This is a genomic window from Planococcus citreus (assembly GCF_003664125.1).
GTDB classification, from domain to species: domain Bacteria; phylum Bacillota; class Bacilli; order Bacillales_A; family Planococcaceae; genus Planococcus; species Planococcus citreus.
In genome coordinates this window covers 230,687-288,357 of record NZ_RCCP01000002.1, presented here as the reverse complement: position 1 = coordinate 288,357, position 57,671 = coordinate 230,687, and the positions used below count along the sequence as shown (strand labels likewise).

At 49.9% G+C, this 57,671-nt stretch carries 59 protein-coding genes, 1 other RNA gene, 1 pseudogene and 1 other annotated feature (2 of these 62 running past the window's edge); of the genes and pseudogenes, 55 read left to right on the top strand and 6 right to left on the bottom strand.

The window, feature by feature from the left end; genetic code table 11:
* Positions 1-402: the start of an N-acetylmuramoyl-L-alanine amidase family protein gene (locus DFR62_RS09675; protein WP_121300090.1), read on the bottom strand. 1,167 nt of this gene lie to the left of the window's left edge; the window shows 402 of its 1,569 coding nt (coding positions 1-402); the start codon lies at positions 400-402; its stop codon lies off the left edge, out of view.
* A gap of 117 nt (positions 403-519) precedes the next feature.
* Positions 520-760, top strand: a binding site (T-box leader).
* Between the two features lie 47 nt (positions 761-807).
* Here DFR62_RS09675 and hisS point away from each other — a divergent pair.
* From hisS to DFR62_RS09655, 4 genes are all read left to right on the top strand, one after another.
* Positions 808-2,091 carry a histidine--tRNA ligase gene (hisS, locus tag DFR62_RS09670; protein ID WP_121300088.1) on the top strand — a complete coding sequence of 428 codons (1,284 nt, stop codon included), beginning with the start codon at positions 808-810 and terminating at the stop codon, positions 2,089-2,091.
* A gap of 2 nt (positions 2,092-2,093) precedes the next feature.
* Complete coding sequence (gene aspS, locus DFR62_RS09665) at positions 2,094-3,878, top strand: aspartate--tRNA ligase (protein ID WP_121300086.1); 1,785 nt, start codon at positions 2,094-2,096, stop codon at positions 3,876-3,878.
* A gap of 44 nt (positions 3,879-3,922) precedes the next feature.
* Positions 3,923-4,106, top strand: a non-coding RNA gene (ssrS, locus tag DFR62_RS09660) — 6S RNA.
* 105 nt (positions 4,107-4,211) lie between these two features.
* Positions 4,212-4,973 carry a tRNA threonylcarbamoyladenosine dehydratase gene (locus DFR62_RS09655; RefSeq protein ID WP_058380973.1) on the top strand — a complete coding sequence of 254 codons (762 nt, stop codon included), beginning with the start codon at positions 4,212-4,214 and terminating at the stop codon, positions 4,971-4,973.
* 53 nt (positions 4,974-5,026) lie between these two features.
* On the opposite strand, the gene DFR62_RS09650 is transcribed toward DFR62_RS09655, so the two are convergent.
* Positions 5,027-6,310 carry a replication-associated recombination protein A gene (locus tag DFR62_RS09650; RefSeq protein WP_121300084.1) on the bottom strand — a complete coding sequence of 428 codons (1,284 nt, stop codon included), beginning with the start codon at positions 6,308-6,310 and terminating at the stop codon, positions 5,027-5,029.
* Positions 6,311-6,447: 137 nt separating this feature from the next.
* Between DFR62_RS09650 and cymR the strand changes: the two genes are divergently transcribed.
* The 15 genes and pseudogenes from cymR (at position 6,448) to mtnN (ending at position 21,009) form a co-directional block, all read left to right on the top strand.
* A complete protein-coding gene (gene cymR, locus DFR62_RS09645) occupies positions 6,448-6,864 on the top strand; it encodes a cysteine metabolism transcriptional regulator CymR (RefSeq protein ID WP_058380971.1) in 417 nt (138 codons plus the stop codon).
* 14 nt (positions 6,865-6,878) lie between these two features.
* The gene (locus DFR62_RS09640; RefSeq protein ID WP_175578512.1) at positions 6,879-8,012 is read left to right on the top strand and encodes a cysteine desulfurase family protein; all 1,134 of its coding nucleotides are present in this window, start codon (positions 6,879-6,881) and stop codon (positions 8,010-8,012) included.
* Positions 8,013-8,027: 15 nt separating this feature from the next.
* Positions 8,028-9,146, top strand: coding sequence for a tRNA 2-thiouridine(34) synthase MnmA (gene mnmA / locus DFR62_RS09635; RefSeq protein ID WP_121300080.1), 1,119 nt, complete (start codon positions 8,028-8,030; stop codon positions 9,144-9,146).
* 14 nt (positions 9,147-9,160) lie between these two features.
* Positions 9,161-9,820: a tetratricopeptide repeat protein gene (locus DFR62_RS09630; RefSeq protein WP_175578513.1), complete on the top strand. Its 660-nt coding sequence runs from the start codon at positions 9,161-9,163 to the stop codon at positions 9,818-9,820.
* A 26-nt stretch (positions 9,821-9,846) separates the two neighbouring features.
* Complete coding sequence (gene recD2 / locus DFR62_RS09625; protein ID WP_121300076.1) at positions 9,847-12,285, top strand: SF1B family DNA helicase RecD2; 2,439 nt, start codon at positions 9,847-9,849, stop codon at positions 12,283-12,285.
* A 306-nt stretch (positions 12,286-12,591) separates the two neighbouring features.
* Positions 12,592-15,216: an alanine--tRNA ligase gene (gene alaS / locus DFR62_RS09620; protein ID WP_121300074.1), complete on the top strand. Its 2,625-nt coding sequence runs from the start codon at positions 12,592-12,594 to the stop codon at positions 15,214-15,216.
* A gap of 87 nt (positions 15,217-15,303) precedes the next feature.
* Positions 15,304-15,570, top strand: a complete 267-nt coding sequence (locus tag DFR62_RS09615; RefSeq protein ID WP_058383651.1) for an IreB family regulatory phosphoprotein — start codon at positions 15,304-15,306, stop codon at positions 15,568-15,570.
* Positions 15,571-15,572: 2 nt separating this feature from the next.
* The gene (gene ruvX / locus DFR62_RS09610) at positions 15,573-15,989 is read left to right on the top strand and encodes a Holliday junction resolvase RuvX (protein ID WP_068461903.1); all 417 of its coding nucleotides are present in this window, start codon (positions 15,573-15,575) and stop codon (positions 15,987-15,989) included.
* A gap of 13 nt (positions 15,990-16,002) precedes the next feature.
* Positions 16,003-16,311 (top strand): DUF1292 domain-containing protein, encoded by a 309-nt coding sequence (locus DFR62_RS09605; protein WP_112232425.1) that lies wholly within the window; start codon positions 16,003-16,005, stop codon positions 16,309-16,311.
* A gap of 92 nt (positions 16,312-16,403) precedes the next feature.
* Positions 16,404-17,529: pseudogene (mltG, locus tag DFR62_RS09600) on the top strand (endolytic transglycosylase MltG).
* Between the two features lie 84 nt (positions 17,530-17,613).
* A complete protein-coding gene (locus DFR62_RS09595; protein WP_121300072.1) occupies positions 17,614-18,219 on the top strand; it encodes an O-methyltransferase in 606 nt (201 codons plus the stop codon).
* Positions 18,220-18,246: 27 nt separating this feature from the next.
* Positions 18,247-18,870 carry a uridine kinase gene (gene udk / locus DFR62_RS09590; RefSeq protein WP_121300070.1) on the top strand — a complete coding sequence of 208 codons (624 nt, stop codon included), beginning with the start codon at positions 18,247-18,249 and terminating at the stop codon, positions 18,868-18,870.
* A gap of 81 nt (positions 18,871-18,951) precedes the next feature.
* A complete protein-coding gene (greA, locus tag DFR62_RS09585; protein ID WP_121300068.1) occupies positions 18,952-19,428 on the top strand; it encodes a transcription elongation factor GreA in 477 nt (158 codons plus the stop codon).
* Between the two features lie 120 nt (positions 19,429-19,548).
* Entirely contained in the window at positions 19,549-20,256 is a 708-nt protein-coding gene (locus DFR62_RS09580; RefSeq protein ID WP_121300066.1) for a YrrS family protein, read from the top strand.
* Positions 20,257-20,304: 48 nt separating this feature from the next.
* Positions 20,305-21,009 carry a 5'-methylthioadenosine/S-adenosylhomocysteine nucleosidase gene (gene mtnN / locus DFR62_RS09575; protein WP_101190192.1) on the top strand — a complete coding sequence of 235 codons (705 nt, stop codon included), beginning with the start codon at positions 20,305-20,307 and terminating at the stop codon, positions 21,007-21,009.
* A 55-nt stretch (positions 21,010-21,064) separates the two neighbouring features.
* On the opposite strand, the gene pssA is transcribed toward mtnN, so the two are convergent.
* Entirely contained in the window at positions 21,065-21,586 is a 522-nt protein-coding gene (gene pssA, locus DFR62_RS09570; protein WP_421958184.1) for a CDP-diacylglycerol--serine O-phosphatidyltransferase, read from the bottom strand.
* Positions 21,587-21,694: 108 nt separating this feature from the next.
* On the opposite strand from pssA, the gene DFR62_RS09565 reads away from it, so the two are divergent.
* The 12 genes from DFR62_RS09565 (at position 21,695) to DFR62_RS09510 (ending at position 31,081) form a co-directional block, all read left to right on the top strand.
* Entirely contained in the window at positions 21,695-22,468 is a 774-nt protein-coding gene (locus DFR62_RS09565; RefSeq protein WP_121300062.1) for a phosphatidylserine decarboxylase, read from the top strand.
* A gap of 30 nt (positions 22,469-22,498) precedes the next feature.
* Positions 22,499-23,029: a YqeG family HAD IIIA-type phosphatase gene (locus DFR62_RS09560; protein ID WP_370668411.1), complete on the top strand. Its 531-nt coding sequence runs from the start codon at positions 22,499-22,501 to the stop codon at positions 23,027-23,029.
* Positions 23,026-24,129 (top strand): ribosome biogenesis GTPase YqeH, encoded by a 1,104-nt coding sequence (gene yqeH, locus DFR62_RS09555; protein ID WP_058380955.1) that lies wholly within the window; start codon positions 23,026-23,028, stop codon positions 24,127-24,129. Before DFR62_RS09560 ends, yqeH begins: the two co-directional genes overlap by 4 nt.
* A gap of 11 nt (positions 24,130-24,140) precedes the next feature.
* On the top strand, positions 24,141-24,965 hold the full coding sequence (gene aroE, locus DFR62_RS09550) for a shikimate dehydrogenase (protein ID WP_121300058.1): 825 nt from the start codon (positions 24,141-24,143) through the stop codon (positions 24,963-24,965).
* A complete protein-coding gene (yhbY, locus tag DFR62_RS09545; RefSeq protein ID WP_058380953.1) occupies positions 24,952-25,242 on the top strand; it encodes a ribosome assembly RNA-binding protein YhbY in 291 nt (96 codons plus the stop codon). The genes aroE and yhbY overlap by 14 nt, the downstream gene beginning before the upstream one ends.
* A complete protein-coding gene (locus tag DFR62_RS09540; protein WP_121300056.1) occupies positions 25,239-25,847 on the top strand; it encodes a nicotinate-nucleotide adenylyltransferase in 609 nt (202 codons plus the stop codon). Before yhbY ends, DFR62_RS09540 begins: the two co-directional genes overlap by 4 nt.
* A complete protein-coding gene (gene yqeK, locus DFR62_RS09535; RefSeq protein ID WP_121300054.1) occupies positions 25,801-26,379 on the top strand; it encodes a bis(5'-nucleosyl)-tetraphosphatase (symmetrical) YqeK in 579 nt (192 codons plus the stop codon). The genes DFR62_RS09540 and yqeK overlap by 47 nt, the downstream gene beginning before the upstream one ends.
* The gene (gene rsfS / locus DFR62_RS09530) at positions 26,372-26,710 is read left to right on the top strand and encodes a ribosome silencing factor (protein WP_121300052.1); all 339 of its coding nucleotides are present in this window, start codon (positions 26,372-26,374) and stop codon (positions 26,708-26,710) included. Before yqeK ends, rsfS begins: the two co-directional genes overlap by 8 nt.
* Positions 26,707-27,429, top strand: a complete 723-nt coding sequence (locus DFR62_RS09525) for a class I SAM-dependent DNA methyltransferase (protein ID WP_121300050.1) — start codon at positions 26,707-26,709, stop codon at positions 27,427-27,429. Before rsfS ends, DFR62_RS09525 begins: the two co-directional genes overlap by 4 nt.
* Positions 27,430-27,600: 171 nt before the next feature.
* Entirely contained in the window at positions 27,601-28,167 is a 567-nt protein-coding gene (locus DFR62_RS09520; RefSeq protein ID WP_241663089.1) for a helix-hairpin-helix domain-containing protein, read from the top strand.
* A gap of 71 nt (positions 28,168-28,238) precedes the next feature.
* A complete protein-coding gene (locus tag DFR62_RS09515; RefSeq protein WP_058380948.1) occupies positions 28,239-28,811 on the top strand; it encodes a ComE operon protein 2 in 573 nt (190 codons plus the stop codon).
* A gap of 32 nt (positions 28,812-28,843) precedes the next feature.
* The gene (locus tag DFR62_RS09510; RefSeq protein WP_241663090.1) at positions 28,844-31,081 is read left to right on the top strand and encodes a DNA internalization-related competence protein ComEC/Rec2; all 2,238 of its coding nucleotides are present in this window, start codon (positions 28,844-28,846) and stop codon (positions 31,079-31,081) included.
* A 36-nt stretch (positions 31,082-31,117) separates the two neighbouring features.
* Here DFR62_RS09510 and DFR62_RS09505 read toward each other — a convergent pair whose 3' ends face one another.
* Positions 31,118-31,252 carry a YqzM family protein gene (locus DFR62_RS09505; protein ID WP_082799234.1) on the bottom strand — a complete coding sequence of 45 codons (135 nt, stop codon included), beginning with the start codon at positions 31,250-31,252 and terminating at the stop codon, positions 31,118-31,120.
* A 178-nt stretch (positions 31,253-31,430) separates the two neighbouring features.
* Between DFR62_RS09505 and holA the strand changes: the two genes are divergently transcribed.
* The gene (holA, locus tag DFR62_RS09500; RefSeq protein WP_121300046.1) at positions 31,431-32,465 is read left to right on the top strand and encodes a DNA polymerase III subunit delta; all 1,035 of its coding nucleotides are present in this window, start codon (positions 31,431-31,433) and stop codon (positions 32,463-32,465) included.
* 111 nt (positions 32,466-32,576) lie between these two features.
* Here holA and rpsT read toward each other — a convergent pair whose 3' ends face one another.
* Positions 32,577-32,825 carry a 30S ribosomal protein S20 gene (rpsT, locus tag DFR62_RS09495; RefSeq protein ID WP_121300044.1) on the bottom strand — a complete coding sequence of 83 codons (249 nt, stop codon included), beginning with the start codon at positions 32,823-32,825 and terminating at the stop codon, positions 32,577-32,579.
* Between the two features lie 215 nt (positions 32,826-33,040).
* Here rpsT and lepA point away from each other — a divergent pair, with 215 nt between their 5' ends.
* The 21 genes from lepA to recO all read left to right on the top strand — a co-directional run bounded on the left by lepA (position 33,041) and on the right by recO (position 54,585).
* Positions 33,041-34,870: a translation elongation factor 4 gene (gene lepA / locus DFR62_RS09490; protein ID WP_121300042.1), complete on the top strand. Its 1,830-nt coding sequence runs from the start codon at positions 33,041-33,043 to the stop codon at positions 34,868-34,870.
* 59 nt (positions 34,871-34,929) lie between these two features.
* The gene (gene hemW, locus DFR62_RS09485; RefSeq protein WP_121300040.1) at positions 34,930-36,069 is read left to right on the top strand and encodes a radical SAM family heme chaperone HemW; all 1,140 of its coding nucleotides are present in this window, start codon (positions 34,930-34,932) and stop codon (positions 36,067-36,069) included.
* Between the two features lie 91 nt (positions 36,070-36,160).
* The gene (gene hrcA, locus DFR62_RS09480) at positions 36,161-37,192 is read left to right on the top strand and encodes a heat-inducible transcriptional repressor HrcA (RefSeq protein WP_121300038.1); all 1,032 of its coding nucleotides are present in this window, start codon (positions 36,161-36,163) and stop codon (positions 37,190-37,192) included.
* A 19-nt stretch (positions 37,193-37,211) separates the two neighbouring features.
* Positions 37,212-37,817 (top strand): nucleotide exchange factor GrpE, encoded by a 606-nt coding sequence (gene grpE / locus DFR62_RS09475; RefSeq protein WP_121300036.1) that lies wholly within the window; start codon positions 37,212-37,214, stop codon positions 37,815-37,817.
* 39 nt (positions 37,818-37,856) lie between these two features.
* A complete protein-coding gene (dnaK, locus tag DFR62_RS09470) occupies positions 37,857-39,686 on the top strand; it encodes a molecular chaperone DnaK (protein WP_121300034.1) in 1,830 nt (609 codons plus the stop codon).
* A gap of 116 nt (positions 39,687-39,802) precedes the next feature.
* The gene (dnaJ, locus tag DFR62_RS09465) at positions 39,803-40,927 is read left to right on the top strand and encodes a molecular chaperone DnaJ (RefSeq protein ID WP_121300032.1); all 1,125 of its coding nucleotides are present in this window, start codon (positions 39,803-39,805) and stop codon (positions 40,925-40,927) included.
* Between the two features lie 94 nt (positions 40,928-41,021).
* The gene (gene prmA / locus DFR62_RS09460) at positions 41,022-41,963 is read left to right on the top strand and encodes a 50S ribosomal protein L11 methyltransferase (RefSeq protein ID WP_121300030.1); all 942 of its coding nucleotides are present in this window, start codon (positions 41,022-41,024) and stop codon (positions 41,961-41,963) included.
* 12 nt (positions 41,964-41,975) lie between these two features.
* Entirely contained in the window at positions 41,976-42,713 is a 738-nt protein-coding gene (locus DFR62_RS09455) for a 16S rRNA (uracil(1498)-N(3))-methyltransferase (RefSeq protein ID WP_121300028.1), read from the top strand.
* A gap of 15 nt (positions 42,714-42,728) precedes the next feature.
* Entirely contained in the window at positions 42,729-44,063 is a 1,335-nt protein-coding gene (gene mtaB, locus DFR62_RS09450) for a tRNA (N(6)-L-threonylcarbamoyladenosine(37)-C(2))-methylthiotransferase MtaB (RefSeq protein ID WP_121300026.1), read from the top strand.
* 34 nt (positions 44,064-44,097) lie between these two features.
* Entirely contained in the window at positions 44,098-44,766 is a 669-nt protein-coding gene (deoC, locus tag DFR62_RS09445) for a deoxyribose-phosphate aldolase (protein ID WP_058380935.1), read from the top strand.
* Between the two features lie 95 nt (positions 44,767-44,861).
* A complete protein-coding gene (gene rpsU / locus DFR62_RS09440) occupies positions 44,862-45,035 on the top strand; it encodes a 30S ribosomal protein S21 (RefSeq protein ID WP_006828698.1) in 174 nt (57 codons plus the stop codon).
* 288 nt (positions 45,036-45,323) lie between these two features.
* Positions 45,324-46,610: an NfeD family protein gene (locus tag DFR62_RS09435; RefSeq protein ID WP_121300291.1), complete on the top strand. Its 1,287-nt coding sequence runs from the start codon at positions 45,324-45,326 to the stop codon at positions 46,608-46,610.
* Entirely contained in the window at positions 46,611-47,600 is a 990-nt protein-coding gene (gene floA / locus DFR62_RS09430) for a flotillin-like protein FloA (protein WP_058380934.1), read from the top strand. It abuts the gene before it with no gap.
* Positions 47,601-47,633: 33 nt separating this feature from the next.
* Positions 47,634-48,185: a hypothetical protein gene (locus DFR62_RS09425; RefSeq protein WP_121300024.1), complete on the top strand. Its 552-nt coding sequence runs from the start codon at positions 47,634-47,636 to the stop codon at positions 48,183-48,185.
* 135 nt (positions 48,186-48,320) lie between these two features.
* Positions 48,321-49,280: a PhoH family protein gene (locus DFR62_RS09420; protein ID WP_121300022.1), complete on the top strand. Its 960-nt coding sequence runs from the start codon at positions 48,321-48,323 to the stop codon at positions 49,278-49,280.
* A 168-nt stretch (positions 49,281-49,448) separates the two neighbouring features.
* A complete protein-coding gene (locus tag DFR62_RS09415; protein ID WP_121300021.1) occupies positions 49,449-51,578 on the top strand; it encodes an HD family phosphohydrolase in 2,130 nt (709 codons plus the stop codon).
* Between the two features lie 21 nt (positions 51,579-51,599).
* Entirely contained in the window at positions 51,600-52,082 is a 483-nt protein-coding gene (gene ybeY, locus DFR62_RS09410; RefSeq protein WP_121300019.1) for an rRNA maturation RNase YbeY, read from the top strand.
* Positions 52,069-52,422: a diacylglycerol kinase family protein gene (locus tag DFR62_RS09405; RefSeq protein WP_121300288.1), complete on the top strand. Its 354-nt coding sequence runs from the start codon at positions 52,069-52,071 to the stop codon at positions 52,420-52,422. The genes ybeY and DFR62_RS09405 overlap by 14 nt, the downstream gene beginning before the upstream one ends.
* 53 nt (positions 52,423-52,475) lie before the next feature.
* On the top strand, positions 52,476-52,886 hold the full coding sequence (locus DFR62_RS09400) for a cytidine deaminase (RefSeq protein WP_058383646.1): 411 nt from the start codon (positions 52,476-52,478) through the stop codon (positions 52,884-52,886).
* Positions 52,870-53,787, top strand: a complete 918-nt coding sequence (gene era / locus DFR62_RS09395) for a GTPase Era (RefSeq protein ID WP_058380929.1) — start codon at positions 52,870-52,872, stop codon at positions 53,785-53,787. The genes DFR62_RS09400 and era overlap by 17 nt, the downstream gene beginning before the upstream one ends.
* Positions 53,788-53,799: 12 nt before the next feature.
* Positions 53,800-54,585, top strand: coding sequence for a DNA repair protein RecO (gene recO, locus DFR62_RS09390; RefSeq protein ID WP_121300017.1), 786 nt, complete (start codon positions 53,800-53,802; stop codon positions 54,583-54,585).
* Between the two features lie 20 nt (positions 54,586-54,605).
* Here the strand turns inward: recO and DFR62_RS09385 are convergent, their stop codons facing one another.
* Positions 54,606-55,982: a glycine--tRNA ligase gene (locus DFR62_RS09385; protein ID WP_175578514.1), complete on the bottom strand. Its 1,377-nt coding sequence runs from the start codon at positions 55,980-55,982 to the stop codon at positions 54,606-54,608.
* Positions 55,983-56,293: 311 nt separating this feature from the next.
* Between DFR62_RS09385 and ccpN the strand changes: the two genes are divergently transcribed.
* Together ccpN and DFR62_RS09375 are read left to right on the top strand one after the other, a co-directional pair.
* Positions 56,294-56,932, top strand: a complete 639-nt coding sequence (ccpN, locus tag DFR62_RS09380; RefSeq protein WP_058380926.1) for a transcriptional regulator CcpN — start codon at positions 56,294-56,296, stop codon at positions 56,930-56,932.
* 10 nt (positions 56,933-56,942) lie between these two features.
* On the top strand, positions 56,943-57,671 hold the 5' portion of the coding sequence (locus DFR62_RS09375) for a pyruvate, water dikinase regulatory protein (protein WP_121300015.1). Its footprint extends 81 nt past the window's final position; 729 of the gene's 810 nt are visible here — the first part of the coding sequence; the start codon lies at positions 56,943-56,945; its stop codon lies beyond the right edge, outside the window.

Below are 57,671 nucleotides of genomic sequence, written 5' to 3'. Positions count from 1 at the left end.
CACTTGTGCTTGTTCGCCGGCATTCATTTTCGACAGCACTGCGGAAGATAGATCTGCCTGCGCGCGAATGTTCAAGCTGTCGACAGAAGATACAGCGGTTTGGGCTGATGCCTCTTGTGCTTGTTCTGTACTGACGAGCCAGGAAGCGACCCAGCCTTCTGTATTGCCGTGGCGGATCTCGATCCAATCGCCGCTGCGTGAAACTTGTTGTGCTTTGTCACCTTGTTTCATCGAGCCGATCACTTCATAGCTCAAACCTGGCCCGGTCCGGATGTTGACCGTTGAGCCGGTCGCGGACACCTCGCCGTTATCTGCATGGGCAGGATTCGAAACGGCTAATGGGATCGTGCCAGATAAGGCCAAAATGAAAACCAGCAAGGTGAGTAATAATCGTCGTTGCATAGCGGGCCTCCTAAATTAAGTTCATCTTCATCATAATATCAAAAAAATCAGGCAATGTATGCAAAAGCTTGACAAGATTTCTTCAGCTGATTAAGATTGATTTATTCTACTTATATAATTTTGCTGAAGACGGAGAAAGTAATTGCTGGCATCGACTGAAAAGAGAGGGAAAGCCCTGGGCTGAAAGCTTTCCTGCAGAGATCTGCAACGAACAACACTCTTGAGGTTCTTTACTGAACGGCGCCTTGCGCTTATTAGGCTAAGACGGTTCCGGCCGTTATCCGGACAGAGAGGGCGCAGATTGTTGCGTCAACTAGGGTGGAACCGCGGAAGCTAATTTTTAGCTCTCGTCCCTTGCGCAAGCAAGGGGCGGGGGCTTTTTTGTATGGAAAAGGAGAGATGAAAATGGGCAATATCCAAGCACCGCGCGGCACATATGATGTGCTGCCGCAAGAATCTGCCAAATGGCAGGAAGTCGAACGGACGATCAATGAATTATGCAACCTGTATCAGTACAAGGAAATCCGCACGCCGGTTTTCGAACACACGGAATTGTTCCAGCGCGGCGTCGGCGACACGACCGATATCGTCCAAAAGGAAATGTATACATTCCAGGACCGTGGAGACCGTTCTTTGACATTGCGCCCGGAAGGAACAGCATCCGTCGTGCGTTCATATGTCGAACACAAACTCTTCGGCCAACCTGACCAGCCGGTGAAGCTATACTATACCGGCCCGATGTTCCGCTATGAGCGGCCGCAAGCCGGTCGCATGCGTCAGTTTGTGCAGTTCGGCGTGGAAGCAATCGGCTCGAAAGACCCTGCCATCGACGCGGAAGTCATCGCGCTCGCCATGGACGTCTATAAATCGAGCGGGCTGAAAAGTTTGCGGCTCGTCTTGAATTCACTTGGCGATACCGAAAGCCGCTTGGCGCATAAACAAGCGCTGATCGAACATTTCGCGCCGTCGATTGAAGAATTCTGCGGCGATTGCCAAAATCGCCTGGAGAAGAATCCGCTGCGCATTCTCGATTGCAAAGTGGACCGCGAACATCCCTTGATGGCGACGGCTCCTTCTCTTGCAGATTATTTGAACGAAGAATCGGCTGCTTATTTTACGCAGGTTAAGGACTATTTGGACGAACTCGGCATCAGCTATGTCGTCGACCCGAACCTGGTAAGAGGGCTTGATTATTACAACCACACCGCTTTTGAAATCATGAGCGAGGCAGAAGGCTTCGGGGCAATTACGACGCTTGCAGGCGGCGGCCGCTATAACGGGCTAGTCGAAGACCTCGGCGGCCCGGAATCCCCGGGGATCGGCTTTGCGATGAGCATCGAACGCTTATTGCTCGCACTGGAAATGGAAAAAGTGGAAATCGGACAAGACCAATCGCTTGATGCATACGTCATCGCAATGGATGCGGCATCGAAAAAGAAAGCCGTATCTATTGTCCGCGACTTGCGCGCAAATGGCATCTCGGCGGATATGGATTTCACTGACCGCAAGATGAAAGCACAGATGAAGTCTGCCGACCGCAAAAAGGCACGTTTTGTCATCGTCATCGGTGAATCGGAGCTCGAGAGCGGCAAAGCGGCCGTCAAAGAAATGGCGACGCGTGACCAGCAGGAAGTGCCATTCGGTGAATTGGCTGAAAGCATCCAGAAAAAGAAATCATTGGAGGAATAAATATGTCGAGAACACATTATTGTGGAGAAGTGAACGAAACGGCAATCGGCCAGCGCGTATCATTGAAAGGGTGGGTCCGCAAACGCCGCGACCTTGGCGGATTGATTTTCGTCGATGTCCGCGACCGTTCAGGAATTGTCCAAGTGGTCTTCAACCCGGAAATTTCGGAACCTGCGTCAAAAATCGGTGAATCATTGCGCAATGAATTTGTTGTCCATATTGATGGCTTAGTCGTCGAACGGGCGGAAGGCCAAGTGAACGCAGCGATGAAAACTGGCAAAATCGAAGTGCAAGTGGATAATGTAGAAATCATCAATGCCGCGAAAAACCCGCCGTTTGCGATTGAAGACCAAACAGATGTCAGCGAAGACCTGCGCTTGAAATACCGTTATTTGGACTTGCGCCGCCCGGCGATGTTCGAAACATTGAAAATGCGTTCAGACGTTACGAAAACAATCCGCAATTTCCTCGACAGCGAAGGATTCTTGGATGTGGAAACGCCAATTTTGACGAAATCCACTCCGGAAGGCGCACGTGACTATTTGGTGCCAAGCCGCGTACACGACGGTGAATTTTACGCCTTGCCGCAATCACCGCAATTATTCAAGCAAATGCTGATGGTTTCAGGAGTAGATAAATATTACCAAATCGCACGCTGTTTCCGCGATGAAGATTTGCGCGCTGACCGCCAGCCGGAATTCACGCAAATCGATATGGAAATGAGCTTCCAGACGATGGAAGACATCATTGAATTGAACGAACGCTTGATGATCCAAGTGATGAAGGATGTAAAAGGCATCGACATCGACTCAGGATTCGAGCGCATGAGCTACCGTGATGCCATGGAACGTTTTGGTTCAGATAAGCCTGATGTCCGCTTCGGCATGGAATTGACCGATGTATCGGAACTGGTGAAAGACTCCGCGTTTAAAGTCTTTACAGGTGCCGTCGAATCTGGCGGGCAAGTCAAATTAATCAACGCCAAAGGACAAGCCGCCAATTATTCACGTAAAGACATCGATGCACTTGGCGAATTCGCTGCTCGTTACGGCGCGAAAGGCTTGGCGTGGCTGAAAGTGGAAGAAGGCGGCGTCAAAGGGCCGATCGCTAAATTCTTCGAAGGAGAGATGGCTGATAGCTTGATCGCAGCGGCTGATGCTGAAGCAGGAGATTTGCTATTGTTTGTCGCCGACTCGAAAACGGTCGTGGCAGATGCTCTTGGTGCCTTGCGTATGAAGCTCGGCAAAGACTTGGACTTGATCGACCAATCGATCTTCAAATTCCTATGGATCACCGACTGGCCGCTGCTTGAATACGACGACAAAGACGGCCGTTATTACGCAGCACATCATCCGTTTACGATGCCGTTCGAAGAAGATCTCGACAAGCTTTCCACAGAACCTCAAAACGTACGTGCCCAAGCTTATGACTTAGTATTGAACGGCTACGAACTCGGCGGGGGATCGGCGCGTATTTACAAACGCGACATCCAGGAGAAAATGTTCGAAGTACTCGGCTTCTCGAAAGAAGAAGCGACAGAGCAATTCGGTTTCTTGCTCGAAGCATTCGAGTACGGGACGCCTCCACATGGCGGCATTGCATTCGGCCTTGACCGTTTGGTGATGCTATTGGCAGGGCGCACCAACCTGCGCGACACGATCGCATTTCCGAAGACCGCTTCCGCAAGCGATATGCTGACGGAGGCGCCGAGTGCAGTATCATCGGCCCAATTGGAAGAATTAAACCTAGCGGTAACTATTCAGAATAGTGAAAAAGATTCAGAGTAAAAGGCTTGTACATCTTTTTCGGGTATGCTACTATACTTGTAGAGAGAATCCTGATGTGTTCGTTTTTAGCAATTCGATTTTGACCCAACATTTTGTCGTCGGGAGACCTACATATCACCATGGCTAACATGCCTTAACGGGAAGTTATAAGTGGTGATGCGGTCACCCACCTGCTATAAGCGGGTTCAAACGATGCGCAACACAAAGGACGGCACGATCGGGATTCTTCCTACATAAGCAATCCAAATCCCTCCGGCATTTGCCGGAGGGATTTTCTATGTGTATAATCCCTAGTATCCCTATTTAATATTGAATCTGAAAGGCAGTGTGAATATGTTACATCAATTTTCAAGAAATGAACTCGCCATCGGCAAAGAAGGAATGGACCTGGTCAAAGGTTCGACGGTCGCCATCCTCGGAGTCGGCGGAGTCGGTTCATTTGCAGCCGAAGCTTGCGCAAGAAGCGGCGTCGGAAAAATCATCCTTGTCGATAAAGACGATGTCGACATCACCAACATCAACCGCCAATTGGTAGCGAATCTATCCACGGTTGGCCAGTCCAAAGTTGAGGTCATGAAAAAGCGAATTCTGGATGTCAACGCGGACTGTGAAGTGGTGACACTTCATATGTTCTACACAGAAGAGACCTATGAAGAATTTTTCAGCCACAAACCCGATTATGTTATCGATGCTTCGGATACGCTGATCTATAAAGTGCACCTGATCAAAGAATGCTATAGCCGCCGCATTCCAATCATCTCGAGCATGGGCGCCGCCAACAAGACGGACCCGACGCGCTTTAAAATCGCGGACATCTCGAAGACCCATACCGACCCTTTGGCGAAAATGATCCGCAAGAAACTCAAACAAGCGGGCATCCGCAAAGGCGTACCGGTGATCTTCTCAGATGAAAGCCCAATCGTCGTCCGTGAAGATGTCGTCGAAACCGTCGGCAAAAAAGACGCAGCAATCCGTAAAGCACAGATGCCGCCATCTTCCAACGCGTTCACCCCATCGACCGTCGGCTTGATTGCCGCGAGCTGGGTTGTCAACCAGATCACCAAATCGATCCATATCCAGCGCGTCAATCAATAGATCATAGAAAAACGGACGGAGAATGCTATCATTCTCCGTCCGTTTTTTATACATTATTTTTTGCGGAAGCCTTTCAGTTTTTCGTAGATGCCCGCGAATTTCTTTTCTTCTCCGGCGACGACGGGCTTGTAGAATTCCGCTTTTTTCAATTCTTTCGGCAAGTAATCCTGGTCAGCCCAGCCGCCGAACGAGCCGATCGGCGTATCGTGGGGATATTTATAGCCGCCGTGCCCGAGTTCGGCGCTGCCCGCGTAATGGGTATCGCGCAGATGCGGCGGGATGTCCCCGACCTGGCCTTTATTGATCGCGGCAGTGGCTGCATCGATGGCGCGGTAAGCCGAATTGGATTTCTCCGACAAACACATCTCGGCGACCGCCTGGGCGAGCGGGATGCGTGCTTCCGGTAACCCGAGCCGGTCCGCTGCCTGGCACGCCGCGAGCACATGCCCGCCAACTGCTGGATTGGCAAGTCCGATGTCTTCGTAAGCCATGACGAGCAAGCGCCTCGTTACCGCAGTAAGGTCCCCGTTTTCCAGCAGATGTGCGAGGTAATACATCGCCGCATTGACATCGCTTCCGCGTACGGATTTCTGCAAAGCCGATAACAGGTTGAAGAAATGGGACCCTTTTTTGTCACCGAATACGCCGACGCGTTTGATCATCTGTTCGATGATGCCGTCATCAACGAGGTATTCGCCTTCTTCTTCATCTGACGCGATGACGATCGATTCGAGCATCGTCAAGGCTTTTCTCGCGTCACCGTTCGTCCCTTCGGCGATGCGGGTGACTTGTTCTTTGGAAATTCGGATTTTTTCGCGGCCGAGCCCGCGCTTTTCATCCGCCAATGCGCTGTTCAACAGTTCGACAATATCGTCTTGCGTCAGCCGCTTGAGCTGCTTGATTTCGCCGCAGCGTGAGCGGATCGCTGGATTGACGTCGTGGAACGGATTTTCGGTCGTCGCGCCGATGAGCACGATCGAACCGGATTCAACATGCGGCAACAGCGCGTCCTGCTGCAATTTATTGAAGCGGTGGATCTCATCTAGAAACAACAATACCTTGCCGGTCATGCGCGCCTCTTGAACGACCGATTCGACATCTTTTTTGCCGGAGGTCGTCGCATTGAGCGCGATGAATGGCAAATCGGACGTTCCGGCGATGGCGTGCGCGATCGAGGTCTTGCCGATTCCTGGGTCGCCATATAAGAGCATGGATGGCACATGGCCGCTTTTGATCATTTTATACAATGCAGTTGAAGGACCGATGACATCTTTTTGGCCGACAACTTCGTCGATGGTCCGCGGACGCATGCGGAAAGCGAGTGGTTCATTTTGCACGAGGAAAACTCCTTCCGTCTATTCATTCCATCAGTATAGCGAATCGTGCGCTGAAAGTCATTGAAAGCCTATGTCCTGTAAGATATGCTATACTTATTTGAAGAATTGACGATTAGGTTCCAGAGGAGTAGTTTTAGATGAAAATATCAACGAAAGGCCGTTACGGCTTAACAATTATGATTGCATTAGGAAAACAATATGGGGCAGGCCCGGTGCCGTTGCGCAAGATTGCCGCGGACAATGAATTGTCGGAAGCTTATCTTGAACAGCTCGTGGCACCGCTGCGCAATTCGGGGCTCGTGAAAAGCGTGCGCGGCGCATACGGCGGCTATATGCTGACGCGCCATCCGAAAGAGATTTCAGCGGGAGACGTCATCCGTGTGCTCGAGGGGCCGATCCAGCCGGTCGAAGGCATCGAAGACGAAAAACAGCCCCAGCGTGAATTGTGGGGACGCATACGCGATGCCGTGAAGAACGTCTTGGACACGACGACGATCGAGGATTTGGCACAGACAGAAGAAGGCGACACCGAACATTATATGTTCTATATATAAGGAGTTAATGAATTATGAAACAGATCTATTTGGACCATGCGGCGACTTCGCCGATGCATCCGCAAGCAGCTGAAGTGTTCGCCAAAGCCTTAAGTGAGCATTACGGCAACCCATCAAGCATCCACCAGACCGGCCGCGATGCGCGGCGCATTTTGGACGAAGCACGGCGCACGCTCGCCACAAGCATTCAGGCAGACGATACCGAGATCATCTTCACATCCGGCGGCACAGAGGCGGATAATTTGGCGATCTTCGGAACAGCCAGCGCCAAAGAAGGCCGCCATATCATCACCACCCAAGCCGAACATCACGCGGTTCTTCACGCTTGTGAAGAATTGGCGAAACAGGGCTATGATGTGACTTATTTGCCGGTGGATGAAACGGGCCGCGTCAAGCCGGAAGACGTGAAACAAGCGCTGCGGGATGATACGATTCTCGTGACGGTCATGCTCGCCAATAATGAAATCGGTACGATTCAGCCGATTGCCGAAATCGGGGAGCTATTGAAAGGGACAAATGTCACTTTCCATACCGATGCGGTGCAGGCGTATGGCCTGTTGCCAATCGATGTGGATGAGTTGAACGTCGACTTGCTTTCGGTCTCTGCCCACAAAGTGAACGGCCCGAAAGGCATCGGATTTTTATACCAGCGCAAGAACACGCCGCTTAAGCCCTTGATGTATGGCGGCGAGCAGGAACGCAAACGCCGTGCCGGAACGGAAAACGTGCCGGCCATCCAGGCGTTTGCCAGCGCAGTGAAAATCGCACAGGAAACGATGGAAGATAAACGCCAAGCGTTCACGGAATTCAAAGAAATTTTCCGTGCCGAATTCAAGGGAAATAGCATCGACTTTAAAGAGAACGGCATCGATCAATTGCCGCATATTTTCAATGTCTCCTTGGACGGCATCGACATTGAATCGTTCTTGGTCAATTTGGACCTGTCCGGCATTTCCGCCTCAAGCGGTTCGGCATGCACGGCCGGTTCGATCGACCCATCGCACGTCCTTGTTGCGATGTACGGGCAAAATGCCGCAGAACTGCGCAATTCGATCCGTTTCAGTTTCGGCATCGGCTTGACCGCCGCGGATATTACACAAGCAGCCGGAAAAACGGCTCAAATCACGAAGCGCCTGGCGCAAAAATAGAAAAGGTGAATAAAAATGGAAACAAAAGCTCCACAAGATACACGCGTAGTCGTCGGCATGTCCGGAGGGGTCGACTCTTCGGTTGCCGCTTATTTATTGAAGCAACAAGGTTATGATGTCATCGGCATCTTCATGAAAAACTGGGACGATACCGACGAAAACGGCGTCTGCACCGCCACGGAAGATTACGAAGACGTCATCCGCGTCTGCAACCAGATTGGCATTCCGTATTATGCAGTCAATTTTGAAAAGCAGTATTGGGATAAAGTGTTCACGTATTTCCTCGAGGAATACAAAGCGGGACGCACGCCGAATCCGGACGTCATGTGCAATAAGGAAATCAAGTTCAAGGCATTCCTTGAACACGCTTTGAGCCTCGGTGCGGATTATCTCGCAACCGGCCATTACGCACGCGTCGAAACGGACGAAAGCGGCGTCACACATATGCTGCGCGGCGTCGATAATAATAAAGACCAAACGTATTTCTTGAACCAGCTGAACCAGGAACAATTGTCGAAAGTCATGTTCCCGCTTGGTGCGATCGAGAAGAAAGAAGTGCGTGAAATCGCCCTTGAAGCAGGACTTGCGACAGCGACGAAAAAAGATTCGACCGGCATTTGCTTTATCGGTGAACGCAATTTCAAGGAATTTCTCAGCCAATATCTTCCAGCTCAACCGGGTTCTATGGAAACCTTGGAAGGCGTCAAAAAAGGCTCTCATGATGGCTTGATGTATTACACGATCGGCCAACGCCAAGGCCTCGGCATCGGCGGAGCGGGTGACCCGTGGTTCGTCATCGGGAAAGACTTGGAGAAAAACGTCTTATATGTCGGGCAGAACATCCACCACGATGCACTGTTTTCCGATAGCCTGACTGCGGTCAACTTGAGCTTCACGACCGGTGATGCACCGTCCGCGAGCTTCCAGTGCACAGCAAAATTCCGCTACCGCCAGCAGGACGTCGGCGTCACAGTCGATATGAAAGACGGCGAAGCGGTCGTTACATTCGATGAGCCGGTCCGTGCAATTACACCGGGCCAAGCAGTCGTTTTTTACGACGGTGACGAATGCCTCGGCGGCGGCACAATCGACCGTGTCTTCAAAAACGGTTCACAGCTGGACTATGTAGGATAATGGGGGAATCGGCGATGAATTATAACGAAATCGGCATCAAAGCCTTGCAAGAAGGCAGGGCGGAAGATGCTATCCAGGCATTCACGAACGCCATCGAACAACAGCCGGAAGACGCGCTCGGCTATATCAACTTCGGGCATGTATTGGCGTCGATGAACGAAACCGAGCGCGCTGAACGCTTTTTCCAGAAAGCCTTGACGCTCGATGAAACGTCGGCGACTGCTTATTACGGATTGGCGAATCTCTATTACAACGCGGAACGCTACGAAGAAGCGTTGAAGCTATATGAAAAAGCGATCCAAAATGGCATCGAAGGATCGGATGCCCATTATATGGTCGGCAAATGCTTCGAACGCATCGAACAGCCGAAGCTCGCTTTGCCTTATTTGCAGCGGGCTGTCGAATTGGATCCAAATGACCTGCAAGCGCGTCTCAGCTACGGCATCACATTGGCATCGCTTGAGTTTTTTGACATGGCGGAAGAACAATTTGTTTATGCGCTGGAAATCGATGTGGACAATTCCGATGTCCATTACAACCTGGGCGTGTTGTATGCCGTATCGAGCGACCGCACGGAAGATGCCATGTATCATTTGCAGCGTGCGTACACATTGGATGACAAGAACGAAATGGCGCGTTATGCCTACGATATGATCAACGAACGCTTGAATTGAACAAATGAAAGAGAGGAGACGGCCGCATGTCCGGACAGATCGATTTATTCCAAAAAGAAAGTGAATTTGTGCTGGGGCGTCCGGTCGTCTCGATTTTTCACAATCCCCAAAACCTCTTCTCCATCATCAAAGTGAAAATCCAGCAAACCAACACCCCGTACACCGAAAAGGAAATCATCGTCTCCGGTTATTTCCCGAAGCTGTCGCTTGAAGAGCAGTACAAGTTCACCGGCAGCGTCAAGAACCATCCAAAATACGGCGTGCAGTTCCAGGCGGAAACTTTCAAAAAAGAAGTGCCTGAAACCGAACAAGGCGTCGTCCATTACCTATCAAGCGATTTGTTCAATGGCATCGGGCGCAAAACCGCCGAGACGATCGTCAAGAAACTCGGCAGCGATGCCATCAAGAAAATCTTAGAAGACCCCGATTCGCTTGATGGCGTCCCACGCCTGTCGGACGAGAAAAAAGACACGATCCGCTCGACATTGCAGATGAACTTGGGTCTTGAACGCGTGATGATCCAATTGAACGATTGGGGATTCGGCCCGCAAATCGGCATGAGGATCTACCAGGCTTACCGCGAGGAAACGATTGATATCCTGACGAAAAATCCGTTCCAGCTCATCGAGGAAATCGAAGGCATCGGCTTCCACCGGGCGGACGAGCTCGGCTCGAAACTCGGCATCACCGGCAGCCATCCCGACCGCATCAAAGCGGCGATCCTCCATGTATTGAACCAGGCATCGTTGTCAGAAGGGCATGTCTTTGTCGATGCGAAGAATTTGATTCCGCTCGTCAAGCAAATGCTTGAAGCGAGCCAACGCGAAGACATTCCGGTCGAAGCGATTTCCCAGGCGGCGATTGAATTGAACGAAGAAGGCAAAGTGGCGGGGGAAGAAACCCGCCTTTATTTGCCTTCGCTGTATTATTCGGAAGTTGGCATCGCGACGAAGTTGGAAACCTTGATTGCCGAGCAAGAGACGCGCGACGGGTTCCCGTCATCCGAGATCCGAAAAGCGCTTGGCGAAGCGGAAGAGCGGCTCGGCGTGAATTATGCCGAGACACAAATCGACGCCATCGAGAAAAGCTTGAATTCGAGTGTCATGATCCTCACCGGTGGCCCGGGAACTGGCAAGACGACCGTCGTCCGGGGATTGGTCGAAGTTTACGCAGAGCTGCATGGCCTGTCGCTCGACCCGAAAGACTATGCCAAGAAAAAAGAGCCGTTCCCGATCATTTTGGCAGCTCCTACAGGGCGTGCGGCAAAACGCTTGAGTGAATCGACTGATTTGCCGGCGATGACGATTCACCGTTTGCTCGGCTTTAACGGGCAGGAACGGGAAGAGGAAACCGAAAAAGATATCGAAGGCAAATTGATCATCATCGATGAAATGTCGATGGTCGACACGTGGCTTGCCCATCAATTACTAAAAGCGGTCCCTGTCGACGCCCAGCTGATCTTTGTCGGCGACCAGGACCAATTGCCGCCGGTCGGCCCCGGGCAAGTGCTGCGGGATATGTTGGCATCCGGGCGCATCCCGACGGTCGAGCTGACGGAAATCTACCGCCAAAGTTCTGGCTCGTCGATTATCGAACTTGCCCACCAAATGAAAGCCGGGAAACTGCCGGATAATATCGAAGCGAAGACATCCGACCGATCGTTCATCCGCGCAGGCGCGGACCAGATTCCGATGGTCGTCGAAAAAGTGGTCAAGAGCGCATTGTCGAAAGGCCATACGATCAAAGACATCCAAGTGCTTGCGCCGATGTATAAAGGGCCGGCCGGAATCGATGCGTTAAATCAGATGATCCAACAGATGGTCAACCCGAACGATGACGGTTCCCGCAAAGAGCTGGTATTCGGTGATATCACTTACCGCATCAATGACAAAGTGCTGCAGCTAGTCAATCAACCTGAGAGCAATGTCTTCAACGGCGATATGGGCGAAGTGGTCGCCATCATGAAAGCAAAAGAGACGGTGGAGAAGCAGGACTTGCTCGTCGTGTCGTTCGATGGCATCGAAGTGACTTACCAGCGCAGTGATTTGAACCAGTTAACGCTCGCCTATTGTTGTTCGATCCATAAAGCGCAAGGATCGGAATTCCCGACGGTCATCATGCCGGTCGTCCGCGGCTATATGAAAATGCTGCGGCGCAACCTGCTCTATACAGGCATCACTAGAAGCCGGGATTTCCTCATCCTGTGCGGCGATCCGGGCGTCTTCCGCTACGGGGTCGAGCGTACGGATGATTCGAGCCGACTGACAACCTTGGCAGACCGGCTGGGCATAGCGGCTGTTCCGGATGAAGGGGCGGCCTCGGATGCACTAGAAGCATCAACCGAAAAGTCGGAACCGGAAGCAGAAGTTGCCGGGCCGAAAAGCCTGACGCAGCAAAACGCCCACCGCATCCATCCGATGATCGGCATGGAAGGCATCACACCGCGCGACTTCCTAGAAGCGTGAGCGTGCTTGACAAGGCCCGCGTGGTTTTCTATAATTCAATTTATAACAGATAGACAACACCTAGACGGAGACAGTAAAGAGATTCCGGCTGCTTAGAAAAAGGCTCCCCTTGGCTGAAAGGGCCTTCTGCCGCATCTTTTGAACGCTACTCCCGAGTGCAGCTAATCACTGCCGTCCCGCCGCGTTAAGGCGCTTGAGAGACACAGGATATTTTTCCTGTGTAACCAGGGTGGTACCGCGAATCGAGCCTTCGTCCCTTTTTATTAGGGGATGAAGGCTTTTTATTATGCAGAAGGAGGAATTTTGATGAAGAATTTGAAAGCTGAAGAAATCAGAAAGCTCTATCTCGACTTTTTTAAAGAAAAAGACCACGACGTGGAACCGAGCGCGCCGCTTGTGCCGTTCGAAGACCCGTCGCTATTGTGGATCAACAGCGGTGTCGCAACCTTGAAGAAATATTTTGACGGTCGCGTCATCCCGGAAAATCCGCGCATCGTCAATGCGCAGAAATCGATCCGCACGAACGATATCGAAAATGTTGGCAAGACTGCACGCCACCATACATTCTTCGAAATGCTCGGCAACTTCTCTATCGGTGAATACTTTAAAACAGAAGCCATTCATTGGGCGTGGGAATTCCTGACAGACGACAGATGGATCGGATTCGATGCCGACAAGTTGTCGGTGACGATCCATCCGGAAGACGAGGAAGCTTATGCCATCTGGCTCAACGAAGTCGGCGTGCCGGCTGAACGCATCATCCGCCTGGAAGGGAACTTCTGGGATATCGGCGAAGGCCCGAGCGGACCGAACTCCGAAATCTTCTACGACCGCGGCGAGAGCTACGGCAATGACCCTGAAGACCCTGAATTGTACCCGGGCGGCGAGAATGAGCGCTACTTAGAAATCTGGAACTTGGTGTTCTCACAGTTCAACCACAATCCGGACCATACGTACACACCGCTGCCGAAACAGAATATCGATACCGGAATGGGCTTGGAACGCATGGCTTCAGTTGTGCAAGACGTGCCGACCAACTATGATACGGATTTGTTCGTGCCGATCATCGAGAAGACGGCGGAAATTTCCGGCAAATCCTACGGCGAAAGCCAGGAGCAGGACATGGCATTCAAAGTCATCGCTGACCATGTGCGCACCGTCGCATTTGCCATCGGAGACGGCGCGTTGCCATCAAACGAAGGCCGCGGCTATGTGCTGCGCCGCTTGTTGCGCCGTGCGGTCCGTTATTCGAAGAAACTCGGCATCGAAAAACCGTTCATGTATCAGCTCGTGCCGGTTGTCGGCGACATCATGCAGAGCTTCTACCCAGAAGTCAAAGACAAGGAAGATTTCATTGTCCGCGTCATGAAACTCGAAGAAGAACGTTTCCTCGAAACCTTGCATGACGGGTTGGAGATCTTGTCTACGGTTGCCGAAAAGCAAAAACAGGCCGGACATAGCGAAATCCCAGGTGAAGATGTGTTCCGTCTGTATGATACGTATGGCTTCCCGGTGGAGTTGACGGAAGAATATGCAGAAGATGTAGAAATGACTGTCGACCATGCAGGATTTGAGCGTGCGATGAACGAACAGCGTGAACGTGCAAGAAACGCACGCCAAAATGTCAATTCCATGCAGACGCAATCCGAAGTGCTCGGCAATATTAAAGAAGAAAGCGAATTTATCGGCTATACGCATACAGTTGCGGACGCTGAAATTGTCGCTATCGTTAAAGACGGGGAATTGGTTGACAGCGCACAAGAAGGCGAAGAAGTGCAGCTCGTGCTGGACCGAACGCCATTCTATGCGGAAAGCGGCGGACAGATCGCCGATAAAGGAACTTTGACGAATGATTTGGTGTCAGCTTCCGTACTCGATGTGAAAAAAGCGCCGAACGGCCAGAACTTGCATAATGTCCGAGTCGATTCGGGTGAATTGACGAAAACGGCTGTCAAAGCGAAAGTCGATGCATCCGAGCGCCGCCATACAATCAAGAACCATACGGCGACCCACCTCTTGCATCAGGCATTGAAAGATGTCCTCGGCACGCACGTCAACCAGGCTGGATCGTACGTCGGCCCAGACCGCCTGCGCTTCGACTTCTCCCATTTCGGCCAAGTGACGAAAGAAGAACTGGCGACAATTGAGCAAGCGGTCAATGAAAAGATCTGGGAAGGCATCGAAGTCGAATCTGGCTACCACAACTTGCAGGAAGCAAAAGATATGGGCGCGATGGCTTTGTTTGGCGAAAAATACGGCGATGTCGTCCGTGTCGTCGCGATCAGCGATTACTCGCTCGAATTGTGTGGCGGGATCCACGTGGCGAACACATCCGAAATCGGCGTCTTTAAAATCGTCTCGGAAGGCGGCATCGGTGCTGGCGTACGCCGCATCGAAGCTTTGACCGGAAAAGGCGCTTATGTGAACATGAAGCAAAGCGAGAAAACGTTGGATGAGGCAGCTTCCCTATTGAAAGCCAACCCGCGCGACCTTGTGCAAAAAGTCGAAACCACACAAACCGATATCAAAGCGTTGCAGCGCGAAAACGAATCACTGTTGCAGAAAATCGCCAATGCCCAGTCCGGTGAATTGCTGGAGTCGGCAAGAAAAGTCGGAGATGTGACAGTATTGTCCGCAAAAGTTCAAGCAAAAGACAATAATCAGCTGCGCCAGATGGTCGATGACCTGAAAGCGAAATTCGACCAGGCGGTCATCGTCCTTGGCGCGAGCGACGGCGACAAGGTCATGCTTGCAGCGGGCGTATCGAAAAACATTGCCGGCAAGGATTACCACGCCGGCAATATCGTCAAAGCGGTCGCGGAACAATGCGGCGGCAAAGGCGGCGGGCGTCCGGACATGGCGATGGCCGGGGCGAAAAATCCCGAGCAACTGGAGACGGCGCTCGAATCGGTCTACACTTTAGTCAAATAGGTTTAACAAATCTGCGCTTTCAGTTATAATGTTATTCAGCAAGAGGAACGAATTGCCAATACACATTCCGAAAGTGAGGTGCTTGTCGTGAGCTCATTTGATCGCACGATGAAATTCGATTCATCCGATGAATCGATGGAGCAGGACGTAAAGCAGGTCATGCTGCAAGTCCATGCTGCTCTAGAGGAAAAAGGCTACAACCCGATCAATCAGATCGTCGGGTATCTACTTTCAGGTGATCCAGCTTATATCCCTCGCCACCAGGATGCCCGGAACATGATCCGGAAACTGGAGCGGGATGAAATTTTGGAAGAACTGGTGAAGTTCTATATCAAAAAGAATAACGAGGAATAATTATGCGAACAATGGGATTGGATGTCGGCTCCAAAACGATCGGAGTGGCGATCAGTGATGCACTTGGCTGGACAGCCCAAGGCATCGAAACCGTCAAAATCGACGAGGCGAACGGCCAGTTCGGGCTTGAGCGCCTTGGTGAATTGATCAAGGAATACAAAGTAACGGAAGCGGTCGTGGGCTATCCAAAGAACATGAACAACTCAATCGGGCCACGGGCGGAAGCTTCCGAAAAGTTTGCAGCATTGCTAAAAGAAGGATATGATATACCGGTAGTGCTTTGGGATGAAAGGCTAACGACAATGGCAGCAGAGAAAATGTTGATTTCTGCCGATGTCAGCCGGAAAAACCGCAAAAAAGTGATCGACAAGATGGCCGCAGTGATGATTTTGCAAGGCTATCTTGATTCAAAAAAATGATGAGGTGACACAAATGGAACATGGTCAAGAGCATATTACAGTAGTGGACGAGCACGGCAACGAGCAATTATTCGAAGTGCTGTTCACATTTGAATCGGAAGATTTCGGAAAATCATACGTTTTGTATTTCCCGGTAGGAGCAGATGAAGACGAAGAAGGCGAGATCGAGATCCACGCATCTTCATTCACTGAAAACCTGGACTCTGAAGAGAACGTTTCCGGCGGCGAACTTCGCCCGGTCGAAACGGAAGAGGAATGGGACATGATCGAAGAAATGCTCAATACTTTCCTTGAGCAAGAAGAAGAAAACGAAGAGCAATAACCATAACGGGGACGGAATTGAACCTTGATTCCGTCCCTTTCGTTTGAATCGCCTTCTGTTTTGGAGAGATGAATAGCTGAGGGGGAACACCCGTGGAAAAGCAGTCAAAGAAAGATGTGATGTTCGACAGGATGAAGGAAAAGAAAAAAAGAAGTGAGAGTCGTTCGGCGTATCGTGCTGATCGTAGCGCTTGTCCTTCTTGTAGTCGTCGCAGTGGCCGGATGGCAAGCTTATAGCTATGTCACGGACGCGCTCGAGCCTGTCGATCCTGATTCAGAGGAAGTCATCGATGTCGAAGTGCCGATCGGTTCCAACCTGGACAGCATTGCCGCATTGCTTGAAGAGAATGGCGTCATAAAAGATGCCAGAATTTACAAGTATTACGTCAAGTTCAAAAATGAATCGGAATTCCAAGCAGGCAATTATGGCTTGACCCAATCGATGACATTGGACGAAATTACGCAAAGTTTGAAAACTGGGAAAGTTTACCATGAGCCTTTGTATACGATCAATGTGCCTGAAGGCTTGACCTTGGAAGAGATTGCCGAGCGTGTGATTGCTGAAAAAACGGATTACACAGCAGAGCAATTTATGGAACAAGTGCAGGATGAAGCCTATATCGATGAATTGATGGTCAAATATCCTGATTTATTGACAGAGGAAATCAAAGGCGAGAATGTCAGATATGCGCTTGAAGGCTATCTGTTCCCTGCGACTTACCCGATCTATGAGGAAAGTCCTTCGCTTACTGTATTGATTGAGCAAATGCTCGATGCCACAAAAGCGAATATCGAACCATATCAAAGCGTCTTGCAGGAACAGGGAAAATCGCCTCATTGGCTATTGACCTTTGCTTCACTCCTGGAAGAGGAGGCGACAGCGAAGTCAGATCGTCAAACCATCGCGAGCGTGTTCTACAACCGCATAGACCAAGATATGCCGCTTCAGACAGACCCGACCGTCATTTATGCGATGGGCGAGCATAAGGACCGCTTGTTCAACTCAGATTACGAGTTCGAAGATCCTTACAGCACCTATACGAATAAAGGCTTGCCGCCTGGGCCGATCGCCGCTGCCGGCGCATCATCCATTGAAGCGGTGCTCGACCCGAACCAAACGGAATATCTGTACTTCCTGGCTGACTCAGAAGGCAATAACTACTTCTCGACCAGCTACGAACAGCATCTAGAATACCGCGATGAACATATCGGAAATTGATCTAAGAAGGAAGGGAGCGTCCGTTTCCCTTCTTCTTTTCTGTTCAATTGAAGGATTAGAGCATGAAAGGAGCGGACATCCACAATGCCCGGTACAACAATAGAAGCTTTATTCGAAACAATGCGCTCTTACGCCGCAGAACATCATGTGCCGATCATGGAAGAGCAGGGCATCGGGGAGCTGTTGGAATTATTGCAGCAGCAAAAGCCGCAGCGTTTGCTTGAACTGGGAACGGCTATCGGTTATTCAGCACTGCGGATGGCGGATGCCTTGCCTGGCGTCAGCATCGACACGATTGAACGGGACGAAGGACGCCACAGCAAGGCGCTTGGATTCATCCTGGAATCGGGGCTCGAAGGGCGTGTGCAGGCTATCTGTGCTGATGCGCTCGAACTGGATATTGCCGAATTGACCCCGTTTTACGATGCCATATTTATCGACGCAGCCAAAGGGCAGTACGAGCGTTTCTTCAATAAATACGAAAGTTTGCTGTCTCCAGGCGGCATCATTTATTGCGATAATATGTCGATGCATGGCATGACAGAACAACCAATTAAAGAAGTGCCGAGACGCAAACGCACCATGATCCGCAACATCCGCTCGTTCCGTGAAACCATGGACGGGCACCCCGGCTTCGACTGCAAGCTTTTGCCAGTCGGCGACGGGCTTCTCGTCTGCAAGAAAAAATGAAAATCGAAACACAAGGAGTTAACGTATATGTCTAAAAACAGACCGGTCGTCATCGGCATCGCTGGCGGTTCAGGATCAGGCAAGACCAGTGTCACCAATTCCATCTATGAAGTCTTCAAAGAACATTCCGTGGTAGTCATCGAGCAGGATTACTATTACAAAGACCAAAGCCATCTCGCGTTTGAAGAGCGACTTGAGACCAACTATGATCATCCGCTCGCTTTCGATACAGATCTATTGATCAAACATGTCAACGAGTTGCTTGAACGGCGTGCGATCGAAAAGCCGATTTATAATTACGCTTTGCATACCCGTGCAGAAGAAAGTATTGTGATCGACCCGAAAGATGTTATCATACTTGAAGGCATCCTGGTCTTGGAAGATGAGCGACTGCGTGAGTTGATGGACATTAAGCTATTTGTCGATACCGATGCGGACCTTCGCATCATCCGCCGCTTGATGCGCGACATCAATGAGCGCGGCCGTACGATCGACTCGGTCATCGAGCAATATTTGACGGTCGTCCGCCCGATGCACAATCAATTCATCGAGCCGACGAAGCGCTATGCAGACGTCATTATCCCGGAAGGCGGCCAAAACGAAGTCGCAATTGATCTAATGGTTACAAAAATTAAAACAATTCTTGAATAGATTGGAAATTTATAATAGAATGATACGAGACTGACGGGTGTTAGCGCATCCATAGTCAGCAGTTGAAGGAGTGGGAAGAGTATGGCAAACGATAAACAATTTCCGATGACAGCTGCCGGAAAGCAGAAGTTGGAAGATGAACTGGATTATTTGAAAACGGTCAAACGCAAAGAAGTGGTGGAACGCATTAAAGTCGCAAGAAGCTTCGGGGACTTGTCCGAGAACTCCGAATATGATTCCGCCAAGGAAGACCAAGCCTTTGTTGAAGGGCGTATTTCTACATTGGAATCCATGATCCGCAATGCGGTAATTATAAATGAAGAGGAAGCCGGCAACGATGTCGTGCGCCTCGGGAAAACAGTTACGTTTATGGAAATTCCAGACGGCGAAGAAGAAGCCTATACAATCGTCGGTTCTGCAGAAGCTGACCCGTTGGAAGGGCGTATTTCGAACGACTCGCCAATCGCCAAAAGCATGCTTGGCCGCACTGTTGGCGACCGTGTGAAAGTATTGACGCCAGGCGGGGAAATGGAAGTCAAGATCGTTTCGATCGGTTGATGCACCCAGCCATTCCTTTGGGAGTGGCTGTTTTTTTGATGGATGAAACAAAACTTTAGTTGAAACGTCAAATTTGTCATGGGCTAAATATGATAAAATAACAGTAAAGGGGGGCATTGCATGTCTAACGAAGAAAAATCTTATCCCTCTCGTTTGAATAAGAATAAGAACAATAAAAATCGTTCGAATTCCATCCTGAATATCATGATCGCTTTAGTATTTACTTTGGTGGTTATCATCGGGGCGACATTGCTATTCGGAGGCGGCGACGATTCAGCAGATCCTGAATCCGCAGAAACCACGCCGGAAACAGAGAGCCAAACGAGCGGCGATGACGATCCGCAAGTGACAGCAGAAGAAAATGACCTCGAGGCTAAAGAGAAAGCTGAAGAGGAAGCCAAGGCTGAAGAAGAAGCTGCAGCCGAAAAAGAAGCTGAAGAAAAAGAAAAAGAAGAAGAGGAAGAAGAAACCAAAGGCGGTACCATTACACGTGAAGAGTCCAACGACCCGATCGTCAGTGAAACCATCGTCAACACCAGCTGGGAGCCTGTCGGCACAAGCCAGAGCGGCGACCATGTTTCTTCATACCAGAAAAACTCGGTTGATTGGAACGAAAAAATTGAAGCGGTCACTTATGCTACCGGTTTGTCCCAGAATGATATGTATGTCATGATGGTCCAAAATGGCGGCGGTCCGCAAAAATCCATCGCGACAGTCCAGTCGAAAGACCAATCCGAGAAGTATCGCGTTTACCTTGAATGGGTAGACGGTGAAGGTTGGAAGCCTGAGAAAATGGATGTACTTAAAACGCTGGACGGCGCCTATTAACAGGGCGCCGTTTTTCCGGCGTAATCATGGATGCAAGGAGCGGATACAATGAGAATCGGTGTAATTGGCGCAATGGAAGAAGAAGTAGAGTTGTTGCGCAATCAATTAGCGAACACATCTGTCCGTGAAATCGCCAACAGCGAATTCACGACCGGTACATATAAAGGGCAAGAACTCATCCTGTTGAAAAGCGGCATCGGTAAAGTCAATGCGGCGATGACAACCACGATCCTGATGCAGGAGTTCAAGCCGGATCTCGTCTTGAATATTGGGTCTGCCGGCGGCTTTGATGAAGAACTCGAAGTCGGCGCAGTGGTCATTTCGGATGAAGTGCGCCATCACGATGTCGACGCGACAGTGTTCGGCTATGAGCTCGGGCAAGTGCCGCAAATGCCGGCTGCCTATATCGCCAATAAGGAATTGATCGAACTGGCGGTCCAAGCGGTCGATGAGATCGGTGAACACCAACATGCCGTCGGGCTTATTGCAACAGGCGACTCGTTCATGAGCGATCCCGAACGTGTGGCATTGGTGAAACAGCAGTTTCCAGAGATGAAAGCAGCGGAAATGGAAGCGGCTGCCGTCGCGCAAGTCTGTTTCCAATACGATACGGCGTTTGTCGTTATCCGTGCCTTGTCGGATATCGCCGGCAAGGAATCCTCGGTCTCGTTCGATGAATTCCTCCCGGTTGCGGCCAAGCACTCGACGGAAATTGTCTTGCGCGTCATCGAAAAGATGCTCCAGCGCATATAAAAGAAACTTCATCCCAAAACAAGCAAAAAAGCTGAGGGCATCAAGCCCTCAGCTTTTATACTTTCCGTAATGAAAACGTGCTGATCATCAATAGTGAAGAGATCAATAGGATGAACATATAGACAGCGGGCGACCAATGTCCGAACCCGAAATATGACAAAGTTAGCACAGTTCCGGCAGCGGTGATCGGCAAGCCGGTGAAATAACCATTTGATTCGGTGATGTTAAAGCGTGCCAAGCGGAATGCGCCGCATGAAATATAGATAACGGTGAACACCATGCCGGCCAGCCCAAAATCCTGTAAAGCGAGCTGATGGATCAGCAATGCCGGTGCCACGCCGAACGAAATGATATCCCCCATGGAGTCCAGTTGTTTGCCGAGTTCGGATTCTTGATCGTACTTTCTCGCGACCATGCCGTCAAAACGATCCAAAAATGCAGCGATAAAAATAAACAGCACACTATAACTGTAGTATTCGTTCAAAGTCGCCATTAATGAGGCGCCGCCGAACACCATATTGCCGATTGTCAATGTGTTGGCTGCCTGGCTTTTCAGCCGTTTAATGGTGTGGTCCATTTTGTCGATCAATATCAATGCAAGCGCTCCTTTTTTCGATAGGCTTTCGTCAATTATACTGCGAATCGACAAAAAATGGTAGACTATTTTAACGACGGAGGTGCAAGCATGAAAAAACGCCTATACCAATCGATGATCGAATTGGGCAATGGAAAAACCAGTTCTGCTGCGCTGAAGCGCTTAGCCCAATCAGCTATCAGCCAAAAGCTTATTCCTGGATTCATCAATGCTTATAAAATTGAACTCGGCGATATCGAGCGGCCGAGCGGCGAATACACGAGTTTACATGACTTTTTTACACGCAATTTAAAAGCAGATGCACGCCCTGTTGCCGATGCCGCACTGGTTTCTCCAGTCGACGGGCGCCTCGAAATCCATGACGCTATTCAAGGCGACAGCCGGTTCAAGGTCAAAGGCATCAATTATTCACTAACTGAACTGCTCGGCAGCGAGCAATCGGCGAAGCGCTATGCAAATGGCCAATATGCGATCCTTTATTTGTCGCCGGCAGATTACCACCGCATTCACAGCCCGGTAGACGGCGAAGTCGTGAAGCAATATATGCTCGGCGAAAAATCCTACCCGGTCAATCGGCTTGGGCTGACTTACGGCAAATCGCCGATCAGCGGCAACCGCCGGCTCATCACTGAACTCGACACGCCGCATGGCCGCGTATTGGTCGTGAAAGTCGGTGCAATGTATGTCAACTCCATCGAATTGACGGAGTTCGGAAAGGAATGGAAAAAAGGCCGGGAAGTCGCTTATTTTAGCTTCGGTTCAACGGTCGCTTTATTCTTTGAAGGCGGGCATCTTCAATTTGATGCGAAAATCCATGACGGCGACCGTGTCAAGGTGGGAGAACCCCTTGCATATATGGTATAATCAATGGACTTAAGTCCCTAGAAACAGGAGTTGTTATGTGTGTATCGATATTTTATTCCAAGGCAATACGTTAAAGAAGTTTTTGACATTACACCTGAGTCATTGAAAGAAAAAGGGGTGCTCGGCATCATTACCGACCTGGACAATACATTGGTCGAATGGGACCGCCCCGAAGCGACGCCGCGATTGATCGAATGGTTGAAATCGATGAAAGATGCCGGAATTCAAGTGGTCATCGTTTCCAATAATAATGAAATGCGCGTGAAGTCATTCGCCGACCCGCTCGGCATCCCGTTCATCCACCAGGCGAGAAAACCCATGGGCAAAGCGTTTCGGAAAGCGCTGAAAATCATGAGCGTCAAGCGCGAACAAGTCGTCGTCATCGGCGACCAGATGCTGACCGATATTTTCGGCGGCAACCGCAATAAGCTTCATACGATCCTGGTGTTGCCGGTCGCGCAATCGGACGGCTTCTTTACGCGTTTCAACCGGATGGTCGAGCGCCGGATCATGAAGAGATTGAAGGAAAAAGGACAATTGATGTGGGAGGAAGAAAATTGACAGAAATGCCATATTGCATCGGTTGCGGTGTACAGATCCAAACAGAGCGGAAAGACGATATCGGCTACGCGCCGCCGTCTTCGCTCGATAAAGAAGAAATCATCTGCCAGCGTTGCTTCCGTTTGAAAAACTATAACGAATTGCAGCCGGTTTCCTTGACGGATGACGATTTCCTGCGTATTTTGAACGGCCTTGGGGAACGCAAAGGGCTGATTGTAAAAATCGTCGACATTTTCGACTTTAACGGCAGCTGGCTTCCGGGCTTGCACCGCTTTGTCGGAAACAACCCGATTTTGCTGATCGCCAACAAAGCGGACTTGCTCCCGAAATCGGTCAAAGAGAAAAAATTGATCAATTGGATGAAGCAGGAGTCGCGTAAATTGGGCTTGAACCCGATCGACATTTTAGCTGTTTCCGCCCATAAAGGAACCGGCGTCGCAGAAGCGATGGATGCGATTGAACAATACCGTGACGGCGGAGATGTATATGTCGTTGGCTGTACGAATGTCGGGAAATCGACATTCATCAACCGTGTCATCAAACAGGCGACAGGCGAAGGGGATGTCATCACGACTTCCCATTTCCCTGGCACGACACTTGATATGATCGGCATCCCGCTTGATGATGAGCGCTCGCTATTCGATACGCCGGGCATCATCAACCATCATCAACTAGCGCATCATTTGCACACGGAAGACCTGAAGGCAATCATGCCGAAAAAAGAGATCAAGCCGCGTGTTTTCCAACTGAATCCTGAACAGACATTATTCATCGGCGGGTTGGCGCGTTTTGATTTCATCAGCGGCAAACGTTCATCGTTCACAGTGCATGCCGCTAATTCACTGAATATCCACCGGACCAAATTGGATAACGCAGATGATTTATATGAACAGCACCTGGGTGGCATGCTTGCCCCGCCATCTGCTGAATATAAAGAAGATTTCCCTGAATTGGTGCGCCATGAATTCCGCATCAAAGAAGGCAAGACAGACATCGTCTTTTCCGGGCTCGGCTGGATCACAGTCCAGCATGATGACGTGACGATCGCAGCCCACGCACCAAAAGGGGTAGAAGTCATCGTCCGCCCGTCGCTTATATAGGAGGTTTTACAATGAAGAAATGGTATGCGGTCATCGGAGATCCGATCTCCCATTCATTATCGCCTTTTATGCACGATCATTGGTTCGAAAAACATGGCATCGATGCTTCCTATATCCCGGTGCATGTCGAACCGAAACAGCTGGAAGAAGCGTTTCATTCGATGAAATTGCTTGGCATCAGCGGATTTAATATCACCTTGCCCCATAAGCAGGCGGCAATCCCGTTATTGGATGAGTTGGATGACACGGCCCGTGACATGAATGCGGTCAATACAGTCGCAAATAATAACGGGCGTTTGATAGGATTCAATACAGATGGCGACGGGTTTGTCCGTTCGCTATTGAGTTACCCTGTCGATAAAGATCGTGCATTGCTGGTGATCGGTGCGGGCGGTGCAGCAAGAGGGATCAGTTTTGCGCTCTCGCGTGCCGGATTCAGCAATATCACTATCACCAACCGAACGTTTCGCAGGGCGCAGGAGCTCGCGGATGAAACCGCCAGCAAGGCGATGGTGCTGGCTGATGCCGAAGCGAACCTGAGCGAATTCGCCACGATCGTCCAGACGACTTCTGTCGGATTGACCGAAGAAGCGTTGCCGCTGTCAATGACCCATCTCGGAAGCGGCTCAGTCGTTGCGGACATCATTTACAACCCGCTCGAAACGCCATTTCTGAAAGAAGCAAAAGCGAAAGGCTGCCTGGTGCTGAACGGCGTCGGCATGTTCGTCAACCAAGGCGCCATCGCATTCGAAAAATGGACAGGCATCCGTCCGGATACAGAAGAAATGATTCAATTGATTACGGAAAAATTAGGAGGAAATCATGTTAACAGGTAAACAAAAACGTTTTTTAAGAAGTGAAGCGCATCATTTGGACCCGATTTTCCAAGTCGGAAAAGGCGGCGTCAATGAAGCGATGCTCGTACAGATCGGGGAAGCCCTTGAAAAACGCGAACTCGTAAAAATCAGCATTCTGCAAAATAATGAAGACGGCAAGCACGAAGTGGCCAAGCATCTGGCAGACGGAACAAAAGCGGAATTGGTGCAATTGATCGGCCATACTGTCGTTTTGTACAAAGCGTCCGTCAACAATAAGCGGATTGAGCTTCCGTGAATAAACGCAAAATCGGCATTCTCGGCGGCACGTTCAACCCGCCGCATTTCGGTCATTTGATCATGGCGAATGAAGCCTATTACGCACTGGGCTTGGACGAAGTGCGTTTCATGCCGAATGCCATCGCCCCTCATAAGGAATCGAACGGCATCGATACAGAGGCGCGTGTCGAGATGACACGACTGGCCATCGAGGGACAGGCCCATTTCCGCCTTGAAGACATTGAAGTGTCAGGCGGCGGGGTCTCGTATACGTACGAGACGATGGTCAAGCTCCTCGAACGGGAGCCCGACTGCGAATTTTATTTCATTATCGGCGGCGATATGGTCGAAAGCCTGCATACTTGGCACCGCATCGGCGAGCTGGCTGAATTGGTCCAGTTTGTCGGTATCGGACGGCCGGGTTATATTGCTGAAACGGAATATCCGGTGATGATGATCGATTCCCCTGAAATGCATTTGTCCTCGACGATGCTGCGGGAGCGCGTCGTGGCCGGCAAGCCATTGACTTTTTTCGTTCCCGAACAAGTGGAAACTTATATCCGAAAGGAGCGATTATATGGACCCGAGCCTGATGCTCCAAAAAGTCAAAGAACGCCTTCCTGAAAAACGCTTCAACCATGTGTTGGGCGTAATGAATACGGCGGTCGCACTTGCCAAGCATTACGGCGTGCCGGAAGAACAAGCGCGCATTGCTGCTATTCTCCATGACGTAGTGAAATTTGCCGACCGTGAATGGATGCGCGGCATTATCGAAAAAGAAAGCATGGATCCGTTATTGCTCGACTATCATCACGAATTATGGCATGCTCCGGTAGGCGCGTATGTGGCCAAGTATGAATTCGGAGTCAAAGATGAAGAAATCCTTGACGCGATCCGCTTTCATACGACAGGGCGTGCAGGCATGTCGGATCTTGAAAAAATCATCTACATTGCAGACATGATCGAACCGAGCCGCAAGTTTCCGGAAGTCGACCGGTTGAGAGCCATGAAACATGATGGCCTTGACCGCTTGATGGAAGCGTCGATTCGGCAATCGATCGAATTTCTCGCATCAAAAAATCAGCCGGTTTATCCGGATTCCTTGAAATGCCTCGAGCATTTTGAGCAACAGAAAGGGAACGTGAAGAATGACTAAAGATACATTATTGCAAGTGGCGTACCAAGCCGCAGAGGATAAAAAAGCAGAAGATATCGTTGTATTGAATATGGAAGGCATTTCACTTTTGGCGGATTACTTCCTGATCTGCAGCGCGAACTCGGATCGCCAAGTACAATCGATCGCCCGTGAATTGATGGAGAAAGCTGGAGAAGCCGGCTATGAAGTCAAAAGTGTTGAAGGCTTCGATGCAGCGCGTTGGGTCTTGGTCGACCTTGGCGATGTCGTGGCCCATGTGTTCCATCGCGATGAGCGCTCGTATTACAACCTAGAGCGTCTATGGCGCGACGCTCCGCAGCTCGAAGTATGAACTACGGACGGTTTGCAGCGGTTTACGACGACTTGATGGAAGATATTCCGTACGAACAATACGTGGAGTGGATCGCAGAAACGATGCGCTCTGGATCTGTACTCGATCTTGCGTGTGGCACAGGCGTGCTGTCTGAACTGATGGCTGAGCTCGGCTATGACGTGACGGCGAGTGATTTATCCGCCGACATGCTTACCGTTGCACAGAAGCGCTTCAAAGAATCGGCGCTGGATATTCCAGTGCTTCAATTGTCGATGGACAACCTGGAAGGTTTGGAAGGCTTCGATGCCGTGACGATCGCGATCGATTCGTTGAATTATTTAGCGAAAGAAGAGCAGGTCAAAAAGACATTCGAACAGGTCTATGCGGCATTGAAGCCCGGCGGATATTTCTTTTTCGATGTCCATTCAGTATTCAAGATCGACGAGATCTTCATGCATAGCCCGTTTGTTTATGACGGGGAAGACCTTGCCTATATGTGGCACACTGAAAAAGGTTCGGCGCCTCACAGCGTCATCCACGATTTGACGTTTTTCGTGCGTGAAGGCTGGATGTTCGAGCGCTTTGAAGAAACGCATGAACAACGGACTTTCTCGGTTGACGTTTACAAAGAATGGCTCACAGAAGCCGGATTTACGGTGGAATCAGTGACTGCTGATTTCACTGCGGATGCACCTAATGACGAAAGCGAACGGATCTTTTTCCGTGCGAAAAAGTAATCAGCAACACAAACCCGCATATTTTTATATGCGGGTTTTTTTCGTGGAAAGATGGACTTTCGATCAACCGTTATTATATAATTCAGACAGCTTCAGCTGTTTGCTTTCTGCGGAAACGAGGGATGCCCACTGAATATTTCTCCGCAATTTGCCAAATACGGCCGCGTCGTTGTGCCGCTTGCCGCCATTTTGGCGCTTCTCTATTTCTTTCTCCTCCACGAACCCCCTGAGGCCACAAGCCTCGACGAACTTACTTCCGAGACTACCGAACAACCGCCGCCACCGGAAACCGATCCAGCGGTCCCGACAAGCGTCATGATTGATGTGAAAGGCGCAGTCCAAAACGAGGGCTTATATGAATTGCCCTCCGGTTCGCGCATTAATGATGCTATCGAAGCTGCCGGCGGCTTTTTGCCGGAAGCAGACAACCGCTCGATCAATCTGGCAGTCATCGTGCTGGATGAATCAGCGGTCTATGTGCCGAAACAAGGCGAAGAAAGCGTTGAGCTGGCAGGTGCAGCACTTGGCGGCAGCGCAGAGCCCGGCCTTATTAATTTGAATACGGCAACCGAAGATGAGTTGACCGAACTTCCTGGAATCGGGCCGGCTAAGGCAGCAGCCATCGTGGCACATCGGACTGAAAATGGGCCCTTCAAAAGTACCGAGCAATTGATGGATGTGACAGGCATCGGCGAAAAGAGCTTTGAACAATTGAAGGAATTGGTCCGTGTCAGATAAGGACGGACGGCCCTTGACGAAACAACTGCCTCTGCTACACTTAATTTAACGAAACAGCAGGGGGCAATCAGATGAAGCGAATAACGTGGGATCAATTTTTTATGGCTCAAAGCCATCTTTTAGCGCTAAGAAGCACTTGCACAAGGCTGGCCGTCGGAGCGACGATTGTCCGGGACCGGCGCATCATGGCTGGGGGCTATAACGGCTCGATTTCCGGTGGGGACCATTGCATCGATAAAGGCTGTTATGTCGTCGATAACCATTGCGTGCGGACCATCCATGCAGAAATGAATGCACTATTGCAATGCGCGAAATACGGTGTCAGTGTCAGCGGCGCCGATATGTATGTCAGCCATTTTCCTTGCCTCCAATGCACGAAATCCATTATCCAGGCAGGCATTTCACGCCTCTATTATGCGGCTGACTACAAAAATCACGAATACGCCATCGAACTGCTGGAACAGGCAAATGTCGAAGTGATCCAAGTGATGTTCGATGAACGGACAATCGATTTCCTCAGCGTCGAGAAAACGGCATTGTATATGGAATTGATTGAACAGCTTGGCGCAAAAGGGGCGAGCGAAGAAGAGTTGTCCCATTATAAAGAACGGGTGAAGGAATTATTTGGAGAACTTCTCGTTTAACGGAAGCGTTATTTCTCTATGCAGCAATTGCGGTGGCAATTGCCGCACAAGCAGCACATGGCTCAGCTGATAAGCTTTTGCTCATGGTGCTGCTTTTTTACTGGATGATATACCGTAAAGAGCGTAGAGTTTGGCTGGCAATCGTTTTAGCGGTGTCATTGATTTCCTACATTAATATGGATGCCCGTTTGGTGGAAGGGCCCTTGTTAACCGGAAGCTTTCAAGGTGCGCTTGTTTTCGATGAACTATCCATCGATGGAGACCGCATGTCTGGATTTGCGACTGCTGGTTCCGGCCAAATCATTTATGCGAGCTACCGGATCCTATCGGTTGAAGAACAGCAGCGATTGCAGGAGCTCGGCCCATCAGCGATGCTGCAAGTGGTGGGAACATTTACGGAGCCGAAGCCGCCTGCCCATCCATACGCGTTTGATATGGCGGGCTATCTGCAGCGCCATAATGCAACTGGCATGCTTGAAATCGAAACGCTCGATTCGGCGACACCAGGCACAGGGTTCCGTGCCCGTTTGGCCAGGCAACGCAGCGAGTTGATTGAACATATCGAGTCGTCCTTTCCTGAATCGTTGACAGCGGAAGCCCAGGCGCTGTTGCTCGGGGATCGCAGCGGCATGGATTCAGAGCAAGCCAGGATCCAGCGGAAGCTTGGCATCACGCATCTTTTTGCAATCTCTGGTTTGCATGTGGGGATCGTCAGCGGCATGATTTATTTTGTATTGCTGCGCTTACGGATCAGGAAAGAAAGCGCAACGGTGTTATTGCTGATTGTGCTGCCTTTGTATGCCGTGATGGCGGGGGCTGCCCCATCGGTCCTAAGAGCTTGCGCCATGGTCGTTTTCGTGTTGGCCGCTCGGCTTTTTGGGCTGCATGTGTCGGCCATTCAAGCCTTATCGGCGAGCTTTATCTTATTTTTATGGATCGACCCCGGCCTGCTGCAGGATATCGGCTTTCAATTGTCTTACGGGGCAAGTTTCGGGATCATCGCCTCGCTGAAACTGATGGAAGGGGCTTCTTTTATCAAAAGCGGCTTGATTGTCACGGCCGTTTCCCAGCTATGTTTGTATCCTCTTTTGCTATTCCACTTTTTTGAAATCTCCCTATCCTCCTTTTTAGTAAATGCCATCTATGTCCCGTTGTTCACGCTGCTGGTTTTACCGGCAAATTTCATTTTATTGGCTGCGAGCTTTTTGCCGCTGGGCGTCGATGCCGTCCTTTTTGCGGCCTATGAGCCGTTACGCAGCTGGATTGAAAAGCTGACTGCGTCTTTAGCGGGGTTGCCCCGTCAAGTATGGACGCCGGGCAGGCCGTCTACTGGCTGGTTGTTGTTCATGGGTGCCAGCGTGCTGCTGTTTTTTGTCCAGGCGGAAAAACGCTTCCGCCCACGTTTATTGCTCATCCTGCTCGTTCCAGCATTACTTCTGACAATGAAGCCTTATCTCGATCCGAGGCTCCACGTCAGTTTTATCGATGTTGGGCAAGGCGACAGCGCATTGATTGAGCTGCCTTATCGCAAAGCGCTGTATTTAGTCGATGCCGGGGGCGTCTTGCGATTTGATGGTGAGCCGTTCCGGGAAAAGAGCCGCCCGTTTGAAGTGGGGCGGCAAACAGTGGTGCCGTATTTGAAAGCGCGGGGCATATCGAGTATCGATCTTTTTATCTTGAGCCATCCGGATGCAGATCATGCTGAAGGGGCGGATGAAGTCTTTGAAGAACTGGCTGTGGAGCGTCTGCATATTACTCCCGGATCAGAGGCAAATGCTTTGATGACAGCGCTCGCGCCGTCAGCTCGTGAAGCGCGTGTGGAATTGCCTAAGAACGGTGCAGGCTGGCAAGTGGGCGAAACGCAATTTTCGTATTTATCGCCGGTAGATGAATTATATGAAGGCAATGACGATTCACTCGTATTGCTGATGGAGCACGAGGGGCAGCGATTTCTCTTTACGGGAGATCTGGAAAGTGAAGGTGAAACGGGGGTGGTCGAGCGCTACGGTGAACAACTTGCGGACATGACGGTATTGAAAGTCGGGCATCATGGAAGCAAGACTTCGAGCTCACAAGCTTTCCTGGAAGCCTTGCGTCCGCAAGTTTCGGTCGTTTCAGCAGGGATCGACAATCGTTACGGGCATCCAAGCCCAGAAGTAACGGAGCGGTTTGGCGAATTGGGTTTGCGGCTTCTGTCGACAGCTGAAAACGGGACCATTCGCATGACGATTGAAGATGGGCGTATGACAGTTGACACCAGCCGAAAATAAAAAAAGCCCCGGCCTATGCCGGAGCTTTTTTTGTAATCAGCGGGCTACGAATTGTACGACGCCAGCGATGATGAAAATAAGTGCGAAGAAACCAAAGGAAACGACGAAGCCCATCCCTGCATCGATGGCATCGTTGCGTTTGGACTGAACGTTCTGTTCAAATTCATTCATTGAAAATCCCTCCTAGTTGATTTTATTATAAGGGAACGATAACGAAAAATCCATATCGAACTAAACAATGTCCGCCGATTTTGGCCGACGTCACACAACTGTCAAAAGCGGACTTGTCCTGTGAGGCAGACCGATAGGGAGAAATCCGGTATAGTTAAGTGCAGAGGGAGTGAAACGTATGATTACATCAATTTGGAAGTCGATACGCGCGGATAAAATCGATCCGGTTTACCTGATCGTCGGGACGGAGAGCTATTTCATCACCAAGACGATCGAATTGCTGAAAGCGCAAATGGCGGAAGCAGGGGAAACGGATGTCTCCAATTTTGACTTGGATGAAGTACCGGTCGGCCATGTGTTGGAAGAAGCGGACACGATCCCGTTTTTTAGCGACCGCAAGCTGATCATCGCGCGCAATGCTTCGTTCCTTAAAGCGGCGGAACGGGGGAAAGAAAAGATCAACCATGACCTCAAATCTTTGGAAGCATGGCTCGAAAATCCCCCAGCGACAAGCGTGACGGTTTTTGTGGCACCGTATGAAAAATTGGACGAACGCAAAAAAATCGTCAAGCTGATGAAAAAGAATGTCGTGCTTATCGAAGCGAAGTCGTTGCAGCCGCATGAACTGGAAAGCTGGATTGCGCACAAGGCAAAATCCCATGGTAAAATATTGGAGCGGCAAAGTGCGCAAAAGCTCATTGAAATGGCGGGGACCAATTTAACTTTGCTCGCTTCAGAAATCGAGAAGATGTCCTTATACCTCGGCTCGGAGCAAGAAGAAATCTCCCAGGAGCTCATCGAAGACATGACTGCTCGGACACTGGAACAGGATGCGTTCAAGATGCTGCAGGCTTATCTCGACGGGGACATTCAGACGGCGCTCAGCGTCTATTATGACTTGTTGCGTCAAAAGGAAGAGCCTGTCGCACTTGCTGCATTGCTGGCGTCGCAGATCCGCTTCATGGTGCATGTCTATTATCTGCAGAAAAAAGGCTATCATGCGCAGCAAATTTCCAAACAGCTCAAGGCGCATCCTTATCGTGTCAAGCTACTAGTGGAAAAGCGTCGTCAGATTTCAGAAGCCCGTTTGCTGCAAGTGCTCGGCGATTTGGCGGACATCGACTTGCAATTGAAAACCGTTTCAGGGAACCGGGAGCGGGTGCTGGAATTCTTCCTCATGAAACGCGCGGGGCATGCAAAAAAATCCTCTTGAATATGAATCACCTAGTGAACAAAAGCGTTGCCTGCTCTAGCTGGCGACGCTTTTGTTGTTTTTCGCACAGAAAAAAGCCGACCCAATATAGGGCCGGCTTTTTGATGCGTTTTACGCTTTTTTCATGAGGCTTGATTTTCTACGGGCAGCAGTGTTTTTGTGGATCAAACCTTTAGAAGCTGCTTTCTCAACTTGTTTGATTGCTGCTTTAAGGGAATCCCCTTTGTTTTCTTCATTATTGGCTACAGCTTTCTCAGCCTTTTTCATAGAAGAACGCATTGCAGTTTTAACAGATGAGTTCTGAGCATTTTTCGTATCGTTCGTGCGAACACGTTTGATTGCAGATTTAATGTTTGGCATATCTTTCACCTCCTAGACAATTTGAGCGTCAGGCACAAGCCCTTGCTCTTCAGTGTCTCTATACAACAAAAGTAATTTTATCAAATCGGCTGGCCGAATGCAATAGTTACGTGGAAAGAAGTTTCCCTTGACACTGAAAGCTTTATGCGGTGATTCATTGCCCATTACCCGCTTGACTGCTATAATTCAAAGTAGTTTATATGGGAGTGAAGAAAATGGACCAAGAACAGAGATTAGCGAGACAACAGAAGATCCGCAACTTTTCCATCATCGCACACATCGATCATGGAAAATCGACGCTGGCCGACCGCATTTTGGAAAGAACCAATGCACTGACAGCACGCGAAATGAAATCCCAATTGCTCGATTCCATGGATTTGGAGCGTGAGCGGGGAATCACCATCAAATTGAATGCCGTCCAGCTCAATTATACAGCAAAAGACGGAGAAACATACATTATGCACTTGATCGACACGCCGGGCCATGTCGATTTCACGTACGAAGTATCAAGAAGCCTCGCAGCATGTGAAGGCGCTGTTTTGGTCGTCGATGCGGCACAAGGCATTGAAGCGCAGACGCTTGCCAATGTCTATTTGGCGCTCGACAATGATCTCGAGATTCTTCCGGTCATCAACAAAATCGATTTGCCTGCAGCCGACCCGGAGCGCGTGCGCCAGGAAGTTGAGGATGTCATCGGCCTCGATGCGTCTGAAGCAGTATTGGCTTCCGCCAAAGCCGGAATCGGCATCGAGGAAATCCTTGAACAGATCGTCGAAAAAGTTCCGCCGCCACAAGGCGACCCGTCAGCACCGCTTAAAGCGATGATTTTCGATTCCTTATACGATCCGTACCGCGGCGTTGTCGCTTATATCCGGATCATGGAAGGCACAGTCAAGCCAGGCGACAAGATCAAGATGATGGCGAGCGGCAAAGAGTTCGATGTCGTTGAAGCTGGCGTCTTCACGCCGAAAGTGACATTGCGCGACGAATTGACCGTCGGCGATGTTGGCTTCCTGACCGCTTCCATTAAAAATGTCGCGGATTCTCGCGTCGGGGATACGATCACGCTTGCGGAAAACCCGGCACAAGAAGCACTGCCAGGTTACCGACGTTTGAACCCGATGGTTTATTGCGGAATGTACCCAATCGATACATCGAAATACAATGATTTGCGCGATGCACTGGAAAAATTAGAGCTGAACGATGCCGCATTGCAATTCGAGCCTGAATCCTCACAAGCGCTTGGTTTCGGCTATCGCTGCGGATTCCTTGGCCTCTTGCATATGGAGATCATCCAGGAACGCATCGAACGTGAATTCAATATCGACTTGATCACGACAGCGCCAAGTGTTATCTACCACGTCCACATGACAGACGGGGAAGTGCTTAACATCGATAACCCGGCGATGATGCCGGACCCGCAAAAGATTGAATATGTCGAAGAGCCATATGTCAAAGCGACAGTCATGGTCCCGAACGATTTCGTCGGCGCCGTCATGGAAATCTGCCAGCAAAAGCGTGGTAATTTCATGACCATGGATTACCTCGACAACTCACGCGTCAGCATCATTTACGAATTGCCGCTTGCGGAAATCGTCTATGATTTCTTCGACCAATTGAAATCGGGCACGAAAGGCTATGCCTCGTTCGATTATGAATTGATCGGCTACAAAGATTCTAAATTGGTGAAAATGGACATTCTCCTGAACGCTGAGAAAGTCGATGCGTTGAGCTTTATCGTCCATAGGGATTTTGCTTACGAGCGCGGGAAAATCATTGTCGATAAATTGAAGACATTGATTCCCCGTCAGCAGTTTGAAGTTCCGATCCAAGCCGCAATCGGCCAGAAGATCGTAGCCCGCCAAACCATCAGCGCCATCCGGAAAAACGTCCTCGCGAAATGCTACGGCGGCGATATTTCCCGGAAGCGCAAATTGTTGGACAAGCAGAAAGAAGGGAAAAAGCGGATGAAGCAAGTTGGCTCCGTGGAAGTCCCGCAAGAAGCATTTATGGCTGTTCTCAAAATGGATGACCAATCCAAATAAACGAAAAAAAGGAGGCGGTTTTTCTGCCTCCTTTTCCTATTAGAAAGAAGGATTTTTTTATGGTAAAAGGCATGTATATCCATATCCCATTCTGCCACCAGATTTGTTTTTACTGTGATTTCAATAAAGTGTTCTTCAAAGACCAGCCGGTGGACGCCTATATCGAATCGATCGGCAAGGAATTGGCGCTGTGGAAGCAAGAAGGCGCATTGGACCATCCGCTTGAGACGGTTTTTCTCGGCGGCGGGACACCAACGGCCTTGACGCCTGAGCAGCTGGAGCGCTTGCTTGAGTTGATCCACCAGTATGTTCCGATGGCTGAAGGCGTCGAATGGAGCTCAGAGGCGAACCCGGATGAATTAACGCGCGAAAAGATGGAAGTGCTCTATAAAGGCGGCGTCAACCGGCTGAGCATGGGCGTCCAGACCTTCGACCAGGATTTATTGAAGCGGCTCGGTCGCACGCATGCCAATGACGATGTGCTGCGTGCCGTTGAAACTGCACGCGAAGTCGGTTTTGCGAATATCAGCTTTGACTTGATGTATGGGCTGCCCGGACAGACGATGGCGCAATGGGACGAAACGCTTGAGCGCGCATTCGCATTCGGCATGCCGCATTTCTCGGCATATTCATTGATCATCGAACCGAAAACGGTGTTCTATAATTTGATGGTGAAAGGCAAGCTCAACACGGTGACCGAAGACTTGGAAGGCGATATGTACGAGCGCCTCATGGATGAAATGGAAAAGCATGGATTGCATCAATATGAAATTTCCAATTTCGCAAAGCCTGGCCATGAATCCCGCCACAATCTCCTGTACTGGGATAATGAAGAATACATCGGTGTCGGCGCGGGTGCCCACGGTTATGTGAAAGGCATCCGCTATTCCAATCACGGGCCTTTGAAAAAATACATGGAACCGCTGGAGTCGGGTAAGCGGCCGGTGCTTGACGCGACGCAAGTGAGCGTCAAGGCGCAGATGGAAGAAGAGATGTTCCTCGGCCTGCGCAAGACGGCAGGTGTCGACATCGCTCATTTTGAAGAAAAGTTCGGCGCCCCGCTGGAAAAAGTGTACGGCGAGATTCTCCGCAGCGAAACGGCAAAAGGCAATCTGGCAATCGAACAGGGCCGTGTTAAATTGACGCATAAAGGCCGATTCGTCGGCAATGAAGTTTTCGAGCAATTTTTGCTTTCCTAGAAGCGCATCCGTTGACAAGCAAAAAAAGATTTGGTAATTTTAGTGTAGTCTTAGCACTCGAACTCATAGAGTGCTAACAGAGGTGATGATCATGTTAACAGAACGGCAGCTGCTCATTTTGAAAGTGACAGTCGATGATTATATCCAATCAGCGCAGCCGGTAGGATCGAACCAACTAGCTAAAAAGCCGGGCATCACTTCCAGTTCGGCAACCATTCGCAATGAATTGGCTGAGCTCGAAGGCCAGGGTTACCTCGAAAAGACTCACACATCCTCGGGCCGGATTCCGTCTCAAAAAGGCTACCGCTATTATGTGGACCATTTGCTGACGCCGAATCCTGTGCCGCAACAGGACATTGTCCAGCTTCGTTCGGTTTTTGAGGAAAAAGTGACCGAAACCGAGGAAATCATCAAACGTTCGGCTGGCATCCTGTCCGAATTGACGAATTATACGTCAATTCTGCTGGGACCGGATATTCGCAAACATGTCGTCAAAAAATTGTCGATCGTGCCCTTGTCCCCGGGAATGGCGGTGGCGATCATCGTTACCGACTCGGGCCATGTGGAAAATCGGGTATTCTCCATCCCACCGGATCTGGATCCATCCGACATCGAAAAGATGGTCAATATCTTGAACGAGCGGCTCATCGGCGTCTCGCTGCACGACCTGCACATACGCCTCGAGCAGGAAACGCTCGCTCTCTTGCGCCAACATATCGAGCGCTACGGTGAATTGTTCCGAACGTTCAAGCAGGCATTGCTGCTTCCTCGCTCGGATAATGTGTATTATGGCGGCAAGCTGAATATTTTGAAGCAGCCGGATTTCCATGATATTCAGAAAATCCGTGAGTTGATGGATGTGATGGAAGAAGGGAAGCACATTCCTGAAATCTTGCCGATCGGCGCTCAAGGGCTTCAAATCCGCATCGGTTCGGAAAACGCGCTGGCGGCCATGGAAGATTGCTCGGTCATTACGGTATCTTATGATATCGGGGATGAGCAAATGGGCTCCATCGCGATTGTCGGGCCGAAAAGAATGGATTACCGCCGGATCGTCTCGCTATTGGATTACGTAAGCGGCGATCTATCGAAAGAGCTGACACGGCTGTTTCAAGGAAAGTGAACCAAAGGAGGCACATATTTTGTCGAATGAAAAAGAAACACTCAAACAACAAGACCTAGAACAGGAAGCTGCACAACAAGAGTCGGCGGAAACTGTGGACGAAACAGCAGAAACCGCTGAAGGAACAGAGCCTAGAACTGTCGAATCATCCGATCAGCCACAAGCAGAAGAGCCAGTAGATGAGAAGGCTGAACTTCAAGCACAGCTTGAAGAAGAGCAGAACAAATACTTGCGCCTTTTGGCAGATTATGACAATTTCAAGCGCCGCACCAAAAAAGACCAGGAATTGGCAAAGCAATTCCGTTCCCAATCATTGTTGACGGATCTTTTGCCGGTCATGGATAATTTTGACCGCGCGCTTGCTGTTGAAGCGAAAAGCGAAGAATCCGCCTCTCTTTTGAAGGGCCTTGAAATGGTCAAGAAATCCTTGGCTGATGCTGTAGCGGCGGAAGGCTTGGAAGAGATCAAAGCGGTCGGCGAACCGTTCGACCCTCATTTCCATCAGGCAGTCATGCAGGAAAGCGATGCAGACAGCGAACCCGGAACGGTGTTACAGGAGCTTCAAAAGGGGTATACCCTGAATGGCAGAGTGCTCCGCCCGGCAATGGTAAAAGTGAACGAATAAGTGAAATTCAAGAATCTAATGTTAATGGAGGAATTTTAAATGAGCAAAATTATCGGAATTGACTTAGGTACAACAAACTCAGCAGTCGCAGTACTAGAAGGCGGCGAACCAAAAATCATCCCAAACCCGGAAGGCAACCGCACAACACCATCGGTCGTATCGTTCAAAAACGGCGAACGCCAAGTCGGTGAAGTAGCAAAACGCCAATCCATCACGAACCCGAACACGATTCAATCCGTCAAACGTTTGATGGGTACAGAGGAAAAAGTGACAGCTGAAGGCAAAGAATACACAGCGCAGGAAGTTTCTGCGATGATCCTTCAATACATCAAAGGCTATGCTGAAGACTATCTCGGAGAAAAAGTCACGAAAGCCGTCATCACGGTACCGGCATACTTCAACGATGCAGAACGCCAAGCGACAAAAGACGCTGGCCGCATCGCAGGCCTTGAAGTGGAACGCATCATCAACGAGCCGACAGCAGCAGCGCTTGCTTATGGCCTCGATAAAATGGAAAAAGACGAAACAGTCTTGGTCTATGACCTTGGCGGCGGTACATTCGACGTATCGATTCTTGAACTTGGCGATGGCGTTTTCGAAGTAAAATCGACTGCCGGCGACAATCGTTTGGGCGGCGATGATTTCGATAAACTGATCATCGATTACCTAGTGCAGGAATTCAAAAAAGAAAACGGCATTGACTTGTCGAAAGACAAAATGGCGACACAACGCCTAAAAGATGCTGCTGAAAAAGCGAAAAAAGATTTGTCAGGCGTAACAACAACTCAAATCTCCTTGCCATTCATCACAGCTGGCGAAGCAGGGCCGCTTCATATGGAAATGAGCCTTTCCCGCGCGAAATTCGACGAGTTGACTTCTTCTCTAGTCGAACGCACAATGGGGCCGACTCGCCAAGCATTGAAAGACGCAGGCGTTTCCGCTTCAGAACTTGATCGCGTGATTCTAGTTGGTGGATCTACTCGTATCCCAGCTGTCCAAGAAGCTGTTAAGAAAGAAACAGGAAAAGACCCTCATAAAGGCGTTAACCCGGATGAAGTTGTTGCAATGGGCGCAGCTGTACAAGGCGGCGTACTGACTGGAGACGTTCAAGACGTTGTATTGCTTGACGTAACTCCATTGTCCCTTGGTATCGAAACAATGGGCGGCGTGTTCACGAAATTGATCGAGCGCAACACGACGATCCCGACATCTAAATCGCAGACGTTCTCTACTGCAGCTGACAACCAGCCGGCAGTTGACATCCATGTCATGCAAGGTGAACGCCCAATGGCAGCGGACAACAAAACACTCGGCCGCTTCCAATTGGCTGATATCCCGCCTGCACCACGCGGCGTGCCACAAATCGAAGTCAGCTTCGATATCGACAAAAACGGCATCGTCAGCGTAAAAGCGAAAGACCTCGGCACGCAAAAAGAACAGACGATCACGATCCAATCAAGCACAACGCTTACGGACGATGAGATCGACCGCATGGTAAAAGAAGCGGAAGAAAATGCAGAAGCAGATGCGAAGCGCAAAGAAGAAGTAGAACTTCGCAACGAAGCGGACCAAGCAGTCTTCACAACAGATAAAACGATCGAAGACCTTGGCGAAGCAGTTTCTGAAGACGAAAAGAAACAAGCTGAAGAAGCGCGCGATGAATTGAAAACAGCGCTAGAAGGCACGGACATCGAAGATATCCGCACGAAGAAAGACAAACTGCAGGAGCTTCTTCAAGGCTTTGCCATGAAAGCTTACGAGCAGGCAGCCCAGAACCAGCAAGGGGCTGAAGGCGAAGCTCAGCAAGGAAATGACGACGGCGTTGTCGATGCTGACTTTGAAGAAGTAAACGACGATAAAGACAAGTAAGATATGCAAGGCCGAAAAAGTCAAAGCAAAGCAACTGCTTTGGCTTTTTCAATGTCTTTGCAAGCGCAATTTAAACCGTGTACAATTACAGTTGACTGCAAGAGGGAGAGTGACCTATGAATAAGCGAGACTATTATGAAGTCCTTGGCGTTTCTAAGGATGCTTCAAAAGAGGAAATTAAGAAAGCGTACCGGAAGCTTTCCAAACAATATCACCCGGACATCAATAAGGAAGCGGATGCTTCCGAGAAGTTCCAGGAAGTCAAAGAAGCCTATGAAGTGTTGAGCGATGAGCAAAAACGCGCCCAATACGACCAGTTCGGCCATCAGGATCCAAACCAAGGCTTCGGCGGCGGCGGATTCGGCGGTGCGGAAGGATTCGGCTTTGATGACATTTTCAGCACCTTCTTCGGCGGCGGCACGCGCCGGCGCGACCCAAATGCACCTAGAAAAGGCGATGATCTTCAATATTCCATGACCATCGATTTTCTGGATGCGGTATTCGGCGAGGAGACGGAAATTGAAATCCCGAAAGATGAAACATGCGAAACTTGCGACGGATCAGGAGCGAAGCCCGGAACGAGCAAGAAAACTTGCCCGTATTGCGAAGGAACGGGCCAGTTGAATGTCGCGCAAGATACGCCGTTCGGCCGTATGGTCAACCGCCGTGCGTGCCACCACTGTGAAGGCACCGGCCAGATCATCGAAGAAAAATGCACAACTTGCCGCGGTGCAGGTAAAGTGAGAAAAATGAAGAAAATCAAAGTGACAGTTCCAGCCGGCGTTGATGACGGGCAGCAATTGCGCGTATCAGGACAAGGCGGCCCAGGCTTCAATGGCGGGCCAGCCGGAGATCTTTATGTGCTGTTCCGTGTCAAACCCCATGCGCAATTTGAACGCGACGGGGATGATATCCACCTGGAATTGCCAATTACTTATCCGCAAGCCGCACTCGGTGACGAGATCGAAGTCCCGACTGTTTCCGGAAAAGTGAAACTGAAGATTCCAGCCGGAACGCAAAACGGCGCCCGTTTCCGCCTGCGCGGGAAAGGCGTACAAAACGTTCACGGCTACGGTGTCGGCGATCAGCACATCACCATCAAAGTGAAAGTGCCGACCAAGTTGAGCGAAAAACAAAAGCAATTGCTGCGTGAGTTTGCCGAAATTTCTGGGGATATCCCGGAAGAGCAAAGCAGTTCATTGTTCGACAAGATTAAAAGAACCATTAAAGGTGATTCATAATAGGCATTCATAGCCTTGGACAAATGGAAAACTCCCGTGCAATAGGGAGTTTTCTGTCTGTTACATAATTGTTCAATAAAGGAGCTGGTCGTAAGTGAAATGGTCTGAGCTGTCGATTCATACGACGAACGAAGCAATTGAATCAATTTCCAACATTCTGCATGAAGCGGGGGCAAGCGGCGTCGTCATCGAGGATTCCGAAGATCTGACGAAAGATCGTGAAGATGTATTCGGTGAAATCTATTCACTCGATCCAGAAGATTTCCCAACAGAAGGCGTCATTTTAAAAGCGTATCTGCCGGTCAATAGCTTTCTCGGCGAAGCCGTCGAAGGCATTAAGCTGGCCATCAACAATCTTGCAGAATTCAATATCAATGTCGGGCGCAATGTCGTCACGATCAGTGAAGTAAATGAAGAAGACTGGGCGACGTCCTGGAAGAAGTATTACCATCCGGTGAAAATTTCCAAAAGATTCACCATCGTGCCGACATGGGAAACTTATCATCCGGTTTCAAGTGATGAACTGATCATTGAACTCGACCCGGGCATGGCATTCGGAACCGGTACGCATCCAACAACTGTCATGAGCTTGCAAGCACTTGAAAAACATGTTGGTAAAGGCAATACGGTTATCGATGTGGGAACCGGATCGGGCGTACTCGCAATTGGTGCGGCCTTGCTTGAAGCAGCTTCAGTCAGAGCGCTGGACCTCGATGAAATTGCGGTCAAAGCGGCAGGGTTAAATGTTAAATTGAACAAAGTACAAAACCGCGTCAATGTATTCCATGGCAATTTGCTCGAAGCGATCGACGACCCAGCGGACGTAGTCGTGGCGAATATACTCGCCGAAATCATCATGTCGTTTACGGACGATGCTTACCAGGCCGTCAAGCCGGGCGGCATCTACATCACGTCCGGAATCATCGCCCAAAAGAAAAATGACGTGAAACAGGCGCTTGAAGCTTCAGGCTTTGTCATCGAAGATATCATGATGATGGAAGACTGGGTAACGATCATTTCGAAAAAACCGCTATGATGGGGTGCGACCATGCAACGATATTTTATAGAAGATAAAAAGTCCGCAGATGGTTATTTGACGATTACAGGAGACGACGCCAAGCACATCGCTAAAGTGATGCGTCAATCAGTTGGCGAAGAATTGATCGCTGTTGTTGCCGGTAAAGTTTACTTGGCGAAAATCACCGATATTGACTTAGATGTTCAAGTCAAGCTCATCCGTGAGCTCGAGGACCGAAGCGAATTGCCGAAAAAAGTAACGATCGCCTGTGGCCTCCCGAAAGGTGATAAGCTCGAACTGATCACCCAAAAAGCGACAGAGCTCGGCATGAATGCTTTATTGCCCTACTCGGCTGAGCGCTCGATCGTCAAATGGGACGGCGCAAAAAGCATAAAGAAAATCGAACGGTTAAAGAAAATCGCCAAGGAAGCGGCTGAGCAGTCGCATCGCAGCCACATTCCTGACATCCAGGCGGTACACAGCTTTAAAGAGTTGGCAAATGTCGTGAAAAATTACGATGTGGCCATTGTCGCTTATGAAGAAGAGGCGAAAAAGAGTGGCGGAAGGCGGTTTGCCGAAATTCTGGAATCATTGTATGATAAAGACTCAATCTTGCTTGTTTTCGGGCCAGAAGGCGGCATTTCGGAAACAGAAGCGGCCGCACTCAAGGAAGCTGGCGCATTGTTCACCGCGCTTGGCCCGCGTATTTTGCGCACGGAGACGGCTCCGCTTTATGCATTGTCTGCAATATCCTATGAATTTGAATGAAAGAGGTGGCCACCGATGTCAACTGTCGCATTTCATACTCTTGGTTGCAAAGTGAACCATTATGAAACGGAAGCGATTTGGCAGTTATTCAAAGAACAGGGCTATGAGCGTACTGAGTTTGAACGTCTTTCCGATGTTTACGTCATCAATACCTGCACCGTCACCAATACAGGCGATAAAAAGAGCCGGCAAGTGATACGCCGTGCCGTCCGCTCCAATCCCGATGCGGTCATTTGCGTCACAGGCTGTTATGCACAGACTTCGCCTGCTGAAATCATGGCAATTCCCGGCGTCGATATCGTTGTCGGCACGCAAGACCGGACAAAGCTCCTGGAATACATTGAACAATACCGCGCAGAGCGCAAACCGATCAATGCCGTGGGCAATATCATGAAGAACCGCATCTATGAAGAATTGGATGTCCCTGCCTTCACGGACCGTACACGCGCGTCGTTGAAAATCCAGGAAGGCTGCAATAATTTCTGCACGTTTTGCATCATTCCGTGGGCGCGTGGATTGATGCGCTCGCGAGATCCGCAGGAAGTCATCCGCCAAGCACAGCAATTGGTTGATGCCGGTTATCAGGAAATCGTTTTGACCGGTATCCATACCGGGGGCTATGGGGAAGATTTGAAAGATTATAATTTGGCGCAGCTATTGCGCGATTTGGAACAACAAGTAAAAGGCCTGAAACGCCTGCGCATCTCATCAATTGAGGCGAGTCAGCTGACAGATGAAGTGATTGCGGTCTTGAAACAATCCAATATCGTCGTGCGCCATCTCCATATCCCGATCCAATCCGGTTCCGATACGGTCCTGAAACGGATGCGCAGGAAGTATACGATGGCGTTCTTCGCAAATCGCCTGGAACGTTTGCGCGATGCCTTGCCGGATCTGGCGATTACTTCTGACGTCATCGTCGGGTTCCCGGGAGAAACGGAAGAAGAATTCATGGACACCTTCAATTTCATTCGCGACCACAGGTTCTCGGAGCTTCATGTATTCCCGTACTCGATGCGCACCGGCACGCCAGCCGCGCGTATGGATGGCCAGATCGATGAAGCGGTCAAAAATGAACGCGTCCACCGCCTGATTGAATTGAACGATCAGCTGGCAAAGGAGTACGCCAGCCGTTATGAAGGCGAGCTCCTGGAGATTATCCCGGAAGAAGAGTCGACAGACCATCCGTCAGGCGGCATGCTTGTCGGTTACACGGATAATTACTTAAAAGTCGCCATTTCTGGCGATGAATCGCTGATCGGAAAAATCGTCAAGGTGAAAATCACCAAGGCGGGATATCCGATGAACGAAGGGCAATTTGTCCGCGTGATGGACAATTTGACTGTCTGAAAGAAAACCTACTAGTAGAATGGAGAACTGAATCATGACGAATATTGCATCTTTAATCGACCATACATTATTGAAAGCGGAAGCTACAGCCCCGCAAATCGAACAGCTTTGCAAAGAAGCGGCAGAATACAAATTCGCTTCTGTTTGCGTCAACCCGGCATGGGTCGCGCTTGCTGCAAAACAACTCGACCAGAGCGAAGTGAAAGTTTGCACAGTCATCGGCTTCCCGCTCGGCGCCTCGACTTCTGAAACGAAAGCGTTCGAAACAACAGATGCCATCGAAAAAGGCGCAGGCGAAATCGATATGGTCTTGAACATCGGCGCATTGAAGAGCGGCCAGGAAGATGTCGTGAAAGCGGATGTCGAAGCAGTCGTGAATGCAGCAAAAGGAAAAGCAATCGTAAAAGTCATCCTTGAAATCTGCTTGTTGACGGATGAAGAAATCAAATTGGCTAGCCGCTTGTCGAAAGAAGCGGGAGCCGATTTCGTCAAAACATCGACTGGTTTCTCTACCGGCGGTGCAACTGTCGAAGCGGTGCGTCTAATGCGCGAAACAGTCGGCCCGGATCTTGGCGTCAAAGCTTCTGGCGGCGTCCGCAGCCTTGAAGATGTGGAGAAAATGGTCGAAGCCGGAGCGACTCGCATCGGCGCAAGTTCAGGAGTCCAGATCATGCAAGGCCTCACTTCAGACAACGATTATTAAGTATTGACGAAGGCTAATTCATGCGTTATAATTTTCTAGTATATAACACTTGTTGTTATTTGCTTCAACGTGTGTTCGGAGGGAGGGAAAAAGAGATGTCAAAAACTACAGTTCGTAAAAACGAATCAATTGAAGATGCTCTTCGCCGCTTCAAACGCACTGTTTCGAAGTCCGGAACAATGCAAGAGGTAAGAAAGCGCGAGTATTATGATAAGCCGAGCGTGAAACGTAAATTGAAATCAGAAGCTGCGCGTAAACGTAAATTTTAATTGACTTTGATCTTAAATGACTTTTAAAAATAGCAACGAACAGCTAAGACCGGAAGCACAAATGTGCTTCCGGTTTTTTTATGCCTTAAAACGGTCACTTAATGATGAAGATGTAAGCGCATTCCATCGTAACTTGGAGAAAATTGCTTTATAATGAAAAAAGAAGCCGGCTTTTGAAACCGCAGCTCGACTCATCCGTATACATAATTATCCTAAAGTTTTCATGAAGGAGAGGGGGAACTTGCCGTGCGGAGAAAACAAGCTTGGATCGGCTTTTTGTTCCTGGTGATGGCATTTGCTTTAGCGATTCCGGCCATTTCTGCGGATAACGGAAAAGTTTATGTCATTCCGATTGAAGCGGAAGTGGAGCGGGGATTGCAGTCGTTTCTGGAGCGTGGCATTGATGAAGCCGAAGAAGCCGGTGCGGAAGCTATTGTCTTTGAAATCGATACACCGGGCGGTTTTGTCAATGCAGCAGATGGCATTGCCCGCCTGTTGGATGAAGCCGAGCCTGAAACACTCGCTTTCATCAACCAGGATGCCCTCTCGGCTGGTGCTTTTCTGGCCTTGCATAATGATGAAATCTATATGCATCCGAATGGGCGGATGGGTGCGGCGCAAGTCATCGACCAGTCGGGCAACGCGGCTGCCGATAAGGCGAACTCAGCTTGGCTTGCTTCAATGAGAAGCGCTGCGGAATCATCAGACCGCAATCCACAATTTGCCTTGGCGATGGCGGATGCCAGTATCGACCTTCCGGAATACCGGGCTGCTGAAGGTGATTTATTGACACTCGGCGCCCAGGAAGCGCTCGACGTCGGTTATTCAGAAGGGACTGTTTCATCCCTTGATGAACTGCTAGAAATGAAAGGCCTCTCAGGCGCTGAGGTCATCCAAGTAGAAGAAAACTGGTCAGAGACGCTCGCACGTTTTTTGACGAGCCCGATTGTGGTACCGATTTTACTGTCGGTGGCAGGCCTCGGATTACTGCTTGAGCTGTTCACGCCTGGAGTCGGGATCCCTGGATTCTTCGGCTTGTTTTCGCTAATGCTGTTCTTCTATGGCCATTTAGTGGCGGGGCTTGCCGGGTATGAATCGATTTTACTGTTGATCTTCGGTCTCGGTTTGATCCTGCTGGAATTTTTCGTTCCGGGCGGTATACTGGGGATTCTCGGGATACTGGCGGTCATTGGAAGTGTTCTATTAGCGGGTGAAGACGTCCAGTCAACAGCGGTCGCAATTTTGATTGCATTACTTGTAGCTTCAGCAGGGATGGTGATTTTAGTGAAATTTTTCGGGAAAAAGTTGAACATGTTCAAACGCATTATCTTGACCGATGCCACCGATACGGAACATGGCTATGTCTCAGCCGTCAACCGGCCGGAACTGATCGGCCAGATCGCTCGAACGACCAATGCCCTGAGGCCTTCTGGCACTATCCGGCTTGGTGACGAATACATCGATGCAGTATCCGAAGGCCGGTTTATCGACAGCAACAAAGATGTTAAAATTATCAAGGTAGAAGGGTCTCGCATCGTTGTGCGTGAACTCGAAAAACAAGAGGAGGAAGAATAAATGGGACTTGAAGCAATCGGCTTAGGCGCCGCGATAATTGGTATTATCGTTGTACTTGCCATCTTTTTCACATTCGTACCAGTCACATTATGGATCTCGGCTTTAGCTGCCGGCGTCCGCATCAGCATCTTCACATTGATCGGGATGAGATTGCGCCGGGTTATTCCATCGCGCATCGTCAACCCGCTGATCAAGGCTTCAAAAGCTGGTCTTTCCGTACAGATCAACCAATTGGAAAGCCATTACCTGGCTGGCGGTAACGTCGACCGTGTCGTTAACGCATTGATCGCAGCGCACCGTGCCAATATCGATTTGCCGTTCGAACGCGCAGCAGCAATCGATCTTGCCGGCCGTGACGTACTTGAAGCGGTTCAAATGTCGGTTAACCCGAAAGTTATTGAAACGCCATTCATTGCCGGTGTTGCAATGGACGGGATCGAAGTGAAAGCAAAAGCGCGGATTACCGTGCGCGCCAATATCGACCGCCTCGTCGGTGGTGCGGGTGAAGAAACAATCGTCGCCCGTGTTGGTGAAGGTATCGTTTCTACACTCGGTTCAAGCACGAACCATAAAAAAGTCCTGGAAAACCCGGACCTCATCTCCCAAACTGTACTAGGCAAAGGATTGGATTCCGGTACAGCTTTTGAAATCTTGTCCATTGATATCGCAGACGTGGATATCGGCAAAAACATCGGTGCCGAGCTTCAAACAGAGCAAGCAGATGCCGATAAGAAAATCGCACAGGCTAAAGCTGAAGAACGCCGTGCAATGGCTGTCGCTAGCGAGCAGGAAATGAAAGCGAAAGTCGTCCAGATGCGCGCGAAAGTTGTCGAAGCCGAAGCCGAAGTGCCGATGGCGATGTCAGAAGCCCTCCGTTCTGGAAACATTGGCGTGATGGATTATATCAATTACAAGAACGTCCAAGCTGATACAAGCATGCGTGAATCCATTTCGAAAAGCGGAACGGAAAAACAAGAGGACGAAAACTAAAAAATTCCGCCATAACTCAAGGGAGGTTTTGGAATGGAACCCCTCATCATGATGCTGATCATTGCGGCTGTCAGTGCATTGTTCAGTAAAAATAAAAAACCTGATGGCACAGAGCAGACCGCGCAGCAGCCGAAGCGTCAACAAGGGCCCGGCACACCTGCGCGGTCAGCGCAGCAGCGATCACAATCACCGCAACAACCGCAAAGAGGCGGACAGCGGAGCTTTAAGCGCATTGAAGATTACGCCAAGGAAATATACGGTGAATTTCAATCCCAGATGGAAAACGATCCAAAACGGGCAGAACAGGCGCGCCAAGTGAAGGAACAAGCGGAGCGAGCCAAGTCCCGGGCCATGGAAGAAGTGGAAAAACGGACTCCGGCCCAGGTAAAGCAAGCGGCTGAGCCGAAAAATCGCCCAGGAAGATTGAGCGCTCATCAAAAAGAGCCGTTGAAGCGGGCGATCACAAAAGAAAAAGAACGGGATCTATTGCCGTTGAATGAAGAAGATGTAAAAAAAGGCATCATCATGGCGGAGATTTTGCAGCCGCCCAAATCCAAGCGTCAAAAGCAAGGCCGGCATGTTTAATGCCGGTTTTTTTCTTTCTCTAAAATAATACATATTAATGTTATGTAAACTAAAAGTGCTTGAATTGATTTACATTTCCATATATAAAATGATAAAGTTGAAGAGAAGTAAAAACACGATCCAAGGAGCGTCTAAATGACAGAAAACAACCTACTCGAATTGCATGTGAAAGACCCGAACGAAGCAGTCCTGCTTCTCGGCACATCCGACAGCCATCTGTCGCTGATCGAAGAGAGTTTTGATATACACATCATCACCCGGGGCGAAGTGATCCGTCTCGAAGGGTCCGAAGAAGGCAGACAGACCGGAAAATTGTTGTTGGAGCAATTATTGAAAGTTATTCGCAAAAACATCAACATCGACCAGCGCGATATCGTGTCGGCTATCGAAATGGCGAAAAACGGGACGATTGAATATTTTGCCGAACTTTACGATGAAGAAGTGGCGCGCAGTGCGACTGGGCGCTCCATCCGGGCTAAGACAATCGGGCAGCGCCATTATATTCACGCCATCAAAAAAAGCGACATGGTATTTGGAATCGGCCCGGCCGGAACCGGGAAAACCTATCTCGCTGTAGTATTGGCGGTACAAGCTTTGAAAAATGGCCATGTCAAAAAGATTGTCCTAACCCGTCCAGCGGTTGAAGCAGGAGAGAGTCTCGGCTTTTTACCCGGCGATTTGAAGGAAAAAGTCGATCCGTACCTGCGGCCTTTATATGACGCTTTGCATGATGTGATGGGACAGGAACAGACCAACCGCTTGATTGAACGTGGCACGATCGAAGTGGCACCGCTGGCATACATGCGCGGGCGCACACTTGAAGAAGCATTCATCATTCTGGATGAAGCCCAGAATACGACGAAAGCCCAAATGAAAATGTTTTTGACGCGCCTCGGTTTCAACTCAAAAATGATCGTCACCGGCGACAAAACACAGATTGACTTGCCTCGCGGGGCGGAGTCCGGATTGATCGCTGCAGAAAAGAATTTGCACGGCGTCAAAGGCATCGAATTTCAGTACCTCGAAAAAGGCGATGTCGTCCGGCATCCACTCGTCTCAAGGATCATCGAAGCTTACGAGAACCAGCCTAGCTAAGGCTGGTTCTTTTTTTGCCAAAATAGTTTGGGAAATTCCCCTGTTTGTCTCTAGATTGAAGAAGCTCGTTAGCGCAGCAAGGTCCAAAGAATTGTTATTAATTTGTAAGGGGCGATGAAAAAAGCACGAGGTATTGGTATGATGAAAGAAGAATAGTGAGGTGGTCAAATGGCGGGATGGATCAGGCGCATTTATTTGCGGTTCGGGGCTCCTGTAGTCTTGATCGGCATCAGTTTCATGACAGCGCTGCTCATGTTTGGATTCTTATACGATACGATGTCAACCGATACATATGAAGTGGAATTATTCCAATTGTCCGAGGAAACGATACGGGCAGCAAAGACCGTCGAAGACCCGGTAAGGACTGAGCTTGAACGCGAGCGGGCCGCAGCAGAAGTGCAGCCGAGTTACCGGTATATCGAAGAAATCGCCGATAATCAAGCGGCGGTTGTCGATTCGCTGTTCGGCTATGTGCTTGAAGCAAAGCGCGCCACTGAAACAGATGGAGAGGATGAACCCGACCCTCTCAGTTCAGATGAAGCGTTAAGCAGCCTTCGCGAATCGATCCGCTTGCTTGAACAAAATGAAAACGGGCTTCGCTTGACGGATGACATGCTGTTATCACTGCTTGCTTTGGAAGAGGATGTGCTTATGCGCGTCGAACGTGAAGTGCGCAACCAAGTGTTGGCAGTTCTGCAGGATCCGCTCCGCGAAGCTGGGCTGACGCAAGCACGCAATTCGGCCGAACAGGAAATCCGCGGGGATGACCAGGTGCCTGCTTCTGCAATTCCGGCGGCAGCAGCCATTGCCAGAGCCAATATTGTCCCGAATGAACTTATCAATGAAGAATTGACGGAACAGCAGAAAGATCAAGCGCGGGCTAGCGTTGAACCGACACGCATCTTGCAGGGCCAAGTGCTCATCCAGGAAGGCCAATTGATTGATCGTGAAGTTTACCGGCAGCTTGAACTTGCGGGAATGACCGAGCAACAGTCGAATTATCGTCCAGCTCTTGCCTTGAGTCTGTTTGTACTGATTGCAGCCGGCTTGTTACTGCTGGTGTTGCAGAGTGCAAAAGTCGAAGGCGTTAAAAAAGCCATCCGGCTGACGATTGTTTTTGTCGTCTTCGCATTGTCTCTTGCTATTATGAAGCTGCTCGAGATCATCAGCGGCAATTTCGGGGTAGTCATTGACTTTATCTACCCGACAGCATTGGCTGGCATTTTGGTGCGTCTATTAATCGATGAACGCACAGCAGTCTATGTGACGATTTTGCTCAGCGCCAGTGCTGGAATGATGTTGCAAAGCGGCTATGCCGGCGTTTTTCAGATGGATTCTGCTTTGTATGTGTTGTTTGGCGGTTTGACGGGGATATACTTAATACGCAATGGGCATAGAAGCATTCGCATCCTGCCGATCAGCTTGGCAGTCGGCGGCGTCCATTTGCTGTATGTGGCATTTTACCTGCTCATGAACCAAAGCCAGTATACTGTGGAAGAAATTGCTTTTTACGTAGCAGCGGCGCTCGCAGCCGGTCTATTGTCAGGGACGCTTGCGACCGGTTTATTGCCGCTGTTTGAAGTGGCATTCGGCATTCTGTCAACGATGAAGCTGCTCGAGCTGTCGAACCCCAATCATCCGTTGCTCAAGAAGATTTTGACCGAGACGCCTGGCACTTACCATCATAGCGTCATGGTGGCAAATCTTTCGGATGCGGCGTGCGAGGCGATTGGGGCGAATGGCTTGCTTGCGCGAGTCGGCTGTTATTATCACGATATCGGCAAGACCATCAACCCTCAGTTTTTCATCGAAAATCAATCCCATGGCAACCCGCATGACCATCTTAGTCCGGAACAAAGCCGCGACATCATCCTTGCTCACGGAAAAGACGGGGCGGCAATTTTGCGCAAGCAGAAAATGCCGAAAGAATTGATCGATATCGCAGAGCAACATCATGGCACGACGTTATTGAAATTCTTCTATTATAAAGCAAAAGAGCAAAACGAAGAGCTTCCTGAGGAACAATACCGCTACACGGGGCCGAAACCGCAGAGCCGGGAAATTGCCATCATCATGGTCGCCGACAGCCTGGAAGCGGCGGTGCGGTCGATGCAATCACCGAGTACAGAAAAAATTCGCAAGATGGTTGATTCCATCACAGAAGATAAATTGAAAGATGGACAGTTTGACGAATGTGATATAACGTTAAAAGAACTGAAACGGGTCAAGAGCGTCATGTGCGAAACCTTGAACGGGATCTTCCATTCGAGGATCGCCTATCCCGATGATAAAAAATAATGTATTGGAGGAGGGAAAGCGATGCTGACGATCGATTTCATAGATGAAACGGAACAATTGGACGACAAGGCGCTGGCCTTTGTGAGCAAGGTATTGGAGCATGCGGCACAGCATGAGGAAACAGGAGAAGCGGAAGTATCGGTTACATTCACGGACGATGAATCGATCCGTGTGATCAACCGGGATTACCGGGAAAAAGACCAGGCGACGGATGTCATCTCCTTTTCGATGGAAGAGCAAGGAGAAGATGAAGTGGCCATTATTGGTGAAACCGGCCCGCGCTTGCTCGGAGATATCATCATTTCGGTAGAGCGCACAAAAGTCCAGGCAGAGGAATACGGGCATAGCTTCGAACGCGAACTCGGCTTTTTGGCAGTGCACGGATTTCTGCATCTGCTCGGCTACGACCATATGAATGAACAAGATGAAAAGAAAATGTTTGGCAGACAGGAAGAAATTTTATCTTCACTTGGCGTTACGCGTGATGCGCATGAAGCTGAGTAGGTTTCTCTCCTCATTCCGTTTTGCTGCGCAAGGGATTGGCACCTCCATAAAACGGGAACAGAATATGAAAGTGCATGCGCTCTCGGCAGTGATTGTCTTGATCGCCGCAATCTGGACTGGCCTCGACCGCACGGAGTGGATGCTGGTGATTGTATTGATCGGCGGCATGCTGGCGCTTGAACTGGTCAATTCCGCCTTGGAGCGGACCGTCGACCTTGTCACCGCAGAGCGGCATCCCTTGGCGAAGCAAGCGAAAGACATGGCGGCAGGAGCAGTTTTGGTATTTGCTGTGACAAGTGCTATAATCGGTTTGCTGATCTTTTTGCCTAAATGGTTTTAAACATCGTCCGGCAGCTTGATGCTGCTGTGATCATAGAAAAGTGAGTGATGAAAATGGACAAACAACAATTAATGGAGCAAGCAATCTCGGCGCGCGGCAATGCATACGTGCCGTATTCGAAATTCCCGGTAGGGGCAGCGCTATTATCTAAGGACGGTACAGTCTATACCGGATGCAATATCGAAAACGCCGGCTATTCCCTGACCAATTGCGCAGAACGCACCGCGGTATTCAAGGCGGTATCGGAAGGCGTCAAGCAGTTCGAGGCATTGGCAGTAGCTGCCGATACTAAGGGGCCGGTCGCGCCGTGCGGGGCATGCCGCCAAGTGCTGGTGGAATTTTGTGCGCCGGATATGCCGGTTTATTTAACGAATCTAGAAGGAGCGGTGTCTGAGACGACCATCGCAGAATTGCTTCCGGGCGCCTTCACAACGGGGGATTTAGACTATGCATCAAGGAAATAACGGATATAAATCAGGATTCATCTCCATCATCGGCCGCCCGAATGTCGGGAAATCGACGTTCTTGAACCGTGTGGTTGGGCAAAAAATCGCCATCATGAGCGATAAACCTCAGACGACGCGCAATAAAGTACAAGGCGTCGTAACGAACGAAAACAGCCAAATGGTCTTCATCGATACGCCAGGGATCAATGAGCCGAAGCATAAGCTTGGGGATTTCATGCTGAAAGTCGCAAAAAACACATTCCGTGAAGTGGACGTGCTGCTATTTGTCGTCAGTGCAGCGGACCGCATCGGCAAACAGGACCGTTACGTGCTCGACATGTTAAAAGGAATCGATGTGCCGGTATTTTTGGTGCTCAATAAAATCGACCAAGTGCATCCGGACAACCTGCCAAAAATCGTAGAATCCTACCGCAATGAATTCGATTTCGCTGAAGCGATTCCGATCTCCGCCTTGCAGGGCAATAATGTCGAGAACCTGCTCGCGAAAATCGAAGAGCGCTTGCCGGAAGGGCCGCAATACTATCCATCCGACCAAGTGACCGACCACCCGGAGCGTTTCATCATTTCAGAATTGATCCGCGAGAAAGCCTTGCATTTGACGCGCGAGGAAATCCCGCATTCAATCGCCGTTGTCATCGATAAAATTGCCAAAGACGAAGAAAACGAAAACATGATTCGGGTCCAGGCGACGATCATGGTCGAACGCGATTCCCAAAAAGGCATTGTCATTGGCAAAAAAGGCGTGCTTTTGAAAGAAATTGGCACGCGTGCGCGTAAAGATATCGAAAACTTGCTCGGCACGAAAGTATATTTGGAGCTTTGGGTCAAAGTCCAAAAAGATTGGCGCAATAAAGCAATGCATCTCCGTGATTTCGGTTTCAGAGACGACGAATACTAAGGAGCCTGGCTCATGCAGAACCAACTCGAAGCCATTGTTATCCGTACACGTCCCTATGGGGAAAATAATAAAATCGTCACTTTGTTCACAAAAGAAGCAGGGAAGATCACATGCATGGCGCGCGGGGCTAAAAAGCCCGCAAGCCGCCTGGCGGCCATCACTCAGCCGTTCACACATGGCGTTTTTTCGATCTATAAAGGCCGCGGCATGGGTACTTTGCAGGCAGGCGACCAATTGGAATCGCTGCGCTATATCCGCGAAGATATCATGGCCACTGCCTATGCGAGCTATGTCACAGAACTGATCGACCGCCTCACAGAGCAAGATGAGCCGCAGCCCGCCATTTACGATATGCTGTATCAGGCGCTGCATGCCATTGCGGACGGCTATGACCCGGAAGCGATCACCTTGTTTGTCGAATGGAAAATGCTGCGCGTGGCGGGGCTTACCCCGACTTTGCATGAATGCGCCAATTGCGGGGCGACGGAAGGGGAATTCGCATTCTCGTTCCAGGAACTCGGCTTTTTGTGCCACCGCTGCTTCCATCTCGACCGCTACATCATCCGCTTGAGCCCAGCACTCGTGAAATTGATCCGCACGTTTTATTTCGTGCCGATCGAACGGGTCGGGGCATTGACCTTGAAAAAAGAGTCGAAAACCTTGCTCAAGCAAATCGTCCGGACCATTTACGAAGAACAGGCGGGCATCCGGCTGAAGTCGCGTTCGTTTCTCGAGCAGCTCGAACGGACGCCGGAATTTTTCCCGGAACCGAAAAAAGACATCCCAGAAGGCGATTAGCCTCGGGATGTCTTTTTTTTTTAGAATTGGATATGCTGTTCGATATACGCTTGTACGTCTTTGATCGGCATGCGGACTTGTTCCATGGAATCGCGGTGGCGCACGGTTACTTCACCGTCTTCGACCGAATCGAAATCATAAGTGATGCAGAACGGCGTACCGATTTCATCCTGGCGGCGGTAGCGTTTCCCGATGGATTGGGATTCGTCGTAATCGACCATGAAATGTTTCGCAAGATCTGCGAATACTTCCGTCGCGCCTTCGGAAAGTTTTTTCGACAAAGGCAATACAGCAGCCTTGTATGGCGCAAGTGCCGGGTGGAACTTCAGCACAGTACGTGTATCATCATTGTCCAAGCTTTCTTCCTCGAATGCATCGACAAGGAAAGCAAGTGTCACGCGGTCAGCCCCGAGGGATGGCTCGATGCAATACGGCACGTAGCGTTCGTTGGTTTGCGGGTCGATGTAATTGAAGTCTTCGCCGGAATATTCCATGTGGCGCTTCAAATCGAAATCGGTGCGGTCAGCGATGCCCCATAGTTCGCCCCAGCCGAACGGGAATTTGTACTCGATGTCGACAGTGGCATTCGAGTAATGGGACAACTCATCAGCGTCGTGCTCGCGCAAGCGCATATTGTCTTCGCCCATGTTCAGCTCAAGCAGCCAGTTTTTGCAGAAGTCGCGCCAATACGCATACCATTCAAGGTCTTCACCTGGTTTACAGAAGAATTCCAGCTCCATTTGCTCGAACTCACGCGTGCGGAACGTGAAGTTCCCCGGTGTGATTTCGTTACGGAAACTCTTGCCGATCTGCGCAATCCCGAACGGCATTTTCTTGCGCATCGAGCGCTGGACATTTTTATAGTTGACGAAGATCCCTTGTGCCGTTTCCGGGCGCAAATACACTTCGTTGGTCGATGATTCAGTGACGCCTTGGAATGTCTTGAACATCAAGTTGAACTGGCGGATCTCGGTGAAATCAGCTTTGCCGCAAGTCGGGCACGTGATTTCATGTTCGTCGATCAATTCCTTCATGCGCTCGAATGACAGACCGTCAACGATCAGTTCGATGCCTTTTTCATCCAATGCATTTTCGATCAGCTTATCGGCACGGTGACGCGATTTACAGGCTTTACAATCGATCATCGGGTCGTTGAAGTTGCCGAGGTGGCCGGATGCTTCCCATGTTTTCGGGTTCATCAGGATGGCAGCATCCAATCCGACGTTGTGGACGGATTCCTGGACGAATTTCTTCCACCATGCTTTTTTGATATTGTTTTTCAGCTCGACGCCGAGTGGGCCATAATCCCACGTATTGGCGAGTCCGCCGTAAATCTCAGAGCCCGGGAAGACGAACCCCCGGTGTTTGGCTAACGATACTACTTTTTCCATTGACATCTTCATTACCTCCATAAAATAAAAAAATCGCACACGCCACGGACAAATGTCCGAGGACGAGTACGTTACCCGCGGTTCCACCTCGATTGGCTGAAAGTCCAGCCCGCTCGCATTACCTATGGCTCCGGATTGCCGTTTCCCGCTTTGCAGGCTTTCACCATCCCTGCTCGCTTCATGCGCGGTACTTATCGATCCATCATTGCCAATATTTGATTCCCGATTATTGTATCATGGCAATCTTTTCTTCGCAATATGGCATGTAATAGTATATAATAATTGGTATTGAGTATAACATATTTGAATTTGAGGCGGTGAGTCCAATCGAACTCAATAAGCGGCAAGAGGAAATTTTACAGATCGTCAAAGGCAATGGCCCGATTACAGGCGAGCAGATCGCAGACCGTCTGAATTTGACGCGCGCCACGCTTCGGCCGGATTTGGCTATTTTGACGATGGCAGGCTTTTTAGATGCCAGGCCGCGTGTCGGTTATTTTTATTCGGGCAAGAAACCGGGCCAGGATATTACCGATACGATGAACAATATGAAAGTGAAGGATTTTCAGTCGATCCCTGTCGTAGTCAGGGATGATGTCAGCGTATACGATGCCATCAGCCAGATGTTTCTGGATGACGTCGGGACGCTTTTTGTTGTGGATAAAAAATCCTGCCTCGCAGGTGTCCTGTCGCGCAAAGATCTATTGCGCACCAGTCTCGGCAATCAGGATTTGAATGCAATTCCTGTACATATCATCATGACGCGCATGCCGAACATCACCTATTGTTTGCGCAATGATTCACTCATACAGGCTGCAAACCGGCTGATCAACCAGCAAATCGACGCATTGCCGGTCGTCGAAGAACAACCGGAAGGGTATAAGGTCGTCGGCAGGTTGACAAAGACCAATATTACGCGGGCATTTTTATCCCTTTCGGAAAACCATGAACTGTGAGGTGCAGAATATGAGTTTATTGCGTGTTTTTATACTCTCCGATTCGGTAGGCGAAACTGGAGAGCTCGTTGCGAAAGCGGCCATTAGCCAATACTTGAATACAGAACAAAATGCCGTCTTGAAGCGGTTCCCGTATATCGATTCCATCGAACACTTGCAGGAGATCATCAAACTGGCGGAAGGGCAGCGGGCAGTGATTGTCTATACGCTCGTCTCGAAGGAGCTGCGCCATTTCGTCGAACGCGAAACGGCGCGCCATGGCATCAAAGCGATCGATTTGATGGGCCCATTGCTCGATGCGCTTGAAGAGGAGCTGCATTCGGCACCGATCGGCGAAGCCGGGCTGGTGCGCAAGCTCGACGATGATTATTTCAAGAAAGTCGAAGCGATCGAATTTGCGGTCAAATACGACGATGGGCGCGACCCGCGCGGCATCTTGCTTGCGGATATCGTCTTGGTGGGAGTGTCGAGAACATCGAAAACCCCATTATCGCAGTATTTGGCCCATAAACGGCTGAAAGTCGCCAATGTGCCGTTAGTGCCTGAAGTGGACCCGCCGGATGAACTGTTCGACGTGGATCCGAAAAAATGCTTCGGCTTGGTCATTTCACCAGAGAAGCTGAACAATATCCGTAAAGAGCGTTTGATTGCGCTCGGATTGAACGATGATGCCAATTATGCGAAATTGGACCGCATCCATGAAGAAATCGTCCATTTCCGCAAAGTGGTCGACCGCATC

Excerpts from the sequence above, each read along its gene's own strand:
- DFR62_RS09400 (WP_058383646.1), top strand. The coding sequence starts at position 52,476 with ATGGACAAACAACAATTAATGGAGCAAGCAATCTCGGCGCGCGGCAAT.
- floA (WP_058380934.1), top strand. The coding sequence starts at position 46,611 with ATGGGACTTGAAGCAATCGGCTTAGGCGCCGCGATAATTGGTATTATC.
- pssA (WP_421958184.1), bottom strand. The coding sequence starts at position 21,586 with ATGGACCACACCATTAAACGGCTGAAAAGCCAGGCAGCCAACACATTG.
- DFR62_RS09405 (WP_121300288.1), top strand. The coding sequence starts at position 52,069 with ATGAAGCTGAGTAGGTTTCTCTCCTCATTCCGTTTTGCTGCGCAAGGG.
- hisS (WP_121300088.1), top strand. The coding sequence starts at position 808 with ATGGGCAATATCCAAGCACCGCGCGGCACATATGATGTGCTGCCGCAA.
- hemW (WP_121300040.1), top strand. The coding sequence starts at position 34,930 with ATGGTAAAAGGCATGTATATCCATATCCCATTCTGCCACCAGATTTGT.
- hrcA (WP_121300038.1), top strand. The coding sequence starts at position 36,161 with ATGTTAACAGAACGGCAGCTGCTCATTTTGAAAGTGACAGTCGATGAT.
- DFR62_RS09515 (WP_058380948.1), top strand. The coding sequence starts at position 28,239 with ATGAAGCGAATAACGTGGGATCAATTTTTTATGGCTCAAAGCCATCTT.
- rpsT (WP_121300044.1), bottom strand. The coding sequence starts at position 32,825 with ATGCCAAACATTAAATCTGCAATCAAACGTGTTCGCACGAACGATACG.
- DFR62_RS09605 (WP_112232425.1), top strand. The coding sequence starts at position 16,003 with ATGGAACATGGTCAAGAGCATATTACAGTAGTGGACGAGCACGGCAAC.
- mtaB (WP_121300026.1), top strand. The coding sequence starts at position 42,729 with ATGTCAACTGTCGCATTTCATACTCTTGGTTGCAAAGTGAACCATTAT.
- era (WP_058380929.1), top strand. The coding sequence starts at position 52,870 with ATGCATCAAGGAAATAACGGATATAAATCAGGATTCATCTCCATCATC.
- ruvX (WP_068461903.1), top strand. The coding sequence starts at position 15,573 with ATGCGAACAATGGGATTGGATGTCGGCTCCAAAACGATCGGAGTGGCG.
- DFR62_RS09435 (WP_121300291.1), top strand. The coding sequence starts at position 45,324 with ATGGCATTTGCTTTAGCGATTCCGGCCATTTCTGCGGATAACGGAAAA.
- cymR (WP_058380971.1), top strand. The coding sequence starts at position 6,448 with ATGAAAATATCAACGAAAGGCCGTTACGGCTTAACAATTATGATTGCA.
- mtnN (WP_101190192.1), top strand. The coding sequence starts at position 20,305 with ATGAGAATCGGTGTAATTGGCGCAATGGAAGAAGAAGTAGAGTTGTTG.
- holA (WP_121300046.1), top strand. The coding sequence starts at position 31,431 with ATGATTACATCAATTTGGAAGTCGATACGCGCGGATAAAATCGATCCG.
- ybeY (WP_121300019.1), top strand. The coding sequence starts at position 51,600 with ATGCTGACGATCGATTTCATAGATGAAACGGAACAATTGGACGACAAG.
- DFR62_RS09580 (WP_121300066.1), top strand. The coding sequence starts at position 19,549 with ATGTCTAACGAAGAAAAATCTTATCCCTCTCGTTTGAATAAGAATAAG.
- yqeK (WP_121300054.1), top strand. The coding sequence starts at position 25,801 with ATGGACCCGAGCCTGATGCTCCAAAAAGTCAAAGAACGCCTTCCTGAA.
- DFR62_RS09415 (WP_121300021.1), top strand. The coding sequence starts at position 49,449 with ATGGCGGGATGGATCAGGCGCATTTATTTGCGGTTCGGGGCTCCTGTA.
- DFR62_RS09385 (WP_175578514.1), bottom strand. The coding sequence starts at position 55,982 with ATGTCAATGGAAAAAGTAGTATCGTTAGCCAAACACCGGGGGTTCGTC.
- DFR62_RS09630 (WP_175578513.1), top strand. The coding sequence starts at position 9,161 with ATGAATTATAACGAAATCGGCATCAAAGCCTTGCAAGAAGGCAGGGCG.
- rpsU (WP_006828698.1), top strand. The coding sequence starts at position 44,862 with ATGTCAAAAACTACAGTTCGTAAAAACGAATCAATTGAAGATGCTCTT.
- recD2 (WP_121300076.1), top strand. The coding sequence starts at position 9,847 with ATGTCCGGACAGATCGATTTATTCCAAAAAGAAAGTGAATTTGTGCTG.
- aroE (WP_121300058.1), top strand. The coding sequence starts at position 24,141 with ATGAAGAAATGGTATGCGGTCATCGGAGATCCGATCTCCCATTCATTA.
- lepA (WP_121300042.1), top strand. The coding sequence starts at position 33,041 with ATGGACCAAGAACAGAGATTAGCGAGACAACAGAAGATCCGCAACTTT.
- mnmA (WP_121300080.1), top strand. The coding sequence starts at position 8,028 with ATGGAAACAAAAGCTCCACAAGATACACGCGTAGTCGTCGGCATGTCC.
- dnaK (WP_121300034.1), top strand. The coding sequence starts at position 37,857 with ATGAGCAAAATTATCGGAATTGACTTAGGTACAACAAACTCAGCAGTC.
- greA (WP_121300068.1), top strand. The coding sequence starts at position 18,952 with ATGGCAAACGATAAACAATTTCCGATGACAGCTGCCGGAAAGCAGAAG.
- DFR62_RS09565 (WP_121300062.1), top strand. The coding sequence starts at position 21,695 with ATGAAAAAACGCCTATACCAATCGATGATCGAATTGGGCAATGGAAAA.
- aspS (WP_121300086.1), top strand. The coding sequence starts at position 2,094 with ATGTCGAGAACACATTATTGTGGAGAAGTGAACGAAACGGCAATCGGC.
- DFR62_RS09640 (WP_175578512.1), top strand. The coding sequence starts at position 6,879 with ATGAAACAGATCTATTTGGACCATGCGGCGACTTCGCCGATGCATCCG.
- alaS (WP_121300074.1), top strand. The coding sequence starts at position 12,592 with ATGAAGAATTTGAAAGCTGAAGAAATCAGAAAGCTCTATCTCGACTTT.
- DFR62_RS09525 (WP_121300050.1), top strand. The coding sequence starts at position 26,707 with ATGAACTACGGACGGTTTGCAGCGGTTTACGACGACTTGATGGAAGAT.
- DFR62_RS09505 (WP_082799234.1), bottom strand. The coding sequence starts at position 31,252 with ATGAATGAATTTGAACAGAACGTTCAGTCCAAACGCAACGATGCCATC.
- DFR62_RS09425 (WP_121300024.1), top strand. The coding sequence starts at position 47,634 with ATGGAACCCCTCATCATGATGCTGATCATTGCGGCTGTCAGTGCATTG.
- DFR62_RS09420 (WP_121300022.1), top strand. The coding sequence starts at position 48,321 with ATGACAGAAAACAACCTACTCGAATTGCATGTGAAAGACCCGAACGAA.
- yhbY (WP_058380953.1), top strand. The coding sequence starts at position 24,952 with ATGTTAACAGGTAAACAAAAACGTTTTTTAAGAAGTGAAGCGCATCAT.
- DFR62_RS09655 (WP_058380973.1), top strand. The coding sequence starts at position 4,212 with ATGTTACATCAATTTTCAAGAAATGAACTCGCCATCGGCAAAGAAGGA.
- DFR62_RS09455 (WP_121300028.1), top strand. The coding sequence starts at position 41,976 with ATGCAACGATATTTTATAGAAGATAAAAAGTCCGCAGATGGTTATTTG.
- rsfS (WP_121300052.1), top strand. The coding sequence starts at position 26,372 with ATGACTAAAGATACATTATTGCAAGTGGCGTACCAAGCCGCAGAGGAT.
- deoC (WP_058380935.1), top strand. The coding sequence starts at position 44,098 with ATGACGAATATTGCATCTTTAATCGACCATACATTATTGAAAGCGGAA.
- udk (WP_121300070.1), top strand. The coding sequence starts at position 18,247 with ATGTCTAAAAACAGACCGGTCGTCATCGGCATCGCTGGCGGTTCAGGA.
- dnaJ (WP_121300032.1), top strand. The coding sequence starts at position 39,803 with ATGAATAAGCGAGACTATTATGAAGTCCTTGGCGTTTCTAAGGATGCT.
- DFR62_RS09595 (WP_121300072.1), top strand. The coding sequence starts at position 17,614 with ATGCCCGGTACAACAATAGAAGCTTTATTCGAAACAATGCGCTCTTAC.
- recO (WP_121300017.1), top strand. The coding sequence starts at position 53,800 with ATGCAGAACCAACTCGAAGCCATTGTTATCCGTACACGTCCCTATGGG.